Below are 56910 nucleotides of genomic sequence, written 5' to 3' on the forward strand. Positions count from 1 at the left end.
CCCGCGCAACATCCCTTGAAGCAACGCAGCGTCTACCCATGTTGGTAGAACATCTTGCGCATTTGGTTCGGGTTGACTCATTACACTCTCGCTTAATCCAATACACTACAAATACGACATAAACCACAGGCTGATTTTGGGTCGGTGGCAATTTTCTCTATCATGCAGATGATCTGAGATGAAATTGCTACCGTTCAAGTATAACTTGATTTGGCATCAGCACATGCGCTTGGGCTGTTTTTTCTAACAAAATGATGATTTTGGGGCATGCTGACATTTAATAAAGTGGTCAACGCCAATAAATTTTAATTTGGCAATTTTTTATCACAAAGTTGCACTATAAGACATGCTAAATTTGTGATTTTATAATCAAAAGAACAGAGGTAAATAATAAAGCGTATGAATTATCAGGATTTTTTAGATTTTTGGTTTTCTCCTGCTGCGGAACCGAACTGGTTTGTCAAAAGCGCAGAGTTTGATGCCGTGCTTGCAGAAAAATTTACCGATGTACTGCAACAAGCGGCACAAGGAGAACTATGGACATGGCGCGAAACACCCGCAGGTCGTTTGGCTGAAATCATTGTTTTAGATCAATTATCACGTAATTTATACCGTAATGACCCGCGTGCCTTTGCCCAAGATGGAATAGCCTTGGTGTTGGCACAGGAAATGATTCACTTAAAATTGGATCAGGACTTAAACCCAACCGAACGTCGTTTTCTATATATGCCGTTTATGCACAGTGAATCCAAACGTATTCACGAAGTCGCATTAACGTTGTTTGAAAGTTTGAATGACCCCACCGTGTTGGGCTATGAACTGAAACATAAAGTGATTATTGACCGTTTTGGGCGTTATCCGCATCGGAATCAGGTGTTGGGACGTCCTTCGAGTGCAGAAGAACTTGAGTTTTTAACCCAACCCAATAGCAGTTTCTAACTGGCGAGCTTGTCTTGGCTGGTTGATGTGTACAGGAGCTTTCACATGAAATATTCCCTACTCGGTCTTGCCCTTGCCAGCAGTTTGCTGTTTACAGGCTGTGCCACGACATCCTCTAAACCGCTCAGCTTTGAGCAGTTGGGGCAATACAGCACCACACCGCTCAATGCGCAAACCTATCGGATTAGTTTTTTAGCGGGTCATAACATGAGTTTTGGCACTGCAGCAGAAATTACTTTGGTGAAAGCAGCACAAACCACGCTGCAACACGGTTTTCGCTTTTTTAAAGTTTTAGATGATCCGAGTAACCGTAGCCAGAAACCACCTAGACAAGCCGTGGTTTACCCTGCACCAAGTTACTATCCGTATAGCTATTCGCCGTATGGATATTATCATCGTCGCGCACCATTCTGGCCTGACCCATTCTATGATATGCCGCAAGTGGTGACCCTCGATCCGACTCAAGTGTCTTACACCATTCAGTGTTTTAAAGATCAAAAATCTGCACCTGAAGATGCCTTTGATGCCACATTGATTTTACAGTCTTTAGGCGCTAAATATGGGTTAAGTCCAACGGGACAACCGCTGATTGCGCCTGCTGCCCCTGCGGCACAGTAAGACCGTAATTTGCATCAACCATTGTTATTTGGTCACTCTCGCTTTAAAAGGATGTGTGCATGAATCCAGCACCTGCCAATAGCCCAACTCAGCACTCGGCAAACGTATCTCCAAGTTTGCAACGCAGTAAACGCTTTGCCACCATTGCCTTAGTGATTGCGGTACTGACCTGGCTGGCATTAATGCTGACCGCAAAATTACTGCCTGAATATACCTGGTTGATTCATATTCTGATGCTATCTGCCGAGGCAGGTGTAGTGGGTGGTCTGGCAGACTGGTATGCAATTACTGTGCTGTTTCGCAATCCTTTTGGCAAAATGCCAATTCCCAAGTTTTTACGTGATCACACCGAAATTATTCCGCGCAACAAAGACCGTATTGCCGAGTCGATGGGACGTTTTGTACAGGAAAACTTTTTGTCGCCACAAGTGGTAGAAAAAAGCCTGCACAGTACAGATTTATCTTTAGCCGTGGGCAAATGGCTGGCGAATCAGCAAAATAATGCGCAAGTGACCCAAGTCATTCAGCAAACTGTACCGAAAATTTTTGAATTTGTTGGGCAAGAACAAATTGGGCGCTTTATTCAAAGTAACAGCGTACAATGGATTCGCAACACGCAGGTCAACCACTTGGCCAGTGAAATGCTGCGTGCGGTTTTGGAAAATGACTTCCATCAAGATGTGCTGCAACGCGGTTTAGACCTTGCCCATGACTGGATGCTGAAACATCCTGAAAAAAGCCGTGAATTGACTCGTCAATTATTTAAAGAACTTGGCGTGTGGAAACTGGCCAAAGGTGCGAGCTGGATTGGAATTGATGTGCAGCAACGCACTATAGATTCTTTACTGCAACGGGTCGAATCCATGCTGGCAGACCCTGAACATCCTTGGCGACAAAAAATTGAAGAGGCTGGGCAGCAACTCATGTTACAACTGGCAGATAACAACAGCAGTGCCAGTCTGCGCCTAAATGATACTAAAAATGCCCTATTAGACAGCCCACAAGTCTTGAATTTTATCAGTGGTGCCGTGGTCATTCTCTGCAATGCGATTAAGGAAGATTTACAAAAACCTGATTCAGGAATTGCGCAAAACCTGCGTGTTGCCATTCAACAAGTCGGTGAAAATATTATTGCCAACACGGCGGTGCGTCAGTTACTGAATGAAAAAATGGGGGCTATTGCGGTCAATTTGTCTGATCAGTACAGCGAAAAAGTGATTCGTTTTATTAGTGAGCGTATTCATGAATGGGACTCACGCGAAATGATTGGCAAAATTGAAAATGAAGTCGGTGGCGATTTACACATGATTCGAGTCAATGGTGTCGTCGTCGGTGCATTTATTGGTTTGGGTTTAGGGATTATTCGGGCGTTGGTCGAGTTGATTTGAGGTTACTATTGCTGATATAGGTTTCTGAAAATCAAAAAAATTGTCATATCAAAAAGATAAAGTCAAAAGACTCCCAGTTTCATGAATATTCATTAATTTTAATGAAAAAATTTACTAGATGAGTGTCTTATGATTTTTCCTAAATTATTGAAATGCTTGTTTTAAAATTCACCTTTTTCTGTAGAAGTTTGACCAGTGGTAGAGTTTTCATCATTTATATCTAAAATATCTTTTCTTTTTTCAGGACCATAATATGAAATAAACTTATTTATAGATTGATCCCATGCTAAATAACTGTCGTTATATTCAGATGTAAAACGATAACTATCTTTAGTTTTTTTAAGCTCTAATCCTTCACGTCCTAACCAATAGTTAAGAACATGATCATATTTGCCTTCCTTATTTTGAAAGTAAATATCTATAAAGCCATCACTGCTTCCGGTGAACATTGAGTAAGCACCTTCACATGTAACATTTGAAGATCTGATAATATAATCTTTTAAACCATCTCCATTAAAATCTACATTTACTAAAAAACCTTTATCAAAAGTTATCTTAGGATTTTTAATAGCCATTTCTTCGTCTTCAGATATACCTTGACATGCTTCAATATAATTAGTTTGGACTGCTTCTTTAATTTCTATAGGAAGCTTATTTAAAGGAATACTATTATTTTTTACAGAAATTTCTGCTAAAGAATTTGTACAAAAAACAGCGATGGTTGCAAAACCTATTAACTTTTTCATTAATAAACCTATATAATTGAATTTGATAGAAATTAATAAGTATATCTAAAACCCTGGGCCATCATACAATCTCTAATCATTTCTGCTTTTTCATTTTGGTTTACTTTGGCCAAACCGACATCGTAACGACATTTTGCTAAAGCATTATTAGTGTCATGCGGAGTGATTCCTGCTTTTCTCCACATTGGTTGGGAAGTGCTACACGCTGAAACTAAAAGAGTAGAAACTACCATTCCCCCGATAATAAATTTTTTCATAAAAAAACCTCACAAAAATAATTAATTAATTTTTCCATTCTATCAAAACATATCATTTTTGGAATGCTCGTATAAATTTAAATCATATTTTTATAGGCAACCATCCCCATTTGCATTCAACCCTGAAAACGCTACGATGTAAAGCAAACTGCTGCCACCATCAGAACCTCTCTATGCTCAATATTCACGCAAAACTCCCTGCTCAAGGCCTCAGTATTTTTAGCCGTATGTCGGCTTTGGCTCAACAACTCAATGCCTTAAATTTATCGCAGGGTTTTCCAGATTTTCCTGCACCTGCAGCACTACTAGACGCATTAAGCCACGCCACACATGCAGGTTTCAATCAATATCCTTCAGGTGATGGCTACTTACCACTGCGTGAACAACTGGCGCAGCAGTTTTTGCAGCGCGATCAATTACAGCTTGACCCTGTCAGTGAAATTACCATCACCCCAGGGGCAACCCTTGCCATTTTCAGCATTATGCAAACCGTGCTGCAAGCAGGTGATGAAGTCATTATTTTTGACCCGAGTTATGACAGCTATGCCCCATGTGCAAAGCTGCTGGGTGCAAAAGCCATGCACATTCCATTGCAAGCCCCGCATTTTCAGGTGGACTGGAATAGGGTTAAAGATGCGATTCATGCCAAAACCCGCATGATCATCATCAACACGCCACATAATCCCACAGGTACAGTATGGTCAGCGCAAGATTGGCAGCATTTAATTGATGTCATTCAGGAACATAATATTGTGGTGCTGTCCGATGAAGTCTATGAACATTTAGTCTTTGATACGCATCAACATCGCTCTGCGCTGTCTTTTCCTGAGCTTAGGGAACGTAGTTTTGTCGTGGGCTCGTTTGGTAAAACTTTTCATGTCACAGGCTGGAAAACAGGCTACTGTGCGGCTGCACCTGCCTTAATGCAGCTCTTTCGCCAAGCCTATCAATTTATTAATTTCTGCGGGGTTAGCCCTGTGCAAGTAGCTCTGGCGAATTATATGCAGCAGCATCCTGAACATATTGCAGAATTGGCAAAGTTTTATCAGGACAAACGTGATTTGTTTAATCAAGGGATTGCCAATTCACGTTTTCAATTCAGCCCTGCTCAAGGCACTTATTTTCAAAATTTAGATTACAGCAATATCCGCCCTGACTTAAATGCCGTAGATATGTGTCATTTTCTAGCCGAGCAGTACGGCATTGTCGGTATTCCTGTGTCTGCATTTTATCAAACCCCACCCGATGATTTACGTTTAATCCGCTTCTGCTTTGCTAAAAAAACTGAAACCCTGTTGCGTGCAGGTGAAATTTTATCGGCAATTTAAGTAGTGAAGCTCTACTGAAATGTCACTGAGTTACTGAAAAGCTAAGGCTTTTTATGACCAAATCATGCTAGGGTGAAATTTCAAACAACCGCATAGTGAAGCGCAGGATTTGGCATGGCAAGACCTCAGGCACTGGTCGATCACCCTCAGCTTTGGAAAACCTTTTTGGTATTTCTATTGCCACTGATTGCCACCAATATTTTGCAAAATCTTTCGGGCACCATTAACACAATTTTTGTCGGGCAAATGCTGGGTGTGGAAGCCATTGCTGCAGTGTCGGTATTTTTTCCCATTATTTTTTGCCTGATGGCCTTTGTGATTGGGCTCTCGGCAGGCTCGACCGTGTTGGTTGGACAAGCATGGGGCGCACAAAATGTCGAAAAAGTGCGCTGTATTGTCGGCTCGACTTTATTTATGACCCTGATTGGCGGCAGTTTGATTGCCTGTTTAGGGGTAATTTTTGCCGAACAAATTTTAATCTTATTGGGCACAGACCCTAAAGTGATGCATCTATCCCTGCCTTATGTGCAATGGATGTTGGCAGGCAGCCCACTGCTGTTTGTGTATATTATTTATACCTCTATTTTACGTGGAGTGGGCGATAGCCTTACGCCACTCATTGCCCTGAGTTTGACTAGTTTAATGGGATTGGTGATTACCCCCATCCTGATTGCAGGTTATTTTGGCTTTCCTCGCTTGGGCATTATTGCCCCTGCAATTGCCACCATTCTGGGCTATCTGGCTGTTTTAATTTTTTTGGTGATTTACCTGAATAAAAAGAATCATCCCTTAAAAATGGATGTGCATCTACTACGTCAAATTCGGCATCAACCCAATTTAAGCAAGGTGATTTTACGCTTAGGGATTCCCACAGGCTTACAAATGGTCACTACCTCTATGGCAGGTTTGGTGATTGTCGGTTTGGTCAATCGGCATGGTGCTGAGGCCACTGCCGCCTATGGCGCAGTTAATCAGGTGTTGAACTATATTCAATTTCCTGCGCTATCTATTGCAATTGCCGCTTCAATTTTTGCTGCACAAGCCATTGGTGCAGGCAAAGCCGAATTACTGGCTAAAGTGACCCGTACAGCCTTAGGCATGAATTTGCTGATTACAGGTATTTTAGTCACCTTGGGTTATTTATTTTCTAAATATCTGATGGCGTTGTTTATTACCGATCCTGCGGTGGTGGTACTGGGTCAGCAGCTCTTATTTATTGTGTTGTGGGCTATAGTATTCTTTGGTGCCAGTGCAATTTTTGCCTCAATTATGCGTGCCAGTGGTACAGTCACTGTACCCATGATCATCAATATTTTAGCCATTGTGCTGATTGAAGTGCCATGTGCGTATTTGTTTAGTCAACGCTGGGGCTTGGAAGGTATTTGGTATGCCTATGCTTTGGCCTTTGTGAGCCTGTGCATTGGTCAAGGCGCATATTATCAATTCGTCTGGAAGAAAAAAACCATTCAGGTTTTGGTCTGAATGGTCTTTTATATTTGTAAGTTAGATTAACCGCGTTTCTTGCCCAACTTAGTCGCCCATGCGGTAACTTTCTGATAACCCGTTGGAACAATACGCTGGATTAAATCCAAAGTTTTGGCATCATTACCAATCAATAAACGGCGCTTGTCTTTTTGTACCGCTTCTAAAATTTGGCGCGCCGCTTCTTCAGGCGGGCAACGCAATAATTTATTAAAAGCACGTGCCGATTTTTCAGGATTCATGCCCAAAGTGCGCATGCTGTCGTTCATTTTAGCATTGTTGGCAATATTGGTACGAATCCCGCCTGGATGCACGCTCAACGCACTCACACCACAATTTTCCAAATCCAATTCCTGACGCAAAGACTCGGTAAAACCGCGCACCGCAAATTTGGTTGCGTTATAAGCCGACTGCGTTGGCTGTGCAGTTAAACCAAATAAACTGGAAATGTTAATGATATGACCATCTCCCGTTTGTTTGATTAAAGGCAAAAATTCTTTGGTGCCATAGACCACACCCCAGAAATTAATACCAACAATCCACTCCAACTCTTCGTAACTTGCACCTTCTACGGTAGAACCCAACGCCACGCCTGCATTATTAAAAATCATATTGACCGAGCCGTGGTCTCGCACAGTTTCAGCTGCCCATTCGCGCATTTGTTCTAATTTAGAAACATCCACCTTTTTAATGGTCACGCGCACATTACTGTCTTTGAGCAAATCCACTGTTTGCGCCAAACCTTGTTCATTCACATCACTGAGCGATAAATGACAGCCTTGCTTCGCCAATAGAACAGCCAATTGCTGCCCAATCCCCGAGCCTGCGCCTGTAATTGCGGCAACTTTATTTTTAAAATTTTTCATGTGATTTCCTTGAGTATGTGGCGTGCACAGTTCAGACCTGCTTGTTGTTTTGTAGGGCTGTGCGATGCGCTGTGGTTTAAATATAATTTTGACAATAAGTATTGTCAATATAAGCCAGTACGAATATCGCAAATGAATCTGAAAACATAGGTTTAACAGATAATTATTGCTAGTATAAAGCCTAATTACGGTTCTTATTTGGCTTAACTGAACATGACAGAACAACTGCCCGTGACTGCAGAAACAGAAAAAACCACCCAGAAACAACAAAAAGAACGTCAGTTTAAAGGCTTGTCTTTAACTGAGCGCAAACAGGCGCGTCGTGAAAAACTGATTGAGGCAGGTATTCAAGCCTATGGCACGCATGGTTTTTTTGCCGTGACCGTAAAAGATATTTGTACCGAAGCCAAACTAACCGAGCGCTATTTCTACGAATCCTTTAAAAAAAGCGAAGAACTGTTTCAGACCATTTTTTTAAAATTGATTGATGAATTACAGCAAAATGTCATGCAAGCCATTATGCAAGCCTCGGCTGATCCTAAAAAAATGATTGATGCAGGACTGACTGCTTTACTGACCACGCTAAAAAATAACCCGCAAATGGCACGTATTATTTATATTGATGCCATGCTGGTGCAAGAACTACATAACCAAGCCACCATTCACGAAACTATGTCGCGTTTTGACCGCATGATTCAGGCCTTTGTCATGCTGATGATGCCGCATTTAGACCGCCCCAACCGAGAAATTTCACTGGTAGCGACAGGCTTAAATGGTTATGTCACCCAAATTGCGATTCGCTGGGTGATGAGCGATTTCAAACAATCCATGGAAGATGTCTTGTCTTCTTGCCGTATTGTATTTTTATCGTTATTACAGACCTTTTCGGAAAAAGAGCAAGCTTTTGTGAAAGATTCTTCGACATTGTCATAAAATCGAAAAATATTCATAATATTTTTCAAATTCAGAGGGGTCTGCTGACATTTCATAAATGGCTTGCGCTGTAGGCTAAAACTGAGCAGATCAGGCATGAAACGCAGGGAATAGTGGGTCTATTGCCAAGTTTCATAACGCAATCTGAGAAAGTTTTAGCTACAGTCCTTCGGAACGAGCATATTTTTTTGCCGCTATTGCGTTATGAGTCAGTCACTTAGAATAACTAAATTTCCTGCCTCATGCCTTATATCAGCTAAAAAATCTTGCGAGATATATCTCTCACGTCGCAAACATAGACGAAGTGTCAGCAGACCCTATTTACTTTGACTGAATCTGTTCAGTTTTTTCATCAAATCGACACTATTTTGTCACAAATTATTGCAAAAATAGCCCATTCAACCCTTTCTGCAATGATACTGTCATAATTAATCTTTGTAATAAGCCTGTCATAAATAAAACGGTCCACCGTTAACATCTATAGGATATTGCGTTGTGAAAGATGACTACATTTTAATCGTCGATGACGAACTTCCAATTCGGGAGATGATCCATACCTCTTTAGATATGGCAGGCTTTCAGTGCTTACAAGCAGAAGATGCAAAACAAGCTCATCAGATGATTGTCGATCAACGTCCAGCGCTTATCTTGCTTGATTGGATGATGCCAGGCGGTGTCAGCGGTGTAGACTTGTGCCGTCGCCTAAAACGCGATGACAACCTTGCTGAAATTCCTGTGATTATGCTCACTGCACGTGGCGAAGAAGATCACAAAGTTCAAGGTTTAGATGCTGGCGCGGACGACTACATGACTAAGCCGTTCTCGACCCGTGAACTGGTGTCACGTATTAAAGCGGTCTTACGTCGTGCCAATGCCTTAAGCGGTGAAAAAACTATTGATGCCAACGGTTTAATTTTGGACCCAGTCAGCCAGCGTGTCAGTTTTGGTGACAATATTTTAGAAATGGGCCCAACCGAATATCGTCTATTGGCGTTCTTTATGACGCACCCAGAGCGCGCTTACACCCGAGCGCAATTGCTTGACCAAGTCTGGGGCGGCAATGTATATATTGAAGACCGAACTATTGATGTGCATATTCGTCGTTTACGTAAAGTTTTAGAACCGTATGGTGTAGACCGTTTTGTACAAACGGTACGTGGTACAGGCTATCGCTTCTCGACACGTGCGGATGTTGCTTTAGGCTAAAATTATTTTATGTACGAACCTTACCCAGTCCCTGAACTCGCCCGTGACCTCAAACAAGTTCGTTACAGCAGTTTATGGACTTTTGCCAAACAAGATTTTCGTTTATTGGCCTTTTTCCTAATTATTGCAAGCTTGATTGGTTTTGGGATTGGGTATTTTTGGATTTGTATTAGCCTCGCCTTTTTGCTGTTTTTTCTTCAGCAAATGCGCTCCCTCTATTTAGTTAATGATTGGATTTCCAATCGTCCTTATGATGTGCCGCCAAATCTGCATGGTATTTGGGGTGCATTACTGTTCAATGTTTATCGCTCACAACGTCAGGAACGTATCGTTCAGGCCGAAATGGTCGGGTTGATTGATCGCGCCCAGTCTTCATTGGTGGCGTTGGATGAAGCCGTGATGCTGATTGATGAAAATCATCAAATTGAATGGTGGAACCCTGCTGCTGAAAAGCTATTGGGTATTCAGCCTTTAGACCGTGGACGCAACATCCTCACTATTTTGCGCCAACCTAGTTTTATTGAATATTTTAATCATATTGATCAAGCACCTGACGGTTTAAAAATGAAATCTAGCGTGCATGAAGGGCAATATGTGCAAGTCAAAATGACTCAGTTTGGTGGCGATAGCCGTTTGTTATTTGCTTACGACATGACGCGTATGCATAACCTAGAACAAATGCGTAAAGACTTTGTCGATAATATTTCACACGAATTACGCACTCCGCTAACGGTGCTGAGTGGTTATATCGAAACCTTTACCGATCAGGAAGATATTAACCCGCGTTGGAAACGTGCTTTTGAGCAAATGCAGTCACAAACCCGACGCATGAACGCTTTGGTAAATGACCTGCTGCTGCTGTCGCGTCTGGAAAATGAAAAAACCATCGCCAAAAATCAAATTATTGAAATGCCAAGTTTAATGAATCAATTATTTGACGATGCACATGCCTATAACGTCGATTATGGACATACGCTCAACTTAAATATTGACAGTCATTATGATCTGATTGGTTCAGATGTAGAATTGGCCAGTGCCTTTAGCAACCTGATCACCAATGCGATTAAATATACCCCGAAAGGTGGGACGATTACCATTGGCTGGCATGATGATGGCAATCAAGGTTATTTTACTGTGGAAGATACAGGCATCGGGATTGATCCGAAACACTTACCACGCTTAACCGAACGCTTTTATCGTGTAGACAGCGCACGTAGCCGACAAACAGGCGGTACTGGTTTAGGTTTAGCAATTGTGAAGCACGTTTTGATGCAGCATAATGCACACTTAGAAGTCGAATCTAAAGAAAATCAAGGCTCTATATTTAAAGTCGTGTTCCCAAAAGAACGTTTGTATTACGAAACTTAAGCGCTGGTTGAGCTAAAATAGACAATAAATTACAGATTTAAAAAACAAAAAAACGCCAAATTACTTTGGCGTTTTTTATTTCTTTATTCACATATTTTATTCAGCAGAAACGATATGTCCCAGGGCTTTCCCCATTTCCACTACAGAATTGGCTTTGAATTCAGCATCCCACTGCATTTTATTTTCTTCAAACAAAACAATCGCGGTTGAACCCAAATAAAAACGTCCTAATTCTGCACCTTTTTCAAGGAATAATTGGTGCTGATTCAGCTCCAAACGCCCTGATGGTTTCACTTTGCCTGTCGCCACGGTTTCAATGCCCGCCACAATCATGGCACCCACCAAAACAACCGCCATACGACCCAATTCGGTATCAAACAAACACACCATGCGCTCATTGCGGGCAAATAAACCCGGAATATTTTCGGCTGTGGTTTGATTGACAGAAAACAACTCACCTGGCACATATAAAGTTTCGGTGAGTGTGCCTGCAAAAGGCATGTGTACACGGTGATAATCGCGCGGAGATAAATACACGGTTGCAAATTGACCATTTTTAAATGGTTCAGCCAATTGCGGGTCGGCAATTAAGTTTTCAACAGTAAATTGCTGACCTTTGGCCTGAAAAATTGCCCCATCTTCAATTTTACCCAACTGTGAAATCGCCCCATCTGCAGGCGATACAATGCTGTTCGGATTGCTGTCAATTTCCCGCACACCCTGCTTTAAAGAACGGGTAAAAAATTCATTAAAAGATTTATATTTCAAGGCATTGCTTTGTTCTGCCAAAGACATATCAATGCCGTATTGCGCCTTGAATGCAGTGATCACCGCATTTTTGAGCACAGGATGCTCACTGGCTGCAAGTTTACCCACAACACGTGATAATTGATGTTGTGGCACAACGCGTTGTGCCTGAATGAAAATTTGTTTTTTTAAACGTGATGTGAGGCTCAAGACGGCAACTCTCCAGTAATAACAGGACTGTCAGGGCGGTTGCCCCATTCACTCCACGCACCATCATAGGCCTGAATTTTCCAACCCAATAAACGCCCTAAAATGTAGGCCAAACCTGAACGGTGATGTGACTGACAATACACCACTACAGGTTCGTTTAAATTGAATCCGAGTTGTTCCAGACGCTGTCGTGTGCGTTCTAAGGGATGCAATTTTAAATGATTTTCACGATTAAGGGCAGTACTCCATTCAAAATGCAATGCCCCAGGAATGTGACCGCCGCGTCGTGCAGCCAAACGTAACCCTGTATATTCATCTGCGGTACGGCAATCCCAAAGTTGCACCGACTGGTTTTGGCACTTTTCTAATAGCTCATCATATTGAATTCGATACTGATTTTGCTCGGCAACAGGAACAAGCATGCTGACGGGTGTTAGCGGTTCAACCTCAGAAGTAGTTGGAAAACCTGCTGCCAACCATGCGTGAATCCCACCATTTAGTAAACTGGTATTTTCAAAGCCTAAACAGTGTAAATTCCAAATCAGACGCCCTGCCCATGCGCCACCTTCATCGTCATAGGCGACCACATGATGCTCAGGGGAAATACTCAAATACTGAATCAAGTCTTGTAAAGCCTCGGGTTCAGGCAATAAACCCGATGTATCTTCATCCTGACGTAGCAACATGCTCGGTTTGACCTGTAAAGCATGCGGAAGATGCAATTGCTCGTACACCGAATTGCGGCTCAAATCGACAATGCGCAATTTTTCATGCCCTAAAAAGGGAACTAAATCTTCTGCTTCAATCAGCAGTCCAAAATTGAATGGAGAAGTGCTCATTTTTATGCGGTTCAGTCTGTTTGGCAATCAACTTTAACTTAGTATAGGTCATTTTTGATAGCATGCTGTTTTTTTCATAACTTTCGCAGAATTTTAACAATCACATGCTTTAATCTAGAAAAAAACCGAAGATTTTCTTCGGTTTTTTCAATGTGCTCAGGTTTTAAACAGGCGTTTGTATTTCAAAAACTTGGCGTAAATATGCCAAGAAGGTGTCATTATCGGTCATGGTTTTACCCGGACTATCGGACAATTTCGCCACCGACTGACCATTACATTCCACCAATTTCAACACAATATTTAGCGCAGTTTGCCCCATATCATTGGTTAAGTTGGTACCAATCCCAAAACTAACCTGAAAACGGTCTTTAAAATACTGATGCAAGGCCCATGCTTTTTCGACATTTAAGCCATCACTGAAGGTCAGCATTTTAGTTTTACTGTCAATTTTTAGCTTTTTATAATGTGCATAAGCTTTATCGCCCCACACATACGGGTCGCCACTGTCATGTCGCAAGCCATCAAATAACTTGGCAAAATACAAATCAAAGTCACGCAGGAAAGCATCCATCCCGACCACATCAGTCAAGGCAATGCCTAAATCACCCCGATATTCTTGCACCCAAGTTTCTAGTGCGGCTTTTTGGAAGTCACGTAAACGTACATCTAGCGCCTGAAATGCCTGTAAAAACTCATGTGCCATTGTCCCAATTGGGGTAATGCCTAATTCTTTAGCCAACAGTACATTACTAGTACCACGAAACACTTCAGGTACAGCTTGATGAAAAGCCGCAATCACGTGCTTTTGCCATGCAAAACTATAACGGCGGCGCGTACCAAAATCTGAAACCAAAAATGGTGGATCTTCAGGCAGTTGCTGCTGTTGGTAACTTTGAATCAGGGCAATTTTTTGCTGTAAACGGCGCTCACCTTCTGCCCAAACCTCATCATTACGGATGCGCTGAAAATACAGTTCATTGACAATTGCCAGGACAAAAATCTCGAACATCATGGCCTGTACCATCGGGCCTTCTACCCGAATATCCAAACGACCTTGCGCATCAATACTGGCGTGAATAAAACGACGCTTGAGCTGAAATAATTCTAAATAATCGACAAAGTCACTTTTAATAAAGCGTAAATTACGCAAATACTGCAATTCATCTTCTTTAAATTTCAACTGACACAAATGATCAAGCTGCGCATTCAACTCAGCTAAAATATCGCTCAGTGGATACGCGGTATCTTCAAGATTACGGCAGCGGAATTGATACACACTGTGCGTTTGCGGAAATTTATGCAGCACCACCTGTAACATGGTGAATTTATATAAATCAGTATCGAGCAGAGATTGAATAATGGGGGTCATAGGGATCATCATTTCGCGGTACTTCTTGCATTAAAGCATACTTTATTCAGCAAAAAAGGGCTTTTATCGACAATCTTGTTACAACTTTGCTGAAGTGTAGCCTTCCCAAGATATTTTACCTCTCTGCGGGCAGCTACCGTTCTGATGCTTTCGTGATTGATGTTAATGCACGCCAAAGTGCCTAAGTTTGCTACAATCTGCAGCCATCCCCCACACTGAGAAAATTAGTCCCCCATGCGCGCATTATTACAACGAGTTCTTGAAGCCAAAGTCGTGGTCGATGGTGAAATCACTGGCGAGATTCAACAGGGTATTTTGGTATTTTTGGGCTTAGGCAAAGACGATAATTTTGAGAAAGGCAAAAAGCTGATTGATAAAATTTTAAAATATCGTTTTTTTGATGATGAACAAGGCAAAATGGGTTGGAATGTCAGTCAGGCCAATGGCAGTGTGTTATTGGTTTCACAATTTACCCTCATGGCACAGACTCAAAAAGGTTTACGTCCTGATTTTGGCCCTGCGATGCCCCCAAACGATGCCAAAGCGCTGTATGAACAATTGGTGGACTATGCCAAAAGTCAGTTTGACAGGGTGGAAACAGGTATTTTCTCTGCCGATATGAAAGTGCATTTGGTAAATGACGGGCCTGTGACTTTTTGTTTGGAAGTCGAGTAAATCACATATAAAAAAACCTCTGTCAAAAATTGATCAGAGGTTTTTGTTTGGGTCTGAGCAGCTTATTTACCCGTTTTTTGTTTAATAAACTGGCGTGCCATTTTAATTTTTTCTTTTACAGGTTTTGGTAGTTTAGGTGGAATCAATTTCGCTGCTTGGTTAAACCACACCAATAAGCCAAAATCACCTTCCATTTTAATGCTGCCATTTTGCATGCCTGTCATAAATGCAGTTGGATCACCTTTCATTAAGGTTTTTACGCCTTGCTCGCTGTCTGCAAACTGCAAAATAAAATCGGCTTTTTCTGCATCGCCTGCCACAGTGTCAATATGTCCATTGTTGACAATAATTTGACGCGCCATACCCAAGTCTGTGCCAATTTGAATACGGAACTGGCGTTCATGCACCAACTCAATAAATTTTGGACTGGTACGTGCCAGTTGTTTCATACGCAATGCCAAACCTGCCACGAGAAGGTCAAGTGGATCGGTGCTGACATCAACCAAAGGAAGTTTGACCACAGGAATTGCAGAAAGTTTCATGACAGTGAAGCCTATTGTAATTGTTGGATAATGAACAGACTCATCCTATCACAACTCCCGCTTTTTGCTGCAAGGCTTTGTATAACAATCTTTAGGAGGGTGTTAAAATTTTGTCGCTGTTTGGATGGCGCAAACTGCCGTACAGATAAAGCAAAAAAGATGCAAACCAGTTGCATCTTTTTAAAGTTTTTGAATTTAGTCTGTACGATTTAGCGGCTTGAGCACTGCTGCTGATCGTCTTCATAGACTGGGGTATGTTCGATATAGCGACGTTTTGCCAAAGCACGCTCTGCCCGACGGTCTTCTCGTAATAATAATAAAGTCACCAAAGTCATCGCCAAGAAAATTGCCGACAAGTAACTGTAGGTAATTGGCAGTTCAAATACGCTTTGCACACTGTAGCGCACCACTTCCAATAAACCCCAAAACACCATACCTGCCAACATAAAGTTTAACCAGCGACGATAAGGCGAAAAGAAAACAGCAATCAACGCAGCTGCGACGAGGCTTAAGCCTACAATGGTCGCTAAATTCGCTGTTAGCATAAAAACCTCCGTCTAAAGATGCAGCCTCTTTTTGAATTGGTCTGCGACTTCAAATACCGTTTAAATAAATAATGGATGTCGATTTAAATTCTATGTCTGCATTATGCTGCGTTTTCTAGATAAAAAAAGACTTGTATTTTTATAAAGCGACACACCTTGTCGCAATATTATATTGTCATTACATTTTTTAAATTTTGTAGTTTTCGGGAAGCTAAGCTAGCTCTTTATTCGCGTGTCATTACAAAAAAACACCTTATTTTTTGCCTTAAAAAATATTTTTTTCATTCAATGCTGTTGCGGTTTTTATCGACAGTTTTTGTTTACCGTTCATCGTTATCTGCTGATTATACAAACAAAAAACGCAGCATGACTGCTGCGTTTTTTTCATTGAATTGTCATATTAGGCACGGTTCAAGTCTTTGTCATGCACGCCCAATAAGTACAGCACACCATCTAAGCCCACGCTTGAAATGGCTTGATTGGCGTTTTGACGTACCAACGGTTTAGCACGGAACGCCACACCTAAACCTGCAATAGAAAGCATTGGTAAGTCGTTCGCACCATCACCCACCGCAATGGCTTGTTCCAAAGAAATCCCCATTTTGTCTGCCAGTTCACGTAGCAATAATGCCTTACGCGCACCATCCACAATGTGACCTTTTACTTCGCCTGTAACCATGCCATTTTCTACATCTAGAATGTTGGCATGCACTTCATCAATCCCGAGTTTTTCCTGTAGATATTCTGCGAAATACTGGAAACCACCCGACAAAATTGCGGTGCGATAACCTAAGGATTTCAGGGTTGAAATCAGGCGTTCTGCACCTTCGGTCACGGTCAGACGTTCGGCAATTTTAGGCAGCACAGCAGCGTCTAAACCTTTAAGTAATGCTACGCGTGCGCGGAAACTTTGCTGAAAATCTAGTTCACCTTGCATGGCACGTTCGGTAATTTCCGCCACCTGATCGCCCACACCTGCCTCAATCGCCAACTCATCAATCACTTCTTGTTCAATGAGCGTCGAGTCCATGTCAAAACACACCAAACGGCGGTTACGACGGTAAGCGTTGTCTTCTTGTACTGCGACATCCACACTCAGTTCATTCGACAGGCTTAAACACGCAGCACGCATAGCCACTGCATCTAGCATTTGCCCACTTAATCCAAACTGAATACAGGCACGTTTAGGTTCGTCTTCGGCTGCATTAAGCTGTGGACGACCCGACAAACGAGTCACGGTTTCAATGTTAAAACCTTGGCTAGATACAATATGCGTGACCGCCTGTAAATGTGAGGCATTCAGCTCTGGCGCCAGTGCAGTCACGATATAACGGGTACGACCACCTTCTTTGACCCATTGCTCATATTCAGTTGCAGAGATTGGTTTAAAACGCACAGTTAAGCCAATATCATGTGCTAAAATCAGAATCTCCTTCATGGCTAAAGCCGTTGCAGTCTGGTCTTCTGATGCAACAACAATACCTAAAGTCAGTTGATTATGAATAACAGCTTGGCCAACATCTAAGATTTGTAAGGAATGAGCGGACAATACCTGCATTAATCGAGTAAACTGATTAGGTTGGTCAGGTCCTAAAAATGATATAAGAATGATTTCTCGCATGAATTGACTCGGGTCTGAGCTACAACTATTGTGAGAATCATAATCTAAATTGAATATAAATGCCTTGGAAGTTTTACCTTGAATGCGCCTAGACAAGGGCTATTTGCTAGCCTATTGATTGTAAGTTTTGCTTTTCACACCTTTTTATTGGTGCTTGCAACAACACACCAATTAAATGAAAACCGCGCCAATCAGGGGCAGTTAATGACCAGCCAACTGGTCACAGACAGCCTTTCTGAGCTGGAACCTCCTAATACAGTATCACTAGCATTATTGGTGAATCGTTATGCCACCAATCCAAGCATTGCTTCTATTCGTATTTTAGATGCAAAAAATCAGGTCTTGGCGACAGGTGGACAGTCACGTACCCGTGTAGGTGAAGTCTTTGTCCGCGACGCCATCATCAATGAAAAGAAAGTCGGCACTATTGAAATTACCTTAATTCAGCCAAGTATTGGTGAAATTCTGCGTACCCAATGGCTAGCCACACTTTTATCATTACTGGTTCATGCCTTGTTATGGTTGGCTTATCGCGCGATTGCCCGTCCCAGCCGTAGTGAATATTTGGCACGCATTAATAATGAATCCCGCCTCAAACACGAATTACAATTATTGACGCAAGCCCTTGAGCAAGAAAAACATCAGACTGCTTTGGCACTTGCGCAGGCACAGCAACAACCTAAACCTGTGATTTCGCCTAAAGCAAAAAAAGCCATTGAGCAAAGCCAAGATCAGAACAACATTGCGCTGAATATTCAGTTTTATGACCCGAAACAATTATTAGACACGGTCACGCAAAGTGTGTCTGTGCCTTATTTTAGCTTATGTCAGATTTTCCTGAACAAAAGCATTGAACTGTGCGTACAATACTACAAGTTAAACCGCTCCGATATTCAAACGGTACAGCCATTCAATGAAGATGGTGCAACACTCAGTATTGCAGCCAATACGCCAAATGCAGCAGCCTGTATGGCAATGATTGGCACGGTGTTCCAGTTATTGTCTGAAGTGCTGTATAAACGTTACCGCGAAGAAAAACGTTTTGTGTTGCAAACTCGCAGTGGTTTATCTACCGCCGTCGAAGCCATGCAGTTATCTGCGGTGCAGGCGGCAGAGCGTTTGGTGCATCAATTATCTGCCCGTGAAAATGCAGTGCATCTACCAAAAGAATTGCTAGATGAACTGTCTGCGCATTATGAATTGGTGAGTATGCCAAATCCGACCAATGTGCTGATGCGCCACGCCTTTATGGTCAATGGTATGGACAGCCAATCGGCTGAGTTGGCGCAAAGCCTGCGCACTGAAATTCTAAAAGGCAAACATTCAAAAGCCTCTTAAAATAATCCATAAGATGCTTTGAAAAACATAAAAACCTGAGTATGCGCACATACTCAGGTTTTTTTCATATTCGTAGATGCGAGATCACATCCATTCACTACAGCCAAATTTACACATTCAGCTGCTTTTGCTCGACCAAATACATTTGCGCATTGTGTACGGCAGCCTGCCCCACCACAGCAGCTTTCTGCCATTCACCATTGGCTTGTAGCTCCCACGCATTTTGATTGTCATGCAAATAACTCAGCAAGCCATCTTTCACAATACGCTGTTTAATTTTCTCATCCAAAATAGGGAAGCAGGTTTCCACACGTGAAAATAAGTTGCGTCCCATCCAGTCTGCGCTGGCACAATACAATTTTTTCGCACCACCATGCTCAAAATAATACACGCGGGTATGTTCCAAAAAGCGTCCCACAATCGAACGGACATGAATACGCTCAGACATCGCTTTCACTTTTGGAATCAAACAACAAATCGAGCGGATAATTAAATCGACCTGTACCCCTGCCTGCGAAGCACGGTACAAAGCCGTAATTAACTCAGGCTCAGTCAATGCATTGACTTTAATGATAATTCGGGCAGCTTTGCCTGCTTGTGCAAACCCGATTTCTTGTTCAATCAGTTTGAGCAATTCACTGTGTAAGGTAAATGGTGCATGCAGCAAGTTTTTTAATTTTGCCGATCTGCCCATACCTGTGAGCTCCTGAAACACCCGATGCACATCTTCACAAATATCAGGATGTGTGGTCATTAAACCGTAGTCGGTGTACATCCGCGCATTGCCTGCGTGATAGTTGCCTGTACCCAAATGCACATAGCGCACCAACTGCTCTTGCTCACGACGCACAATCAAAATCATTTTGGCGTGGGTTTTATAACCCACAATGCCATACACCACCACAGCACCTGCCTCTTGTAAGACATTAGCAACCATAATATTAGATTCTTCATCAAAACGTGCGCGTAGCTCAATCACGGCAGTGACTTCTTTGCCATTACGCGCGGCCTCTGCAAGTACCTGAACAATTTCAGAATCTGGGCCACTGCGATACAGCGTTTGCTTAATCGCCAACACATTTGGGTCTTTAGCCGCTTCTTTGAGTAAATTAATCACGGGCTGAAAAGAGTCAAATGGATGATGCAGTAACACATCCTGCTTTTTTAGAATCTCAAACATCGGCTTTTGCTTTCGAAATATTTTAGGAATCACAGGTGCAAAAGGGGGATATTTCAATTCAGGTCGGTCAAAACTACTGGTCAGACGCGACAGATTAATCGGCCCGCTAATCCGATATAGCTGCTGTTCATCTAAATCAAACTCGCTGAGCAAATAATCAATAATATCTTGCTGGCAATCATCTTCAATTTCTAAACGTACTGCACGCCCAAAACGACGTGAAGATAATTCATCTTTTAAGGCGACTGCCAAATCATCAACATCTTCGGCCAAAATCAGGTCGGCATTGCGGGTCACCCGAAACGCATAGCAACCTGTGGCTTTCATGCCTGGGAACAGATCATTGATATGTTGCTGAATAATCGCAGTCAGGAAAATGTGTTCTGTTGCACTGCCTGCCACTTCTTTTGGCAAATTGATTAAACGTGGCAAGGAGCGTGGCGCAGGTACAATCGCCATTTCAATTTCACGGCCAAAGGCATCTTTGCCTTGTAAGCTGACAATAAAATTCAGACTTTTATTGACCAAACGTGGAAATGGATGCGATGGGTCAAGGCTGATTGGCGTTAAAACAGGCTGTACCTGACGCGCAAAATAATCGGCAATCCACGCTTTATGTTTATCCAAAATGTCATGATATTGAATAAAGTGAATCCCTAAACTTTGCAACTGCGGCAAAATGGCATAGTTTAACGTGTCGTATTGCTGCTTCACCGCCTGATGCACTTTATCAGACAACTCTGCCAAGACCTGTTCAGTCGGAATGGCATCTGGGGTACGGGTAATGGAATTCAAATCGAGTTGCTTCATCAAACCTGCAACACGAATTTCAAAAAACTCATCTAAATTGCGTGAAAAAATAATCAGAAAGTTGAGTCGCTCTAAAATAGGTAACTCCGGGTCTAAAGCCTGCGCCAAAACCCGACGGTTAAACTCAATTAAAGAGAGTTCACGGTTAAAATAAGTATCAGATGAATGCTGAAAGTGTTCCATATCTTCTCTATGCTGTTTTTAAGACAGTCTGCTTATTTCGCCTCTGTGCAAGGCATGGTAGGTAGAGATTATGACAATCATGTTACAACCACAGTTAATTGCAGAATATTTCGCTAGGATAAGGTTAATATAAAAACATGATTTTTATTTAGTTTATTTTAAATTCAATTTATTTAATAGCAAAAAAGGAAGGTATAACCCTTCCTTTTCACAATTAGTCTATTATCTACTTTTAGCCAAGTAAGTGCTGACTCTGCACTCGCTGTACCCCATGTGCCAACATCTGTTGCCATGCTTGTTCTAAAGAGCCATTTAAATCAATCGCTTTGGTGGCATCTTCAATGACATAGGTACTAAAACCCAACTCACAGGCATCTATCGCTGTCCAAGCCACACAAAAGTCGGTAGCTATGCCCACAATATAAACCGTATCAATTTCACGGGCTTTTAGATAGGCCGCCAAACCTGTGGTGGTTTTGCGATCAGCTTCCATAAAGGCAGAATAGCTGTCTATTTGCTCGTGGAAACCTTTGCGAATAATCAATTGCGCTGTAGGCAAATCTAGGTCTGGGTGTAATTCGGCATCAAGTGTGCCCTGTACACAATGCACAGGCCACAACACTTGCTCGCCATAACTGAGTTGAATCTGTTCATAGTCCTGTTTGCCTGCATGATTAGCAGCAAAGGACACATGCGTTGCAGGATGCCAGTCTTGGGTGATCACAATGTTTTGAAACACACGCCCAAGCGCATTAATGCAGGGAATAATTTGATCGGCATCTGCAACCGCCAAATTACCTCCTGGACAAAAACCATTTTGCACATCGACCACAATCAAGGCGCTATTCAGCTGCTGCATGCTGTTTCCTTTCTCATCCTAAATGCGACCTTCAGCATAGCTGAAATTTAAGTCTGAGTGGTTTCACTTTGATAAAAATAAAAAGAATTGTGTTCAGCACAATGTTGATAGTTCGGTAGCTGTAACAATAATTGCCGTACAAAACGTGGATAGATTTTGGCTTTGCGTGCAGTCGCAGCATGAAAATAAAAATAAGGCAGTGAATGCCGAGTTAAATAATTGACCAAATGCTGTCGAGTTAAACGCATCACCTGAAAGGCATCAATACCTGCGTTAACATCTTCATAAGTGGCTTGATCGGCAAATGCCAGCCATGCATTTTGTTTTGGAGAAGTCCGTGTTACCCGAAAATGGCATTTCAATTCTATGATAAATTCATATTCAATCAGATACAGTGAAAACTGCTGTTGATCCAACTGAAATTCTGCAATCAATTTTTTCTGCTTCAAATGATACTCTTATATTTACTGTTTTTTAGGACTTATTATACCCTGCTTGCGTCATTGCCACCCAGTAGAACAGGCAGCTTTGCGACAGTACTTGTCACACTTCATTCGAGCATTTTCTCTCAAAAATCAGCGATCAACATACAAAAAAATAGCCTGCAGGTGCAGGCTATTTGGTCTTTCAACTGTTCTCATCCTTTTAAACAGTTTGAATACGACGTACCAATAACAACATGAAAATGGCTGAAATAATAATACATGGAATGGCTGCTGAAATAACCCCAGCCGCACCAAAGCCTGCTGCCAACAACTGACCTGCAATAGCAGGGCCAAGCATTGCGCCTACACGACCAACAGCAGAGGCAACACCGACCCCAGTACCACGTACTTCGGTTGGGTAGACAATACTACCAAAAGCATATAACACGCCCTGACAGCCAATCACAAAAGCACCGACCAAAGCTGAAGCCATATACATTTGCATGAGTGAACCCGCTGCATTTAGAGCAAATAAACCTGCCAAAATACCACCATACATCAATAAAATCACGTAGGCTTTTTTCCAACGGTCGGTCAGCATACCCAAAATTACAGTACCGACTGTCGCACTCACCATGAAATAGAACTGTGCAGTACTGCCTTCTTTACGCGAGAAACCTAATTCCATAAATAAAGATGGTAACCAGCTCAACATGATGTAAACCACCATCAAGGTAAAGAAGTAACTCACCCAAATAAATAAGGTACGCAATAAGTTTTGTGAATTAAACAAATCTTTAAAAGATGCTTTTGGCGCAGCATTTTGTGCTGTGACATCTTTACCTGCCGCTTGTGCTTTTAAGAATTCACGTGATTCTGGCAATAACCACATCATCAATGGAATGACAATAAATGGCAGCAAACCACCCAAATAGAAAATGTTTTTCCAGTTTGAGCCAAAATCTGTACTGGCAATTAAAGATAAAATGGCTGCACCCACAGGCATACCACAATACATCAAGCCCACAGCACGACCACGGTTTTGTGGCGAAACAGCTTCAGATGCCAAAGTAATTAAAATTGGCATGGCTGCCCCTAAACCTGCACCTGCCAAGAAGCGCACCGCCAATAGGCTTTCAAAGCTATTCACCCACACCGTACATAAGGTAAATAAAGCAAAGACTGCTGTAGACCAGATTAATACTTTTTTACGACCAATACGGTCTGCAAAACGTCCGCCAACCAAAGCACCTGGCAATAAACCTAAAATACCCGCACTAAAAAATACCCCAAGCTGCGAGCTGTCTAAACCAAAATGCTCACGGATACCTGCCGCAGCAATACCTGCTGCCTGAATATCCAGACCTTCAATCACTGCAATTAAAAAGCAGATCGCGACGGTAATAACCGCATGCCGCTGATCGCTATGTTGTGTTGATCTATCCATTGGGTCCCTCTACTAGAATTAGATAGCCATGTGAAAGCCTGCATCTTGCGCAGTTTTAAACTGCAGCAATAGCTATCAATAAGTGTTAGACCAAAGTGAATTTTTTCAGATCAGCGCAAACGTGTTGCGCAGCATGTAGAAAAAAACATAGCGAAAAAAACAATAAATCTGGCAAATTACACGCTATTTTCCCGCTTAAAGCAGTAAATTCAGCGCAAGATTTCTCACCATTTAAGAAGTCAGCGACAACATAGGTAGACTTAAAAGCTATTATTCTTAAGAATCAAAAATCAAAATATCCCGATTAAAACAGTCAGATATAAGAGCTATAAGGTCTGAATTGAGCGTTTTTTTATATAAATATCTAGGGTCTGTTGACAATTCATCTACGTTTGCGACGTGAGAGATATATCTCGCAAGATTTTTTAGCTGATATAAGGCATGAGACAGGAAATTTAGTCATTCTAAATGACTGGCACATAACGCAATAGCAGCAAAAAATATGCTCGCCCTGAAAGGCTGTGGCTAAAACTTTCTCAGATTGCGTTATGAAACTTGGCAATAGTCTCGCTATTCCCTGCGTTTCATGCCTGATCTGCTCAGTTTTAGCCTACAGCGCAAGCCATTTATGAAATGTCAACAGACCCTATATTCAGCGTTGTATTTCAAACTTGAGGCTAAAAAAGTGCTGATGAGGGTTGCGCCATACCAATGAAAATTTGGGTACAAAGGAGATGGTTATTATTTTTTTATTTTGAACAACAAGCTGCTGATCCTAAAATACTAAATTAAACAAAGTTTATGATTGCTTTGACGAAAGCATATTGTTCTGACACACTGAATCAGTCATAATTTGGCTAAGCATTATTTAATCAATTTGATTGAATTTTGACCCAAATCAAAATACTGCAACCATCCACATCTACCTTTTCTACACCTCTGTGGATGGAAAAATAGGATCTTTTTAAAAAATGACTCAGCAAGCACAGACCATTCAAGGCTCAATTGTCGCAATTGTCACCCCAATGTTAGAAGATGGCAGCGTAGATTGGAAAGGTCTCGAGAAGCTCGTTGAGTGGCACATAGAACAAGGTACCAACAGTATTGTTGCTGTAGGTACAACTGGTGAAGCATCGACCTTAAGTATGGAAGAGCACACCAAAGTGATCGCAGAAATTATTCGCGTCGCAAATAAGCGTATTCCTGTCATTGCTGGTACTGGTGCAAACTCAACGCATGAAGCCATCGAACTGACCAAAGAAGCACAACAATTGGGCGCAGATGCGGCCTTATTGGTAACGCCTTATTATAATAAGCCAACTCAGGAAGGTTTATACCAGCACTATAAAGCAATTGCAGAAGCAGTTGATTTACCTATCATTTTATATAATGTACCGGGTCGTACTGGTGTAGATATGTCAAATGAAACGGTCATCCGTCTTGCAGACATCCCAAATATTGTGGGCGTAAAAGATGCAACGGGCGATGTGCCACGTGGTCAGCAATTATTGGCTGGCTTAACAGGCAAAAACATGGTGGTGTATTCAGGCGATGACGCTACGGCATATCAATTGATGCTGCACGGTGCAAAAGGCAATATTTCTGTAACTGCCAATGTTGCACCAAAAGCCATGAGCCAAGTTTGCGCGGCTGCAATCGCAGGTGATGCTGCAGGTGCAGAGCAACAAAACAGTGCGATTGCAAATTTACACAATATTCTATTTTGTGAATCGAACCCAATTCCTGTGAAATGGGCACTTCATGAAATGGGATTAATTGGTACAGGAATTCGCCTGCCATTAACTCCGCTTGCAGAACAATATCGTGCACCGTTACGCGAAGCCCTTCAGGCTGCGGGTGTCATTCAATAAAAGAGCTTAGTATGATGCAATTACGTTTTGGTTTTATCGCCGCACTTTCAGTATTGAGTTTGGCTGGTTGTAGTTCTCTTGCCATCAATAATGGTTCATTGGACTATAAAGACGCCGCTACATTAGCACCACTTCAATATCCAGAAGGTTCTGTGGTTCGACCTGCAACACCGTTGTATCCTGCACCAAGCGTTGACCCTTTAGCAACGGCAAATGCACCTAAGCTTGAAAATGCACGTGGCAACCGTTTTGCGATGCCACGTCCTGAAGCCATGCAAGCCAGCAGCAACACAGTTCAAGACAGTACGCAAATTGGACGTCCTCAACCCGTAGTTGACGGAAACCAAAATCCGTTGCTCAAAATTGATGGAAATTCTGCTACAATTTGGCAATACACACTTGCCACCCTCAGCAGTCTGAATTACAGCATTGTTGGTCAAAGTAAGAACCGTTACGAGGCAACCATTAAGGTCGATCAACAGATTTATGTCTTAAGATTGACCTCTGTCGGTTCGAGCAACAACCTAGCTGTATTCAATGCCGATAACAGCTTTGCAGATCAAGAAAAAGCTGCAGATCTGTTGGCCCAGATTTACCAAAATTGGCCAGCCTAGCCGTACTAGGCATTTTTTTTTGAAAAAGGTTCCCTCATGTTAAAACAAACCTTGCTCTATACTGGTAAAGCAAAATCTGTTTATACCACAGACAGTGCAGACCACCTGATTTTAGTCTTTCGTGATGATGCCTCTGCGTTCAATGGCGAAAAAATCGAACAACTAGATCGTAAAGGTAAGGTGAACAACCGTTTTAACGCCTTTATCATGGAAAAATTGGCTGAAGCGGGTATCGAAACTCACTTTGAAAAACTACTTACACCAAACGAAGTATTGGTGAAAAAGTTAGACATGATTCCTGTAGAGTGCGTTATTCGTAACTACGCTGCAGGTTCACTCTGCCGTCGTTTAGGTGTAGAAGAAGGTAAAGAACTGACCCCACCTACATTTGAATTGTTCTTTAAAGATGACGCTCTTGGCGACCCAATGGTAAACGAATCTCAAGCGATTGCTTTAGGTTGGGCCAATGCTGAACAATTGGCAAAAATGAAAGAATTAACTTACCAAGTCAACGATGTATTAAAAGCATTGTTTGATGCAGGTAACATGATTTTGGTCGACTTCAAACTTGAGTTTGGTGTATTCCACGACCGTATTGTGTTGGGTGATGAGTTCTCTCCAGACGGTTGCCGTTTATGGGACAAAGACACCAAGAAGAAACTCGACAAAGACCGTTTCCGTCAAGGTTTAGGCGGTGTGGTTGAAGCTTATGAAGAAGTTGCTGCACGTTTAGGCATCGACTTAGACAATATCTAATTCAAGCTTTTCAATTTTAAAAGCTGAATTCCCAAAACCGAGCAACATTGCTCGGTTTTTTGTATTTTGCTGTAGACCAAACAGGGTTTACAAACCAAATCTTTGAAAAAATCGCCCCATCCACAATGCCCAGTCTGTCTGCCTATTTTTAAATTTATCTGAATTTAAATTGTGTATTCTGCAATTCCGTGTATGCTTGTTGTCATACTAGAAAAATATGAAGTTCGTTTTAATCGTCTAAGTCCGTAGTTTTATTTTGTAATCCTTCGTTTGTTCAGATTTTAAGTCGCATCTTTTTCCCAGTTATTCCAAATCTTTTTTAGATTGCAACATATTAAAATTCAGCAGGATATTTCCCTATGTCAAATCCGACAATGAAAGGCACGGTAAAGTGGTTTAACGAAACTAAAGGTTTTGGTTTTATTCAACCAGAATCTGGTCCAGATGTGTTTGCGCATTTCAGCGAAATCGCACACTCAGGCTTCAAGACTTTACACGAAGGTCAGCAAGTTGAATTCAGCATTGCGCAAGGTCAAAAAGGCCCGAATGCTGTAAACATCAAACCGCTTTAAGCCTTTGAATGCAGCACTCAAGGCTGCAAACAAATCTAAAAAAGCTCAAGTTGATTCTTGAGCTTTTTTTATGCCAATACTTTTACAAATATCTTTTCAGCTATACCAAATCGCTTAGGATTGAGTCTGCTGCCAACGACGTTGTTGTAAACGCTCACCTTCCACTTCACGTTTATTACGTGCCGACTCATACAACTTTGTGCCTTTCAGTTCAGGCGGCAAATAGTCCTGTAGCACAAAATGCTCTGGGTAATTGTGCGGATACAAATAATCTACGCCATAGCCTTGTTCTTTCATCAGTTTGGTCGGTGCATTACGCAAATGCAGTGGCACAGGTAAGTTGGCGGTTTTTTCAGCCAAATCCATGGCTTTATTAATTGCCAAATAAGTACTGTTACTTTTGGCACTGGTTGCCAAATATACTGCACATTGTCCTAAAATAATCCGCGCTTCGGGCATACCCAGCACTTGTACCGAGCGGAAACACTCGCCTGCCAATAACAAGGCATTCGGATTTGAATTGCCAATATCTTCCGAAGCAGCAATCAACATGCGACGCGCAATAAAGCTCGGGTCTTCACCGCCTTTGAGCATGCGCGCCATCCAATACAATGCAGCATCGGGGTCACTGCCACGAATTGACTTAATAAAAGCCGATACCAAATCATAATGTTGCTCGCCTGACTTGTCATAACGGGCAATGTTTTGTTGCGCAACCTTGACCACAATCGCGTTGGTGATGATATTTTCCACCTCGGGTTCAAAGGTGCTTGCCACCAAGTCCAGTAGGTTTAAAGCCTTGCGTGCATCACCTGCAGCAAACTGAATCAGAGCATCAAATTCTTCAATCTGAATATAACGGTCTTTTAAGAATTGATCTTGCTGAATGGCTTGAGTAAGCAAAGTCTGAATCGAATCGGCATCTAAAGCCTTTAAGGTATAGACCTGACAACGTGAAAGCAGCGCACTATTGACTTCAAAAGATGGATTTTCAGTGGTCGCACCAATTAAGGTGATTTTGCCCTTTTCCACCGCATTTAATAAGGCATCTTGCTGCGACTTATTAAAGCGATGAATTTCATCAATAAACACCACTGGTGTGAGCAAATCGCCGCCTTCGGCAATAATTTCACGCAGCTCTTTGACCCCAGTATTCAAGGCAGAAAGGCTGATAAAAGGACGATCTACCGCCTGCGCCAACAGCAAAGCGATGGTGGTTTTCCCCACCCCTGGTGGCCCCCAGAAAATAATTGAAGGCAAATGCCCCTGATCAATCATTTGGCGTAACGGCGCTTGCTCACCTAAAAGATGATCTTGACCAATAATTTGCGATAAATCGCGTGGACGCAAACGCTCAGGCAGTGGAATATGACTCTCTGACATCTTGTTATTTCTATACTTGACTTCAACCTAGTCTACTATGATCTCAAGCTTTGGAGTATTTCTAATCGTACCGATTTATCGCTAAAACACGATTCAAAGTTTATTCTGCAGTATGAATTAACGCACCCAACGCACCACATAATCTTCTATATCTTCTTCTGCAACATCCAGTTCTGAAATACAACGCCCTGCCGCAGATTTTTTGGCTTTAATCACACTTTGGCGTGAGCCCGTATTTAAGTAATGCCAAGATGGCAAATTTTTGCCCTGTTTTAAACGACGATAGGCACAACTTGGCGGCAACCAGTGAATTTTTTCTAGTTTTTCTGGGGTAAGTTGAATACAATCGGGCACAAAGTCAAAGCGATTGGCATAATCTGAACAACGTGCTGTGTTACAGTCCAGTAACTTGCACGCCACTTTGGTATAGGCCACTTCTTGCGTGTCTTCATCTTCTAGTTTGACCAAACAGCATAAACCGCAACCATCGCACAAGGCTTCCCATTCCGCAGTATTTAAGGCATTCAGCGGATAGTTTTTCCAAAATTCAGGTCGTAATTGATTAGACATAGCGCACAGAAAATAACAAAACTGCGTCATTATAACAGCCTTGTTTCAACTTGTTGCTTTTGTTTAGTCTTTAAATGAATCAAACACTTAACTCAAACAACTGAACATTTAATACACAAAAACAAAACAGTGTGCTGCGTTCAGCTCCCTATACTAAATTCAGAAGCTATAAAAACACATGGAGAACAATTATGTTTCGTTGGGCTATAATCTTCGCAGTGATTGCGTTAATCGCGAGTTTACTTGGTTTTGGTGGTGTCGCAGGTTTATCCAAAGACTTTGCCATTATTTTATTGGTGATTGCTGTGATTTTGGCAGTTGTTGGTTTCCTCTCTCGCGGAAAAATCTAGTGACCTCGTCTATAAATTTCTAAAAATCAGATAAAAAAGAAGGATTTTTCCTTCTTTTTTTATGTCCGCTTTTTACGCAACAAATGCCAATTTGGCTATTTTAAAAATATTTTCTCACATTTATAGGCAGTATTTACCCTGTTTTTAAAAATGCGTGCCATATTATTATGCTTTAATCATGGCATTGAAAACGATAAGGAATAAGGCATGGCTTTAGCAATCAAAACTCGCGAAATTGAATATACGGCTGCAGATGGCAGCAAACTGATCGGTTATTTTGCTGCACCAGAAACAGCTCAAGCTATCGCGGGGGTGATTGTCGCACCTGAATGGTGGGGACGTAACGAATACACCGAACAACGCGCGCGTGAATTGGCTGAACATGGTTTTGCAGCCTTAGCGATTGATATGTATGGCGATAAAAAAGTCACCACCACCGCAGCCCAAGCCAATGAATGGATGATGCAAACTTTTGCAGATGCTGACACAATTGTGACTCGTGCGTCTGCAGCTTTGGACACTTTAGCTGCCCAACCTGAAGTAAATCGCGATAAACTCGCTGCAATTGGTTTCTGTTATGGCGGCAAAGTCGTTCTGGATTTGGCTCGTTCTGGCGCAGCATTAAAAGCAGTGGTGACCTTCCACGCCAACCTCAGCCCGAAAGCCCCTGCACAGCAAGGTCAGGTACAAGCCGAGATTTTGGTGTTGCATGGTGAACTGGACAGCATGGTGACTTTAGACGACGTCGCAAGTTTCCGTGAAGAAATGCACGCGGCTCAAGTAGAGCATGAAGTGATTATTTTTGAAGATGCCAAACACGGCTTTAGTAACCCTCAAGCTGATGAACGTGCCAAAGCCAATGGGGTCGATTTAGGCTATAACGCATCGGCAGAGCAACAAGGTTTAGCTGCCATGTATGAAGTGTTGGATCGTCGTTTAGCAGATTAATCTGCTGTTCACATTACGCAGCATATACTCAACGCAAGCCAAGAAAATTTTAAAGAAGAGGATATAACAATGACTGAGCAATGCCCTTATTGCAATTTTGATGATTATGATGTTTTGGCAAAAAATGAATTTGGGGTAATTTTGCCTGAACCCAATGCCCTGTCTAAAGGACATTGCGTGATCATTCCGCTACGTCACGTCGGCTCTTTTTTTGACATTACAGACAAAGAACGTAAAAGTTTATTGTCTTTATTAGAATTGGCGCGCAATGAGTTGCAATTGCGTCATCAACCTGCAGGTTTCCATGTGGGTTTTAATGATGGCGATGTGTTTGATGCTAAATCTGAGCATTTACACATCCACATTATTCCACGCTATGAAGGTCAGACCTTAAAATTGGATAACCGTTGGGGTATGAGCGGTCAAATTTAAACCACGACTCGTTTTATCCCAAACCAAGTGAAACCAAACCTAAAGAAGAAGATGCACGCTCATCTTCTTTTTTTATGCACGTAATTCCCACGCCAGTTTGGCTATACTAAGCCGCTACTTTACAAACTGGGTTCGCATGACTGCTTTTTCATTTTCCGATGCTCTCCTCACGTGGTTCGATCAACACGGACGCCATGACCTGCCGTGGCAAGTCGCCGATGATCCCTATGCGGTGTGGGTGTCTGAAATCATGCTGCAACAAACTCAGGTCAAAACCGTATTGCAATATTTTGAGCGTTTTTTGCAGCGCTTTCCGACAGTGCAAGATTTAGGACGTGCAACTTGGGATGAAGTTGCACCGTATTGGGCAGGTTTAGGCTATTACGCCCGCGCCCGCAACTTGCATAAAGCCGCAGCCATTGTGGCACAGCAAGGACATTTTCCAAGTACGCTCGAACAGTGGATGGCTTTGCCGGGCATTGGTCGCTCTACGGGTGGTGCCATGATGTCGCTGGGTTTACGCCAATACGGCGTCATTATGGATGGCAACGTCAAACGGGTTTTAGCACGTTTTTTTGCTATTGAAGATGATTTATCCAAACCTGTACATGAACGTGCCATGTGGCAACTGGCAGAACAGCTCTGCCCCGAAGTGCGTAATCACGACTATACGCAGGCTATTATGGATTTGGGCGCCACCATTTGTACCCCCAAAAAACCACTGTGCTTATATTGCCCAATGCAACAACACTGCAAAGCACATCAACAAGGTTTAGAGCAGGAATTGCCCTTTAAAAAACCGAAAAAAGCCGTACCCGTTAAATCTGCACAGGTCTTAGTACTGCAATGCGCAGATCAGTGGTTATGGCAACAACGTCCCAATACAGGACTTTGGGGTGGACTATGGTGTTTGCCTGTCATTGAAGATGCACAGGCTTTTGAGCAACTGTGTCAAAGCTTGAGCCTTAAACAGGTACAGCAACGCGCACAAATTTCGCATAGCTTTACCCATTTCACTTGGCAGCTTGAAGCACTGTGTTTTCAGGTCGATGCTGATCTACAAGAACACTTGGCAATAGAACTGAATGCAGATTGGTATAGTCCGCAACAAGCCAGCGATTTGGGCATTCCGACGGCCATGAAAAAATTGATCTCGGCAATCAATCTGTGACATAGTCAAGCATCGTGATGAATGAAATCTTTGCTTTCACTGCCATTACAAGGATGTCTTATGTTTCGATGGATTGCTGTTTTAAGCCTGTCACTCTTTACCTTATTGATTGCGGCCTGTAGTTCTGCACCGAAACGTCCCAGTACCCCACTCCCGCCTGCCTTGGTGCAAAAACTCAATCAAATGAGTTTAAAAACTCGCTTGCCCATTCCTGTGCAGGGCATTAAAGCGCATCAGTTGAATGACACTTGGGGTGCATCTCGTAGTAGCGGACGTTTGCATGAAGGCATTGATATTCTTGCCGCCAAAGGCAGCAAAGTGTATAGCGCTACAGAAGGTTTAATTGCAGACTTACGCGATAATCGCTTAGGTGGTAAAGTAATTTGGATATTAGGGCCTGCAGGCACTTGGCATTACTATGCACACTTGGATGGACATAAACGCGGTTTAAACGTGGGCGATTATGTCAAGGCAGGAACGCATATTGGCTATGTCGGCAATACAGGCAACGCCCGACACACTGCCGCACATTTGCATTACGGACTTTATTTAAATGGTAAAGGACGCGGTGCGGTCAATCCTTATCCTTATTTACGTTAATTTTGTTAGGAACATTTCATGTCTGAAGCCTTGATAAATCGATTGGTGGAATTTGCAGAATCTGGCAATCAACAAAAAATTGTGTTGGCAGGACAAGTCCATCAAGGCTGGGTCATGGAAATTACTGAAGATGCCCTGCTCATCAGCACAGGCTATTCAGATAAAGTTGGTAAAGACAACTGGATTTCCTTTCACGATCTGCAACAGGCAGAACTATATTATTGGGATAACCAACATGACCAATGGGCAGCATTTCAGCTTTAAGCCTGTCCCATTCACATCTATTCAATAAGGAGCATGACCCATGACGATACAACGCTGTGGCTGGTGTTCCGATGATCCGCTCTATATTTCCTATCATGATTTAGAGTGGGGACAAGCTGTATTTGCCGAAGCACATTTATTTGAAATGCTGTGTTTGGAAGGACAGCAAGCAGGCTTGTCTTGGATTACTGTATTAAAAAAACGTGAGGCGTATCGTCAACATTTTTTCCAATACAGCATTGCTGAAATTGCCGCATTTAGTGATGATGATCTTACGCTCAAATTACAAGATGCTGGATTAATTCGCCATCGAGGTAAATTACAAGCAATTCGTGACAACGCACGTGCATGGCAAAAACTAAAAGACGCCGATATAAACGTCGTGACATGGCTTTGGGGTTTTGTTGCACAGCAACCTATTAGGAATGATGTACCTGACTATCGTCTTGCGCCTGCACAAACCGACGCTAGTGTTGCCATGTCGAAAGCCCTAAAGAAAAATGGTTTTAAATTTGTAGGCCCGACCATCTGCTATGCTTTTATGCAAGCTGTAGGCATGGTCGATGATCATGAAAATCACTGTCACTTTAAAACAACATCTTAAAGCAACATCCAAGCTTTAGTATTCAAAACTGCTCAACCCATAATAGCAAGATCACCAATCAATACAGTCAGCCTTATGACAAGGACGGTGCAATATGAGTAATACCATTCGAGCCTATGCCGCAATGCAGGCAGGTGAAGCCCTGCAAGCCTATCAATTTGATGCGGGTGAACTGCAGGCGCATCAGGTAGAAGTCAAAGTCGAATATTGTGGCTTATGCCATTCCGATCTTTCAGTCATTCAAAATGACTGGCATTCCTCAGTATATCCTGTGGTGGCAGGACATGAAATTATTGGCACGATTACTCAATTGGGCAGTGAAGCCAAAGGTTTAACCGTGGGGCAACGTGTAGGCATTGGCTGGACTGCAGACAGTTGCCAACACTGCGATGCCTGTATTGCAGGCGAACAAGTGCTGTGCAGCAATGGCACCACCGCAACCATTGTGGGACATGCAGGTGGTTTTGCCGATAAAGTCCGTGCAGGTTGGCAGTGGGTCATTCCATTACCCGATGAGGTCGATCCTGTCAGTGCAGGGCCTTTGCTCTGTGGTGGAATTACCGTATTTGATCCGATCTTGAAACATCAAATTCAGGCAGTACATCATGTTGCGGTGATTGGTATTGGTGGCTTGGGGCATATCGCCATCAAATTATTAAAAGCATGGGGCTGTGAAATTACGGCGTTCAGTTCCAATCCAGACAAAACCGCAGAATTACTGGCTATGGGTGCAGACCATGTAGTGAACAGCCGTGATGCTGCTGCCCTTAAAACCCAGCGTGGCAAGTTTGACCTGATTTTAAGTACGGTAAACGTAAGCTTGGACTGGAATGCTTATTTAAGTACGCTTGCACCACATGGCACTATTCACATGCTAGGTGTAGCGCTAGAACCCATGCAAATTAAGGCGGGCAGCTTAATTGGCGGTGCAAAATCGGTTACTGGTTCATCGACAGGTTCGCCTGCAGCGCTGCGTCAATTACTACAATTTGCCGCACGCAAACAGATTGCCCCACAGGTGGAAGTTTTTCCGATGTCACAGATCAATCAGGCAATTGAACATTTGCATCAGGGCAAGGCACGCTATCGGGTTGTGTTAAAGGCCGACTTTGACTGACTTTTAAGATAAGTCATGATAGTCAAATATATTTCTATCTTTATTTAGGTAAAACCGCTCATCTAAAAACCTAGATCACATGAGGATACTCGGAAGTGTCATCCACAACCTGCGTAGCATTAGACCATTATTGTTTCTGCGAAATAATGAATGAGATACAAGAATTAAACAGGTTTTGTGGATGACAATGGTTTTGCCCACTTTTGCCGAAACAAAAGTGGGTCGAACCGAAGGTTAATCCTATTATTGGACAACAACCCATCAGGACGCTGTCTTGATCATTTATGCGATTACAATAAAAATTTACCTACAGCCCAAACGCAATCTGACTTTTCTTAAATGACCCACATCTAGTCCTGAATTGATAAGATTTATGTATAAAAAATGTTTTAGATATTCAGTCTGTTATAGAATAAACTGCGTAAGCAGCATATATTAAAAAGTTGAATCGACACAGGCTGCAAAGCCACGTGCCAAACTAGAAAAGTCTGTGAAAAAGTCTGCTAAGATGAATGCTGCTTTTTTAACTATAAAATGAATTTGAGAAAACCTATGAGTAAAGCCTTACCCATCGCTGTTGCTGTAATTTTAGGCGGTGCTGCACTTGTTCCTGTTTATTATGCCTCTCAAAACCCAGCAGTGGCGACCTCTAAAGCGTCGGCAAATGCTTCTGCGGTTGAAAAAATCAGCTACGCTTTGGGTTATGAAGTGGCACATCAAACCCCACCAGAGCTAGACATCAACAGCTTTGTAACAGGTGTGCGTGAAGGTCATGCGCGTAAACAACCTGCCTACACCGAAGAAGAATTACAAAAAGCCTATGAGCAATTCCAGCAAGAGTTGCAACAAAAACAAGCCACTCAGGCGCAAGCTGCACAAACAGCCAGTGATTCATTCTTAACTGAAAATGGCAAAAAAGCAGGCGTACAAACCACAGCTTCTGGCTTGCAATATCAAGTGATTAAAGAAGGCACAGGCAAACAGCCAACGGCAAGCTCTGTGGTCAAAGTGCACTACACGGGTAAACTGGTCGATGGCAAAGTATTTGACAGCTCGGTACAACGTGGTGAGCCAATTGAATTCCCACTGAATCAAGTCATTCCGGGCTGGACTGAAGGTTTACAGCTCATGAAGGAAGGCGGTAAAGCTACGCTGTATATTCCATCGAAACTGGGCTACGGCGAACAAGGTGTACCAGGCATGATTCCTGCCAACAGCACCTTAATTTTTGATGTTGAACTGATTGAAGTGAAATAACAACATCACCCTTTCAGGAGAGCTTGGCTCTCCTGTATGGTCTTAGGACGAAAAGAATGAAAAAACACCTTGCCCTTGTGTGTATCGCACTGCTCAGCAGTGGCAGTTTTGCCAAAACCGTGACCAATAAAAGTCCTGTTGCAGATCAGGTCGGTTATAGCTTTGGTTATTTAATGGGGCGCAGCAATGCGGAAACCTTAAAAGATATTGATCTCGAAGCCTTCATTGCTGGCTTAAAAATGGCAACACAAGACCAAGCCGCCAGTTTAAGCGATGAAGAAATGGCACGAGTGCTGACTCAATTCAAAAAGCAAGCCGAAGCCAAACAACTGATTGAGCTTAAAAAAGTAGCCGATAGCAATGCTAAAATTGGGCAAGCCTTTTTAAACAATAATGCCAAAAAGGCAGGGGTCAAAGTCACCAAGTCTGGCTTGCAATATCAAGTCTTACAGGCAGGTACGGGCAAATCACCCAAAGCCACCTCTACCGTTAAAGTCCATTATGAAGGTCGTTTAATTGATGGTACGGTATTTGACAGTTCTATCGCCCGCGATCAAGCTGCAGAATTTCAGGTCAGCCAAGTCATTCAAGGTTGGACTGAAGGCTTACAACTCATGAAAGTTGGTGCCAAATATCGCTTCTTTATTCCTGCTGCTCTAGCCTACGGTCAAATTGGCTCAGGCGATGCAATTGAGCCAAACAGCACGCTTATTTTTGATGTGGAACTTTTAGAAATTGTAAAATAATCCAAAGCCGCATCATCTTTAAACAAAAAAATACCGCAATTTAAATTGCGGTATTTTTTCAGATCAACTTCGCTTCATTAAGGTTTTAAATGACGTGGTCTAAAACCCGTTGCCAACAATCCAACCCCATAGGCCACTACGCCCACCACACACAGCGCAGTGACTTCTGCCACACGCATCCATTGTGATACATCACCGTTATACCAAGTTAAGGCATACCACAACGCAGCAATCATCACGGCATTTGCCACTGCAAACTGCACCATGAGTTTTTTCCAGTGCGCACCAAAACGGAAAATCTTGCGTTGATGCAAATAGAAATACAACATGCCTGCATTCACCAAAGCCGAACCTGATGATGCCAGTGCCAATGCCATGTGTTCAGCTTGCCAGTCAATCAGTTTAAAGAAGCCAATAAACACCACGTTTAAAATCGCATTGGCAGCCACAGCCATTAAACCCACACGTACTGGTGTTTTGGTGTCTTGCTGTGCATAAAAACCAGGTGCAAAGACTTTAATCAGCATGAATGAAATCACCCCTGCACTCATACATTGCAAGGCCAAAGCGGTCATTTGCGTATCTTTAAAACTAAACTGACCACGCTCAAACAAGGCTTGGATAATAGGCGTTGATAACATAAACAGTGCAATACTGGCAGGTACACCCACCAAAATAATCACTCGTGCCGCCCAGTCCATCATGCCACGGAATTTGTCCATATTCTGTTCTGCATGACGTGCAGACAGTGACGGTAAAATAACCGTACCAATCGCCACACCAATTAAACCCAGCGGCAACTCTGTCATACGTTCTGCACTATACAACCAAGATACCGAACCATCCTGCATAAAAGAGGCCCAAATGGTATTGAGTAACAGGTTAATTTGCGTGACCGAAACCCCAAACAAAGCAGGCAGCATCAGCTTCATAATCCGATCCACACCTTCATGTTTAAAATCAACCTTGGGGGGAATCAGCAGTTTTTTACGCCACAATTCAGGAATTTGAATTGCAAGTTGTAAAGCCCCCGCAATAATCACTGCCCAGCCCAGCGCCATAATTGGCTCTGCCATGTACGGCGTGAGCCATAGTGCCCCTGCAATCATTGCTAGATTCAGCAATACAGGTGCAAAGGCAGGCGTAGTAAATGAGCCGTAGCTGTTTAAAATACTGCTGGCAAATGCCGTTAACGACATAAACAACAAATAAGGAATGGTCAGGCGGAACATATCTGTCGCCAAAGCAAACTTAGCAGGGTCGCTATGGAAGCCCGGTGCGTAGATATACATCACTGCAGGTGCAGCCACCATGGCAACAAAGGTTAGCCCTGTCATTACTGTCATTAGACAGCCAAAGACCCGACTAATCAGAATTTGTACTTCGGCATGGGTACGACTGGTTTTGTATTCGGTCAGTACCGGAATAAAGGCCTGCGAAAATGCCCCTTCGGCAAACAAGCGCCTGAAAAAGTTGGGAATACGAAACGCCACCACAAAGGTATCGAAATCTTTACCTGCACCAAATACATTCAGCAACACCACGTCACGGACTAATCCAAGTACCCGTGACAGCATGGTCATTGCACTGACAATAAAGGTCGATCGCCAAAGCGCCATCGTTACCACCCAATTAAAAATTTAGTCGCTATTGTAATCAAAGCATCAACAAAGTTTTGTTATTGATTGATCAATTTTTTCTGTAATGTCTAAGCTTTAGCTTGAGATAACTGTTCACGAAAACGCTGCCAGTCAAAAAATGGCCCAGGGTCAGTTTTACGACCAGGGGCAATATCGGAATGCCCTGCAATATGCTGCTGAATACGTGGATACGCCTGTTGCAAGGCCTGCACCACTTGTACCAAACGTGCATACTGTACCTCTTCAAAAGGTAAATCGTCACTGCCTTCCAGCTCAATACCTATCGAATAATCATTACATTCAGGCTGTGCCATATAACTAGAACGCCCTGCATGCCAAGCCCGATCTGCAAAATTGACAAATTGTAGCACTTCGCCTGTTCTTAAAATCAGCAAATGTGCCGACACTTGCATGCCCTGAATAGTCTGAAAATAAGGATGCTGCGACCAATCCAGCTGATTTTGAAAAAACTGCTCAATATAGCCCCCACCAAATTGTGACGGCGGCAAACTAATATTGTGGATAACCAGCAATTGAATCTCTTGGTCTGTCGGACGGGCGTTGAAATTCGGAGATGGGACTTGTCTTGCCCCCTGTAATTGTCCTTCAACCACCTGAAACGACGGCTCATGCTGCATAAGGCAACCCTCAAGCAATTAGAAAAGAAAAATAGAAGTCTATTTTCAGTTTAATGCCAAGCCATGGCAATGAACATCTTAAATTACACCCGAACGTGGCTAAAAAATACATCCAGACGCAGAACAATGCTAATATAACGCGCAATTTTCATGGGCAAAACCGACACGGAAAATCTTATGAGCATCTCTCCATCTTTGCTTGAACACTCTATCCAAATCAATATTCAGCAAGCGCTGCAAGAAGATATTGGCGATGGTGATATTACCGCATTACTGACCCCTGAAGATGAGCAGGCCACTGCGACCATTATCAGCCGCGAAGATATGATTCTGGCAGGCCAGCCGTGGGTAAATGCACTGATTCAAGCTTACGATGCCAATGTTCAAGTCACGTGGTTAAAAAATGATGGCGACCACGTTGCTGCCAATGAAGCCTTTTTGAAATTGGCAGGTTCTGCACGCAGCCTGTTAACGGTAGAACGCCCTGCGCTGAATTTTGTGCAAACCCTGTCTGCTGTTGCGACTAAAACCGCAGCCTATGTGCAACAACTTGAAGGCTTAAATACCAAACTGCTAGATACCCGTAAAACCTTACCGGGTTTACGCATTGCACAAAAATATGCTGTCACGGTCGGTGGTGGACAAAACCATCGTTTAGGCTTATTTGATGCCTTTTTGATTAAAGAAAATCACATTATGGCAGCAGGCGGCATTACTCAGGCAATTGCCAAAGCACATGCCATTGCTCCGGGCAAACCTGTAGAAGTTGAAGTGGAAACTTGGGATGAACTAAATCAAGCCCTTGAAGCCAAAGCTGATATTGTGATGTTGGATAACTTTAGCCAGCAACAAATGATTGATGCGGTCAAGCATGTGGCAGGTCGTTGTAAACTTGAAGCGTCGGGCAACATCACCATTGAAAATTTACGTGAAGTGGCTAGTACAGGCGTAGATTATATTTCGATGGGTGTTTTAACCAAAGATGTCAAAGCTGTGGATTTATCAATGCGTTTTAATGCGTAAACGATTACTTTTAAAATTAAGGGTGCAATCTGCACCCTTAATTTTTTCCAAAAATTGATTTTAAGGAGGCAAATGAGCCTCCTTTTTTTATGCCTCAATTTTGAATTTAATCATCGTCCTTGTTGTCGTTGTCGTTGTCGTTGTCGTTGTCGTTGTCGTTGTCGTTGTCGTTGTCGTTGTCAGAAGCTTGACCGAGTACACTACGATTGTCTTCATTTTCACGCTCAGTACGTGAATCACATGCGGTCAGTAGCAACATCATTGCAGACATTAAAATAATCAGTAATTTCATGGGCATCTTCCTGTTTTAAACATTTTCGATCATCTTAAAAGAATCCATGCATCGGTATTGTATAATTTTGATTCAGCCATCCTGACATGATTCAAGCGCATCCATAAAAAAACGCATCCGAAGATGCGTTTTGAACAGCGGTACAATCTTAGAAAACTTGGTTTACCAACCTAAAGCCTGTTGCTGTTTTTTCACCAATTCCTGAATACCTTTTTCTGCCATTTCCAGCATGGCATTGCACTGCACGCGAGTAAATGGCTTGTCTTCTGCAGTACCCTGAATTTCAATAAATTCACCTGCTTGGGTCATGACTACGTTTAAATCGGTCTGGCAGTTTGAATCTTCTTCATAGCACAAATCCAGTAATACCTCATCTTGGTACATGCCTACAGAAATTGCAGCTACCAAACCTTTTAATGGATCATGCTTAATTTTTTTCTTTTCCAGCAGTACATTCATGGCATCAATTAATGCCACTGCCGCACCTGTAATGGCTGCAGTACGAGTACCGCCATCTGCCTGAATCACATCACAGTCAATGGTAATGGTATTTTCACCCAGTTTTTTTAAATCGACCATGGCACGTAAACTGCGACCAATCAAACGCTGAATTTCCTGTGTACGCCCGCTTTGTTTGCCACGTGCTGCTTCACGGTCACTACGGGTATGCGTTGAACGTGGCAACATGCCATATTCTGCAGTTACCCAACCTTGTCCCTGCCCTTTTAAAAAGCGCGGTACAGAGTTATCAATACTTGCGGTACACAAAACTTTGGTATGACCAAACTCTACCAACACTGAACCTTCAGCATAGCGAGTATAGTTACGGGTAATTTTTACCTCACGTAATTGATCTAAAGCTCGTTGGTCAATACGCATAATGTGTCCTTATTTTTGGCTCAAATAAATTGCCCGCAAGTATAACAGATGCCACAGCGCAGGTCGCTTTTCCAAAGCTTGACGTGTGCTGTTTCGGTAAATTTTGCCTGTATTTTTACAAAGTGGCTTCATTCATCTTTTAGTATTATCGTGAAACACAGGTTTTTGTTAGACTGCGCGGCACTGGCAGAATCAGGAAATACAATGTCGATTCGGGAAGAACGAAAACAACAAAGTCGTCAGGCAATTATGGAGGCAGTGCTGCAACTCAGCAGCGCAGGACGTGCATTTAGCAGCATTAGCTTAAGAGAAATTTCACGACAGATTGGACTGGTGCCCACCGCATTTTATCGGCATTTTCAAGATATGGATGAGTTGGGGCTAGATTTGGTCGATCAAGTTGCCTTGCACATTAAAGGTATTTTGTATCAGTTGGGACAAGCTTATTTATACCAACCCGATGCACAGACCGAAAAGGCATTGACCCTATTTTTTAAATCTGTCGATCAACATCCACAACAATGGATTTTTTTAATTGCCGAACGCTGGGGCGGTTCGACCATTTTACGGCAAGCCATCGCCCGTGAAATTGATTTTTTAATTGAAGATTTAGCTAATGATTTACAACGGGTCGAAAGCGTACAACATTTTCAGCATGCTGAAGATTTTCACATTCTGGCCAATATTTTAATTAATTTATCGTTAAATTGGGCAATGAGCTGGATTGGTTTAGAACGCCAATTTGAAGCCGAAAAATTACCTGAACAACAGCAGCGTTTTATTCAACAAACCATTACTCAAGTACATTTATTATTTCGTGGCATTTGCCACTGGCAACGTCCGCAGCCTGTCGCAGATTAAACATACAACACACTTTTAACCTGCATTAAAAAAACCGCAATGACGTTGCAATCATTGCGGTTTTTAGCGATGCGCTGCTGATTCAGCCTTGCATCATCTTGTTATTGCATCTGCTTATTTCTTAGCTTTACGCTCTTGATCAACCAAGTAGTTCACTACTTGAATCACTTTGCCGTTATCGCCCTGCACAATGTATTTACCATTTACAACCACGGCAGGCACACCCGTCAATTGATACTGACGCGCCAATTGCTTAGCTTGTGAAATTTTAGAAGTGATCGCAAACGAGTTAAACATGCTGTTAAATTTCGCTTCAGGCACGCCATATTTTACAAAGAATTTGGCTTGAGACTGTTGATCAAAAATTTGCTGACCTTTGTCATGAATAGCATGGAACAATGGCAAGTGAGTTTTCTTACGTACGCCCAATGCTTCAGACACATAATAGCCACGCGCATTCATTTCCCATACAGGGTTCATGGCAGCTGGAGTACGCACAAAATTCACATCTTTAGGCAATTTGCGTAACCAAGTCTGCATATATGGCTCTAGGGTAAAGCAGTGGCCACAGCCGTACCAAAAGAACTCACGTACTTCAATTTTACCTGGGACATCCACTTTCCCTGGGTTAGCAACAACGCTGTAATCTTTACCTGCAACAAAATTTGCCGCCATTGCACTACCAGAAATAGCAAAGATGGCCGTTGCCAAACTACCTAAAAGGAATTTTTTCATTGCGTTTATAGTCCTCTAAATCATTCTGTTTAGTTTATGGCAACACTATAAATCAAATATGCCGATTTCGTTTTCCTTCTGTGAACTTTTTTACAGCTTTTATCGCTTTTTTTAGAATTAACGCTACACTAGGGTTTATACATATTTTTACCATCATCACGATTAAATTGAGGTGACACCCATGTCGCAACTGAATGTTGATCCACAAGAAATTGCCAAATTTGAAGCATTTGCAGCCATATGGTGGGATCAGCATTCCGAGTTCCGTCCCCTGCACATGATTAACCCACTGCGCCTGAACTGGATTGATGAGCATGCAGGCGGTTTAGCAGGCAAAAAAGTGCTGGATGTCGGCTGTGGCGGTGGTATTTTGGCAGAAAGTATGGCACGTCGTGGTGCCAATGTACTCGGCATTGATATGGGCGAAGCACCTTTAAATGTGGCACGTATCCATGCTGAGCAAGAAGGCGTAAATAATATTGAGTATCGCCAAATTCCTGTTGAACAACTGGCAGAACAGCAGGCTGGTCAGTACGATGTCGTGACCTGTATGGAAATGTTAGAGCACGTACCCGACCCAGCCTCTATTATTCAAGCCTGCCAAAAACTGGTCAAACCAGGTGGTCATGTATTTTTCTCCACCATTAACCGCAATCCAAAATCATACTTATTTGCCATTATTGGTGCAGAATATGTGTTGCGTATGCTGGCCAAAGGTACGCACGATTATCATAAATTTATTAAACCATCTGAATTGGCACATGACATTCGCCAAGCGGGTTTAAAACTCAAAGATATGACGGGTTTACACTACAACCCACTGACTAAACGTTATTGGTTGGCACCTAATGTTGATGTGAACTACATGGTTTACACGGTCAATGAGGCAACAGAATGAAAGCCGTTTTATTCGATCTCGATGGCACCTTAATTGATACCGCTGCAGATTTTATTCGCATCATTCAAGACATGTGCCGCGACAAAGGCTGTGAGATTGTGGCAGCAGAAGCCATTCGTACACAGGTGTCTGAAGGTGCACGGGCTATGGTAAAACTGGTCTATCCAGAACTTGAGGTGGATGACCCTGTATTTCTTGCGCATCGACAACGCTTTTTAGACCTGTACGGCGCAGATATTGCGGTAGAAACCGATCTGTTCGAGGGTATGTATCCACTACTCGAAGCGTTGGAACAGCGTCAAATTCCGTGGGGAATTGTCACCAATAAACCGCGCTGGCTCAGTGAAGCCTTACTCAAGGCACTGAATTTAACTGACCGCTGTGCGGTTTTGGTCTGCCCTGAAGATGTCAGCCACACCAAACCTGACCCAGAACCTATGTATTTGGCGGCCAAACAGATTGAAATTGCCCCTGAAGATTGTATTTATGTGGGCGACCATCCACGTGATATTGATGCAGGCCGCAATGCCAATATGTACACCATTCTGGCCGCTTACGGTTATTTACCGTTGCAACACAAAGATGACTTAACAGCGTGGCAAGCAGATTGTATAGTGGATTCAGTCGCTGAATTACATACGGTTTTAGATAAATTGCTGCTGCAAGCCGCAACATCAACAAGCAGCCTAAATGCCAATGCCTGAGTTGGTTGTATAACACCTATCAAAGCACGAATATCACCTAAAACATGACCAATAAAAAATCAATATAGGAGGGATGACCATGAAATATTCAGAATATCAACCTCGCCCCGATCTGTTAAAAGATCGCATTATCCTCATTACCGGTGCGGGAGATGGTATTGGACGTGCCGCTGCACTCAGTTATGCCCTGCATGGGGCCACCGTGGTACTGCATGGTCGTACTCTCAATAAACTTGAAGTCATTTATGATGAAATTGAAAGTTTAGGTGCACCACAACCTGCTATTTTACCGCTGCAACTATCTAGCGCATCGCCACGTGACTATGAGTTACTGGTCGATACCCTAGAGAAACAATTCGGACGTTTAGACGGTATTTTGCACAACGCAGGCATTTTAGGTGAACGCACCGAGTTGGCCAATTACCCTGCAGATGTCTGGGACGATGTCATGGCGGTAAATTTACGTGCACCTTTTGTCTTGACTCAGGAATTATTGCCGCTCTTGGCAAAATCAGAACATGCCTCGGTGGTATTTGCCAGTTCAGGGGTTGGCCGTGAAGCACGTGAACGCTGGGGGGCTTATTCAGTTTCTAAAATTGCGATTGAAGCAGTCAGCCAATTATTTGCCAAAGAGCAAGTTCACCCGAATATTCGCTACAACTGCATTAATCCAGGTGCGACCCGCACAGCCATGCGTGCCAAAGCCTATCCAGATGAAGATCCAAAAACCTTACCAACACCCGATGCAATCATGCCTGCCTATTTATATTTAATGGGCGATGACAGCTTACACATGAACGGTCAAAGTATTGATGCACAGGATTAGTTCTGTCGTTTGATCCGAAGAAAGGAAGCGCTTGCTTCCTTTTTTATGGACTTAACCTAGCATATTGCCAATTTTTGCACATTGATTTGCGGTAAAATGGCATCGCACAAGCATTTTCAGGTTTCTATCCTGCCTATTTTTGGCAATGCAAAGCCTGATTACCATGCTTCCACATCTCAATTCAACCTCAACGATGCAGAGAGCAACATGACTGAATTAAACAACATCACCGTGACACCACTTGAAGATGGTATGGTGTCTTTACTGATTGATGGTCAGCCTATTTCTGAAAAATATGGCATGAAGTTTGAAGCCAGCATCGTAGATGACATTCAGGCACTCGACAACGGTCAGAAAATCAAACTGTTTGATCAGTTTGTATTTTCACATACCGACCTTAATTTTGAACATGCTTACCACTATGTCACAGGCATTGAAAAACTGGACGATGCCTACAAAGTGGTTAAAAACTTTGTTTATCGTATTAAAATTGAAGGGCAACCTGAAATTGAACACGTGATTAGCAAGCAAGGCGCACCAATGAGTACTGAAGATGTACGCGAATTTATCAATGCACATATTCAAAAATCATTGACCGACTACACCGATTTAAACTACGCCTATTAAGCAAAACTCATGGCAACGGTGGCAATAATCGTTTTATTGGATTGTTTTTATAAAATTATACGGTTTTCCAAATCAATATACATCACCTATGCTTGATGTATCTCCACAACAAGCATTAGGTAAATTGTGATGACTGATATTCAACGTAAAACTGCCGTGATTCAAAGTATTGAAAGCTTGCAATTAGGTCAGCATTTAATTGTGGCTTTGGATGATCGTGAAACAGCCGAATGTGTTGCCATCGCTGTGCAATCTTTACAAGGCTTAACTGAACATTGGAACTAAAGCAGACCATAGCAGTACGCTGCTATGGTGATGTCTCATCCTTTCCTTAGCACAAGAAAAATCATCCCACCCCTATTTTCTGAGCGATAGCTACTAAATTTCGTATTTTGTCGCATAATAGAATCAATACCATGCCGCATCCTGCAGAGCGTATTTAAAAAATTCATGTGCTTTCTTCACAGTTTCTCTGCATTTAACGGTTAAAGTATGAACTGTGATATCAAGATGAGAGAATGAGGGGTTTACATGAAAAAGATTTTGACAGTTCTGGCAATGTCTTTCAGTGCTTTACTAAGCAGCAATTTTGCAACTGCCGCTCCTCAATTTGATCGAGACTCAGCTGACCATCCTCGTCACCAAGCACAAAATAAACGTGAATTTCGTGCCGATGCTGAAGAGCGTATGCAAGACAAACGCCGCATGCGTGAAGAACGTGGTGTAAAACGTCTACAGCAACATAAATGGCAAACGGGTTATGTCATGCCGCAGCATTATCGTGGCAATGGTTATAAAGTCGATTATCAGGAACATAACTTGCCCCGCCCTGAACGCAAACAACAATGGTATAAAATCAACCAAGACTACATTTTGGTCGATGTCGAAAATCACCATATTTTGCGTATCGCAGGTTTATAGACCTACTGTTGTACATACACAATATCTAAATACATAGCCCAAAGCTCACTTTGGGCTTTTTTTATAGAGCGATAGTCCGCTCAGGCTCTCCTTGTTTTCTCCATAAAATTCACAATTCACCTCAATTTCCACCATCATTTATCTTGAGTATTTGACTAATTTGGACACATCTACCCCATATTTAAAACTGAAGGTAAGTCGCATGAAAAAATTACTCAGCACCTTAGCACTGTCTTTAAGCGCAATCATGGCAACATCGGCTATGGCAGCACCCGACCATCGTTATGATGATCGTCGTCATCAAGCGAGTGCCACCTATAAACATCACGACAAGCGTTGGGACAATCCACGTCATCATGCACAGTGGGAACAAAAGCGTTATGATCAAAAACGCGTGAATCCAAGTCGTGACTGGCGTGTAGGTCAAAACCTCCCACGCGGATATGATGCGAACCGCTACAAAGTCAGTGATCGTGAAGCACGTCGTTTACCCAACACAGGTCGTTATCAGCAGTGGTATAAAGTCAACGGTGACTATGTGCTGATTAATGAGCGCACCCAGCGTATTATTCGTATTATTGGCTAAAACCGTTCAGCCTGAGCTGAAAAATAGCATTTCTCCACAACACCTGAAGCACCATTCAGGTGTTTTTTTATATTTAGTCTTCCGCTGCAGAATTTTTTGATTAGAATCAAAGACAGCACCATCGATCATTACAGCAGGCCAACGAATGACTCCAACTGAAAACCCGCACAGCACAACCTTACAATATGTGCATTGGTTTAGACATTCTGCGCCTTATATCAATGCCCACCGCAATAAAACCTTTGTGATTATGTTCGATGGTGAAGCGGTTTTGCATGAAAACTTTCAGCACATTATTCATGATATTGCCCTACTACACTCGCTTGGTATTCGTTTGATTTTGGTACATGGTGCGCGTCCACAAATTAATCAAAACTTAAAATTCAGCCAAATTGATACACCGTTTCATTTGCAACGTCGTGTCACCACTCGTGAATCTTTATCGTGTGTCATGAATGCTGTCGGTTCAATTCGCCTGCAAATTGAAGCCTTATTGTCGATGGGGCTAGCTAACTCCCCTATGTACGGCGCACGGATTGATGTGGTGTCGGGTAACTTTATCACCGCCAAACCGTATGGCATTCGTGATGGGGTCGATTATCAACTGACTGGCGAAGTCCGCACTGTAGATGTCGATGCCATTCAACGCCATTTAGAAAATCATAATATTGTGTTGCTCGGTCCAACAGGTTATTCCACCACAGGTGAAGTGTTTAACTTGTTGGCTGAAGAAGTGGCAACTAAAACTGCCATTCAATTAAAAGCTGACAAACTGATTTTCTTAGGCGCGCAGCACGGTTTGCAGAATGCCGAAGGTCAATTGCAACGTGAAGTTCATCCGCAACATTTAAATCCATATATTGAAGATGCTCAGCGACATCATCCTGAATTGGCTTTACACTTAAATGCAGCCCAAGATGCCTCATTAAACGGCGTACATCGGGTACATCTCATTTCCTATGCCTACGATGGTGCTTTACTCGAAGAACTGTTTACCCGTGATGGTTCAGGGACGATGGTGAGTGATGCACATTATGAAGAAGTGCGTACGGCCAATATTCAGGATGTAGGCGGTTTGATTCGTTTATTACGTCCTTTAGAAGAAGAAGGCGTGTTGGTATATCGTTCACGTGAGCGTCTGGAAAATGAAATTGGACAATTTGCAGTGATTGAACGTGACGGCATGATTCTCGCCTGTGCCGCCTTGTACCCCATTCCGACCACAGGTCATGAACTCAAGTCGGCCGAAATTGCCTGTGTCGCGGTGCATCCTGCTTATCGTAAATCCAACCGTGGTCGCCAAATTCTGGATTATTTAGAAGATAAAGCCAAAACCATGGGTATTCAGCAATTATTTATTTTAACCACTCGCACCGCACACTGGTTTTTAGAACAGGGCTTTGCACCTGCCAGTGTCGATGATTTACCCGATGCACGTCAGGCTTTATATAACTATCAACGCAACTCAATTGTGTGTAAAAAACGGCTCTAAGCGAAACTTTTGGTACGCTGAATGACACAGCACAATCAAAACCCAGAAATGTTTCACGTGGAACATGCTGCCGATTAAATCAGGTCATCACACCTATACCTGTCAGCACGACAGTGTAGGGATGATCAAAATTGGCAGCATCCACACCACTGTTTAGTTTTTTTAAATAAAATTGATGCAAGGCAGGAAGAAACTTTACTTTTATCATTTATATAGAAAATTCAAAAAACTTATTCATTCAGTCAGAAAATACAAAAACAAGATACTCCCCCTCTCTAATCATGCTTTTCACGGATTTAATAGCTAAACTACAGAATAAACTAAAAATATTTTAAAAATACATCTTTAAAAGATGCACAAGCCTGATGATTTGCCGTACAATTAATAATTCCCTTTTTTCATTGTTTTAAAATTACGAATGGAACAAAAAAAGAGTACACAAAAACGCCATCAGCTTCTCAATGCTGCACTCGACGTATTTTCTTTATACGGATTTAGCGGCGCGAGTTTGGACGAAATCGCACAAATTGCAGAGATGCATAAGTCGAATATTTTCTATTATTATGAAAATAAAGAAGCCTTATATGTTGAAGTACTAACTACAGTACTACAAAAATGGCTTGCACCTTTGCAAATGCTCGAAGCTGAACTCGAGCCTGATGAAGCAATTACCAATTATCTGCTGCAGAAAATTGAGGTTTCACGTACTCAGCCGAAAGCATCACGTCTATTTGCATTAGAAGTGATTCAAGGTGCGCCACATATTCAAGAAATTTTAAAAGGCCCTCTGAAAAAACTGGTCAAACGCAAAGCCAAAGTCATTACCATGTGGCAAGAGCAAGGCAAACTGTCTAAGCAGATTGATCCTGAATTGCTTATTTTGAATATTTGGGCGATTACCCAAAACTATGCCGACTTTGCAACGCAAATGGAAATGGTGACAGGTAAAACCCTGCGCAACCGCAGCATGTTGCAACGTGTCTTGCAACATACAGTTCACATGATGCTCTACGGTATTATGCCGCGTCAGGACGAAGTGGATGCACCTCAAGCCGCTGTGGTCACTGCCACACCTGAACAAGAATCAGAAGACTAATTGCACAGCACTAACTAAGATACGCACTTTTACTCACGACCCTAGTTATGACTAGGGTCGTGGCGTTTTGGCAACGATATTATTTAAGACCCTGATACAAAGACAATAGTTTTTGCGCACCCAACAACAAGTTTTCTTCCCAGTCTAAATGCGCTGTATCATTGGCACCATCGGTAATATATTTCACCGACAGCATCCGCACCCCTAATTTTTTACAGACTTTGGCAATCGCATAGCCTTCCATGTCAACCAACTGACACGGTACTTTGGGCGTACCCGTTTCAAAGCTATCCCCCGTACCACAAATACCACTTGGCAAATGCTCAAAATAGCGTTCCAAATGAATTTCTGCAGGATGTTCCTGATCCATTGGCGTGACCCCCACCTGAAAACCCAACGGAGAAACATCCATATCGCGCTGCACAAACTGGCAGACTTCCACCAAAGCATGTGCATCAAAATGTGAGCTGCCAGCTGTGCCTAAATTCAATAAAGTTTTACAACCTGTCTTTTGAATCACTTCAAAGGCTTTAAATGCAGCATTGACCTTGCCAATGCCACTGTAATGCACCTGAATCCCAGCCTGCTCAAACAAGCCTTTAGACTCACTGGGCAATGCCATAATTAAAGCGAAATCAGAATTCATCACTATTTACTCGTACAGATCATTGAAACTGGGCACATTAGAAAAGAAAATCTGACGCGGTGCAAATCCAGTTCACCTTTAGCGCTCAAATAGTCGGATTTTGCCTGATTTTCAGATAATTTTTCAGGTTAAAAACACAACAGCAAGACGAAAGCGCGAGAATATGGCAATATATAGCCCTTACAAATTTTCAACTTTCATCCGATCATGCAGCTGCTCCGCCTGAATGCTTTATCTTCAACCACCGACCTCGCCCAAACTGCCGTGACCATTGGCAATTTTGATGGTGTGCATGTCGGTCATCAGGCGATGATTCAACAGCTCAAAGAAGTTGCTGCGGCGCAACAACTCAAAACCGTGGTGATGCTGTTTGAACCTCAACCATTGGAATTTTTTAAAGGCTACGATGCCCCACCACGCATCAGCTCGTTGCGGGAAAAAGTCGAATATCTGACCGAATTGGGCGTCGACTACATTGCAGTAGCGAAATTTGACAATCATTTCCGCAGTTTAAGTGCCGAAGCCTTTGCAAAACTTTTAAAAAATAGCCTGAATGCCTCGCATTTGGTCTTGGGCGATGACTTCCATTTTGGTAAAAACCGCCAAGGCAATAGCGAATTTTTACGCAACTATGGCTTTCAGGTCACCAATTTAAACACCATTGAACTGAATGGTGAGCGTGTTAGCTCAACTCGTATTCGTCAAACTTTACAAGCAGGTGATTTGGCACTGGCAGCCAAACTGCTTGGACGCCCATATAGCATTACAGGGCGCGTCCAATATGGCGATCAAATTGGTCGCACACTTGATTTTCCAACCATTAATGTACGCTTAAACCGCCATAAACCCTGCTTAAATGGCATTTATGGCGTTGAAGTGGTCTGTGAAACCACCGCTTTAAGCGAAAAAGTCAAACACGATCATCCTCACAAAACGGGTGTTGCAGGCTACAGCCCGAACAGTCTGTTTGGTGCAGGGCATGTAGGTACGCGCCCAGCCATCCAACAAGTACAGCCCGAATGGCGATTAGAAGTACATTTCCCCAATGTTTCTGCTAATCTGTATGGCTTATTAATGCGGGTCACATTTTTAAACTATTTACATGGCGAAAAAAATTACCCTTCGCTTGAAGCACTCAAAGCGGGAATTGATGATGATGTTGAAAAACTTCTTGAATTTCGACAAGATCATCCAAATTTCCCTTTTTAATTTACCCTAAATATTTAATGTAAAACGCGTCAGTCCATGGGCTGATTCAACTGGAAGACAACTTGCATGAGCGATAAGCAAACTCCTGAAAATGCAGTGGATTATAAAGCCACGCTAAACCTCCCAGGTACTGAATTTGCAATGAAAGCAAATCTCGCAGTACGTGAAGCGAAATGGTTAGAAGAGTGGTATGCCGACAACATTTATCAGCAGATTCGTGCATCGCGTATTGGCAAGAAAAAATATGTGCTTCACGATGGCCCTCCGTATGCCAATGGTCAAATTCACTTGGGTCACGCGGTCAATAAAGTCCTGAAAGACATTATTATTAAAAGCCGTGTCATGGATGGTTTTGACGCACCCTACGTTCCGGGTTGGGACTGTCACGGTTTACCAATTGAACTTAAAGTAGAAGAAAAAGTGGGTAAGGTGGGTGTAAAAGTCGATGCTTCGACTTTCCGTAAAGCCTGTCGCGAATATGCTTACACCCAAGTCGAATTACAGAAAAAAGACTTCGTGCGTATGGGTGTATTTGGTGATTGGGACAATCCTTACCTCACCATGAACTTCAAGCAAGAAGCCGATATCGTGCGTTCATTGGGTGCAATTGCCAAAGCAGGTCATATTGAACCGGGTCTTAAACCTGTGAACTGGTGTTTGGACTGTGGTTCTGCATTGGCAGAAGCCGAAGTTGAATATGAAGATAAAAAATCCGATGCAATTGATGTCGGTTTTGCTGTGGTCGATTTAGCCGATTTATCTGCACGTTTGGATGTGCAAGTGAATGATGCCACTGACATCGTCATTTGGACGACTACACCGTGGACTTTACCTGCGAACCAAGCCGTTGCATTACATGCCGAAATTGAATACCAATTGGTGAAGGCACGTGCCGATGAAAAAGCACCACAAAACTTTATTTTGGCCAAAGAATTGGTACTGTCAGCAACTGAACGCTATGGCTTTAGCAGCTATGAAGTATTGGCTGACTTCACAGGTGACAAACTCGAAAACCTGATCTTACAACATCCACTGATTCAAGCACGCCAAGTACCTGTGATTTTAGGTGAACACGTGACCGCAACAAGCGGTACAGGTGCAGTACATACCGCGCCTGGACATGGTGTGGACGACTATAAAGTTGGCTTACAATACAACCTAAAAGTTGACAATCCTGTCGGTGGCAATGGCGTATATTTACCTACTGCACCAATCTTTGCAGGCGAACACATCTACAAAGCCAATCCACAAATTATTGCGACTTTGGCAGAAAACAATAAGCTGTGGGCACATCACCCAATCAAACACAGCTATCCGCACTGCTGGCGTCATAAAACTCCAATTATTTTCCGCGCTACACCACAATGGTTTATCAGCATGGATGCCAAAGGTTTACGTCAAGGCGCACTGAATGCGATTGAAAATGACATCAGCTTTGTACCTGATTGGGGTAAAAACCGTATCCAAGCGATGATTGAAGGTCGCCCAGACTGGTGTATTTCACGTCAGCGTACTTGGGGTGTGCCAATTCCATTCTTTGTACACAAAGATACCAACGAATTGCACCCACGCACACCTGAATTGATCGAAGAAGTTGCAAAACTGATCGAACAAGAAGGGATTGATGGTTGGTACAACCGTGAAGCCAAAGACTTCATTGGCGAGGATGCCGAGCACTACAATGCAGTACGCGACACCTTAGACGTTTGGTTCGACTCAGGTACGACGCATTATGCAGTTCTACGTGAGCGTGAAGAGTTACAAGACCCAGCCGATTTATATCTTGAAGGTTCAGACCAACACCGTGGCTGGTTCCAGTCTTCATTGCTCACCTCAATTGCGATCAATGAACGCGCACCATACAAAGGCTTGTTAACCCACGGCTTTGTAGTGGATGAAAAAGGTCGCAAAATGTCGAAATCGTTGGGTAACATCATTACTCCACAAGACATTATTAAAGACATGGGTGCAGACGGCTTACGCTTCTGGATTGCATCGGCAGATTACCGCTATGAAATGACCGCAGGTAAGGAAATCTTTAGCCGTGCCTCTGACGGTTATCGTCGTATCCGTAATACTTTGCGTTTCTTGTTGGCTAACTTAAATGGTTTCAAACCCGCTACAGATGCTCTGCCTGTAGATCAGTTGATTGCACTGGATCAATACATCCTGCAACGTGCCGCAGAAGTACAGAAAACCATTCAGCAAGCCTATGAAGATATGAACTTCCATATCGTAACCAGTGCGCTGACCAACTTCTGTATTAATGACTTGGGTGGTTTCTACCTCGATATCATCAAAGACCGTCAGTACACCACCAAAGCAGACTCGCAAGCACGTCATTCTGCACAAACTGCTTTGTATCACTTGGTTCAGGCTTTCGTTCGTTGGATGGCGCCAATCTTAAGCTTTACTGCACAAGAAGCATGGCCGCTAATTCCTGAGCAATCAGAAAAATATGTCTTCACTGCAGAATGGTATGACATCCCAGTGGCTTCTGAAGCCAACATACTGGCAGAAGCGGAATGGCAAACCCTGATCGCTGTTAAATCTGCCGTCAATAAATTCATTGAAGCTGCACGTACCGCCAAAACAGTCGGTTCCAACTTATCTGCTAAAGTTGAACTTTGGGCGAATGACGAACTCAAAGCCGTATTGGATAAACTAGGCGATGAGCTACGTTTTGTCCTGATTACCTCACAAGTGGTTGTGAATGGCTTTGATGCTGCACAAGGTGAAGCCTCTGATTTAGATGGCTTGAACGTGAAAGTTTCTGCAGCAGATGGCGAAAAATGTGTACGTTGCTGGCATGTACTCCCTGATGTGAATACACATTCTGCACATCCAGGTTTGTGCTCACGTTGTATTATCAACCTTCCAACAGGTCAAGGCGAAGAGAGAAAATATGCCTAATCCACAACACAAAAAGGGCTTATTCCAGTTCTATCCACATAATTTATGGTGGGTGGGCTTGTCCATTGTCGCGATTATTCTCGACCAATGGACCAAATGGATTGCAGTATCGCATCTGAATTACGCAGATCCAGTGCCTGTATTGCCCTTTTTGAATTGGACTTTACTGCATAACTATGGCGCTGCCTTTAGTTTCTTGTCCGATGCAGGTGGATGGCAACGTTATTTCTTTACCTCACTGGCAGGTTTAGTGTCTGTAATTTTTGTATTTTGGCTAATGCGTATGCCAAAAAATGTCATCGTACTGCCTTTGGCGATTGCCTTGATTTTAGGCGGTGCGATTGGGAATTTAATTGATCGGGTCAGTCTTGGCTACGTGGTCGATTTTATTCACGTGTACTACAACAACAGCCACTTCCCTGCCTTTAATATTGCAGACAGTGCCATCACACTTGGCACCATTCTGCTGTTAATTGATACGTTTTTCCTAGAAAAGCACCGAATTGAACGAGCGCAGGCGCAACATGACTGAAATTATTAATCCAAATGATGAAACTCGTATTGAAGATGGCTCAAAAGTCGAATTGCACTTTTCTGTCGCCATTGAAAATGGTGTAGAAATTGACAACACCCGTAGCCGCGCTGAACCTGTAAGTTTGGTCATGGGCGATGGCAGCCTATTACCTGGTTTTGAAAAGTCATTATTTGGTTTACGTGCAGGTGACCGTCGTACCGTGAGTCTTCCACCTGAAGAAGCATTTGGTCCATGGAATCCTGAAAACGTACAAACTTTTGATACGGTTAAATTTGAGCAACATCCAGTTGAAGGACACATGATTGAATTTGAAGATAAAGCCAAACAAAGCCTCTATGGCGTGGTGAAATCTGTCAACGATGATGTGACTGAAGTAGACTTTAACCACCCTTTAGCGGGTAAAAATATTACCTTTGAAGTTGAAATCTTTAGAGTGACCCCAGCAGGACAACAAGGTATTAAGTTGATGTAATCAATTTGCATACTTACTGCATCTTTCTGCTGTTCAAATCTCCCAAGTACAAGAAAATGAATTTGGGAGATTTTTTATTGAATAAGATAATTATTAAATATAATCAAATACTTAAAATTAAATAAATCCAGTTTATTGATCTATATTTTACCGATATATCGTTGTACGTTTTAGCTTACATGCACTGCAGAAAATTGACGCTAGGCAAAGATCAGCTTTCATTTTATATTTAACACATACAGAAACAGGATGTTTCTAAAAGCAAGAATAACAATAATAAATAATATAACGGCAGGACGCTGAAAGGTATAACAGGAGTAATACCTAAACATAAATCTGAAAAAGCCCCGACATGATGTTGGGGCTTTTTTCTATTTGTTTTTTGTCCTACTTTGAAATAAGTTTAGACCTGAAGAAATTTATTTTATGGAGCCACCAATTTAAGCAATCTGGCAGATTGACCATCTTCAATCACCCAAATATTGCCATCCTGTGCTTGAAGTACGCCACGAATCCGCTGACCCATCTCGATACGCTGTAACTCCCGAACAGGCTGTGCTTGCGTATCCACCACAATAATTGCTTTTGAAGATAAACCACCAAGAATGGCTTTATGCTTCCAGTGTGGAAATACATCTCCCGTATAAAACATCAAACTTGAGGGAGAGATGACAGGCGTCCAATCCAGCACTGGGGCTGTAAATTCAGGACGAGTCGCATGGTCTGGAATTGGCAAACTAT

At 42.6% G+C, this 56910-nt stretch carries 62 protein-coding genes (2 of these 62 running past the window's edge); 39 read left to right on the forward strand and 23 right to left on the reverse strand.

What is annotated here, in order from left to right; all coding sequences use genetic code 11:
• Nucleotides 1-81 carry the 5' end (the start) of a glutamate--cysteine ligase gene (gene gshA, locus FTU71_RS03735; protein WP_180111461.1) on the reverse strand. 1497 nt of this gene lie to the left of the window's left edge, so 81 of the gene's 1578 nt are visible here — the first part of the coding sequence; the start codon lies at nt 79-81; its stop codon lies off the left edge, out of view.
• Between the two features lie 318 nt (nt 82-399).
• Between gshA and FTU71_RS03740 the strand changes: the two genes are divergently transcribed.
• From FTU71_RS03740 to FTU71_RS03750, 3 genes are read left to right on the forward strand one after another with little or no spacing between them, the layout of a single operon-like run.
• Nucleotides 400-939 (forward strand): DUF924 family protein, encoded by a 540-nt coding sequence (locus FTU71_RS03740; RefSeq protein ID WP_179990727.1) that lies wholly within the window; start codon nt 400-402, stop codon nt 937-939.
• A 45-nt stretch (nt 940-984) separates the two neighbouring features.
• A complete protein-coding gene (locus tag FTU71_RS03745; RefSeq protein ID WP_180111463.1) occupies nt 985-1557 on the forward strand; it encodes a hypothetical protein in 573 nt (190 codons plus the stop codon).
• 59 nt (nt 1558-1616) lie between these two features.
• Complete coding sequence (locus tag FTU71_RS03750) at nt 1617-2945, forward strand: DUF445 domain-containing protein (protein ID WP_180111465.1); 1329 nt, start codon at nt 1617-1619, stop codon at nt 2943-2945.
• Between the two features lie 161 nt (nt 2946-3106).
• On the opposite strand, the gene FTU71_RS03755 is transcribed toward FTU71_RS03750, so the two are convergent.
• Together FTU71_RS03755 and FTU71_RS03760 are read right to left on the reverse strand one after the other, a co-directional pair.
• Complete coding sequence (locus FTU71_RS03755) at nt 3107-3691, reverse strand: hypothetical protein (protein ID WP_180111467.1); 585 nt, start codon at nt 3689-3691, stop codon at nt 3107-3109.
• Between the two features lie 32 nt (nt 3692-3723).
• Nucleotides 3724-3948: a hypothetical protein gene (locus tag FTU71_RS03760; protein ID WP_180111469.1), complete on the reverse strand. Its 225-nt coding sequence runs from the start codon at nt 3946-3948 to the stop codon at nt 3724-3726.
• Between the two features lie 173 nt (nt 3949-4121).
• Between FTU71_RS03760 and FTU71_RS03765 the strand changes: the two genes are divergently transcribed.
• Together FTU71_RS03765 and FTU71_RS03770 are read left to right on the forward strand one after the other, a co-directional pair.
• Nucleotides 4122-5276 (forward strand): methionine aminotransferase, encoded by a 1155-nt coding sequence (locus FTU71_RS03765; protein ID WP_180111471.1) that lies wholly within the window; start codon nt 4122-4124, stop codon nt 5274-5276.
• 114 nt (nt 5277-5390) lie between these two features.
• Entirely contained in the window at nt 5391-6758 is a 1368-nt protein-coding gene (locus FTU71_RS03770; RefSeq protein WP_180111473.1) for an MATE family efflux transporter, read from the forward strand.
• A gap of 26 nt (nt 6759-6784) precedes the next feature.
• On the opposite strand, the gene FTU71_RS03775 is transcribed toward FTU71_RS03770, so the two are convergent.
• Nucleotides 6785-7624: an SDR family oxidoreductase gene (locus FTU71_RS03775; protein ID WP_096901500.1), complete on the reverse strand. Its 840-nt coding sequence runs from the start codon at nt 7622-7624 to the stop codon at nt 6785-6787.
• 213 nt (nt 7625-7837) lie between these two features.
• Here FTU71_RS03775 and FTU71_RS03780 point away from each other — a divergent pair, with 213 nt between their 5' ends.
• From FTU71_RS03780 to phoR, 3 genes are all read left to right on the forward strand, one after another.
• Entirely contained in the window at nt 7838-8557 is a 720-nt protein-coding gene (locus FTU71_RS03780; RefSeq protein ID WP_004974164.1) for a TetR/AcrR family transcriptional regulator, read from the forward strand.
• A gap of 495 nt (nt 8558-9052) precedes the next feature.
• On the forward strand, nt 9053-9763 hold the full coding sequence (gene phoB, locus FTU71_RS03785) for a phosphate regulon transcriptional regulator PhoB (protein ID WP_004974162.1): 711 nt from the start codon (nt 9053-9055) through the stop codon (nt 9761-9763).
• 9 nt (nt 9764-9772) lie between these two features.
• On the forward strand, nt 9773-11131 hold the full coding sequence (gene phoR, locus FTU71_RS03790) for a phosphate regulon sensor histidine kinase PhoR (protein ID WP_178867065.1): 1359 nt from the start codon (nt 9773-9775) through the stop codon (nt 11129-11131).
• A 96-nt stretch (nt 11132-11227) separates the two neighbouring features.
• Here the strand turns inward: phoR and asd are convergent, their stop codons facing one another.
• From asd to pncB, 3 genes are all read right to left on the reverse strand, one after another.
• A complete protein-coding gene (asd, locus tag FTU71_RS03795) occupies nt 11228-12088 on the reverse strand; it encodes an archaetidylserine decarboxylase (RefSeq protein ID WP_096901498.1) in 861 nt (286 codons plus the stop codon).
• Entirely contained in the window at nt 12085-12927 is an 843-nt protein-coding gene (locus FTU71_RS03800) for a sulfurtransferase (RefSeq protein ID WP_180111475.1), read from the reverse strand. The genes asd and FTU71_RS03800 overlap by 4 nt, the downstream gene beginning before the upstream one ends.
• 163 nt (nt 12928-13090) lie before the next feature.
• On the reverse strand, nt 13091-14296 hold the full coding sequence (gene pncB, locus FTU71_RS03805; RefSeq protein ID WP_131261228.1) for a nicotinate phosphoribosyltransferase: 1206 nt from the start codon (nt 14294-14296) through the stop codon (nt 13091-13093).
• Nucleotides 14297-14530: 234 nt separating this feature from the next.
• On the opposite strand from pncB, the gene dtd reads away from it, so the two are divergent.
• The gene (gene dtd / locus FTU71_RS03810; protein WP_004974142.1) at nt 14531-14971 is read left to right on the forward strand and encodes a D-aminoacyl-tRNA deacylase; all 441 of its coding nucleotides are present in this window, start codon (nt 14531-14533) and stop codon (nt 14969-14971) included.
• A gap of 62 nt (nt 14972-15033) precedes the next feature.
• On the opposite strand, the gene FTU71_RS03815 is transcribed toward dtd, so the two are convergent.
• From FTU71_RS03815 to serB, 3 genes are all read right to left on the reverse strand, one after another.
• Nucleotides 15034-15513: a hypothetical protein gene (locus FTU71_RS03815; protein ID WP_004974140.1), complete on the reverse strand. Its 480-nt coding sequence runs from the start codon at nt 15511-15513 to the stop codon at nt 15034-15036.
• A gap of 209 nt (nt 15514-15722) precedes the next feature.
• Nucleotides 15723-16058, reverse strand: coding sequence for a ciprofloxacin tolerance protein AciT (gene aciT / locus FTU71_RS03820; RefSeq protein WP_004974137.1), 336 nt, complete (start codon nt 16056-16058; stop codon nt 15723-15725).
• A gap of 400 nt (nt 16059-16458) precedes the next feature.
• Nucleotides 16459-17679, reverse strand: coding sequence for a phosphoserine phosphatase SerB (serB, locus tag FTU71_RS03825; protein WP_180111477.1), 1221 nt, complete (start codon nt 17677-17679; stop codon nt 16459-16461).
• A 78-nt stretch (nt 17680-17757) separates the two neighbouring features.
• Between serB and FTU71_RS03830 the strand changes: the two genes are divergently transcribed.
• On the forward strand, nt 17758-19017 hold the full coding sequence (locus tag FTU71_RS03830; protein WP_180111479.1) for a hypothetical protein: 1260 nt from the start codon (nt 17758-17760) through the stop codon (nt 19015-19017).
• A 109-nt stretch (nt 19018-19126) separates the two neighbouring features.
• Here the strand turns inward: FTU71_RS03830 and ppk1 are convergent, their stop codons facing one another.
• The 4 genes from ppk1 to mhpT form a co-directional block, all read right to left on the reverse strand.
• The gene (gene ppk1, locus FTU71_RS03835; protein ID WP_180111481.1) at nt 19127-21190 is read right to left on the reverse strand and encodes a polyphosphate kinase 1; all 2064 of its coding nucleotides are present in this window, start codon (nt 21188-21190) and stop codon (nt 19127-19129) included.
• Between the two features lie 232 nt (nt 21191-21422).
• Nucleotides 21423-22049: a bifunctional nicotinamidase/pyrazinamidase gene (gene pncA / locus FTU71_RS03840; protein WP_180111483.1), complete on the reverse strand. Its 627-nt coding sequence runs from the start codon at nt 22047-22049 to the stop codon at nt 21423-21425.
• Between the two features lie 47 nt (nt 22050-22096).
• Entirely contained in the window at nt 22097-22498 is a 402-nt protein-coding gene (locus FTU71_RS03845; protein ID WP_180111485.1) for a hypothetical protein, read from the reverse strand.
• Nucleotides 22499-22694: 196 nt separating this feature from the next.
• The gene (mhpT, locus tag FTU71_RS03850) at nt 22695-23921 is read right to left on the reverse strand and encodes a 3-(3-hydroxy-phenyl)propionate transporter MhpT (protein WP_131261231.1); all 1227 of its coding nucleotides are present in this window, start codon (nt 23919-23921) and stop codon (nt 22695-22697) included.
• A 971-nt stretch (nt 23922-24892) separates the two neighbouring features.
• Between mhpT and dapA the strand changes: the two genes are divergently transcribed.
• The 4 genes from dapA (at nt 24893) to FTU71_RS03870 (ending at nt 27734) form a co-directional block, all read left to right on the forward strand.
• Nucleotides 24893-25792, forward strand: a complete 900-nt coding sequence (gene dapA, locus FTU71_RS03855) for a 4-hydroxy-tetrahydrodipicolinate synthase (protein WP_131261232.1) — start codon at nt 24893-24895, stop codon at nt 25790-25792.
• A gap of 14 nt (nt 25793-25806) precedes the next feature.
• Nucleotides 25807-26406 carry a hypothetical protein gene (locus FTU71_RS03860; RefSeq protein ID WP_026438344.1) on the forward strand — a complete coding sequence of 200 codons (600 nt, stop codon included), beginning with the start codon at nt 25807-25809 and terminating at the stop codon, nt 26404-26406.
• Nucleotides 26407-26442: 36 nt separating this feature from the next.
• The gene (gene purC, locus FTU71_RS03865) at nt 26443-27162 is read left to right on the forward strand and encodes a phosphoribosylaminoimidazolesuccinocarboxamide synthase (RefSeq protein WP_004974116.1); all 720 of its coding nucleotides are present in this window, start codon (nt 26443-26445) and stop codon (nt 27160-27162) included.
• Nucleotides 27163-27521: 359 nt separating this feature from the next.
• Nucleotides 27522-27734 (forward strand): cold-shock protein, encoded by a 213-nt coding sequence (locus tag FTU71_RS03870; RefSeq protein ID WP_004974113.1) that lies wholly within the window; start codon nt 27522-27524, stop codon nt 27732-27734.
• A gap of 114 nt (nt 27735-27848) precedes the next feature.
• On the opposite strand, the gene FTU71_RS03875 is transcribed toward FTU71_RS03870, so the two are convergent.
• Together FTU71_RS03875 and FTU71_RS03880 are read right to left on the reverse strand one after the other, a co-directional pair.
• A complete protein-coding gene (locus tag FTU71_RS03875) occupies nt 27849-29117 on the reverse strand; it encodes a replication-associated recombination protein A (protein WP_004974112.1) in 1269 nt (422 codons plus the stop codon).
• Between the two features lie 117 nt (nt 29118-29234).
• Nucleotides 29235-29687, reverse strand: a complete 453-nt coding sequence (locus FTU71_RS03880; RefSeq protein ID WP_180111487.1) for a YcgN family cysteine cluster protein — start codon at nt 29685-29687, stop codon at nt 29235-29237.
• 191 nt (nt 29688-29878) lie between these two features.
• On the opposite strand from FTU71_RS03880, the gene FTU71_RS03885 reads away from it, so the two are divergent.
• From FTU71_RS03885 to FTU71_RS03930, 10 genes are all read left to right on the forward strand, one after another.
• The gene (locus FTU71_RS03885) at nt 29879-30037 is read left to right on the forward strand and encodes a DUF1328 domain-containing protein (RefSeq protein ID WP_179994334.1); all 159 of its coding nucleotides are present in this window, start codon (nt 29879-29881) and stop codon (nt 30035-30037) included.
• A 207-nt stretch (nt 30038-30244) separates the two neighbouring features.
• A complete protein-coding gene (locus FTU71_RS03890; protein ID WP_180111489.1) occupies nt 30245-30985 on the forward strand; it encodes a dienelactone hydrolase family protein in 741 nt (246 codons plus the stop codon).
• Nucleotides 30986-31054: 69 nt separating this feature from the next.
• Nucleotides 31055-31417, forward strand: coding sequence for an HIT family protein (locus FTU71_RS03895; protein WP_070155794.1), 363 nt, complete (start codon nt 31055-31057; stop codon nt 31415-31417).
• Between the two features lie 136 nt (nt 31418-31553).
• The gene (gene mutY / locus FTU71_RS03900; protein ID WP_131261235.1) at nt 31554-32588 is read left to right on the forward strand and encodes an A/G-specific adenine glycosylase; all 1035 of its coding nucleotides are present in this window, start codon (nt 31554-31556) and stop codon (nt 32586-32588) included.
• Nucleotides 32589-32648: 60 nt separating this feature from the next.
• On the forward strand, nt 32649-33188 hold the full coding sequence (locus tag FTU71_RS03905; RefSeq protein ID WP_131261236.1) for a M23 family metallopeptidase: 540 nt from the start codon (nt 32649-32651) through the stop codon (nt 33186-33188).
• Between the two features lie 18 nt (nt 33189-33206).
• Nucleotides 33207-33452 carry a hypothetical protein gene (locus FTU71_RS03910; RefSeq protein WP_104852758.1) on the forward strand — a complete coding sequence of 82 codons (246 nt, stop codon included), beginning with the start codon at nt 33207-33209 and terminating at the stop codon, nt 33450-33452.
• 40 nt (nt 33453-33492) lie between these two features.
• Nucleotides 33493-34056, forward strand: coding sequence for a DNA-3-methyladenine glycosylase I (locus FTU71_RS03915; protein WP_180111491.1), 564 nt, complete (start codon nt 33493-33495; stop codon nt 34054-34056).
• A gap of 94 nt (nt 34057-34150) precedes the next feature.
• A complete protein-coding gene (locus FTU71_RS03920) occupies nt 34151-35173 on the forward strand; it encodes an NAD(P)-dependent alcohol dehydrogenase (RefSeq protein ID WP_004974093.1) in 1023 nt (340 codons plus the stop codon).
• A 552-nt stretch (nt 35174-35725) separates the two neighbouring features.
• A complete protein-coding gene (locus FTU71_RS03925) occupies nt 35726-36430 on the forward strand; it encodes an FKBP-type peptidyl-prolyl cis-trans isomerase (protein WP_004974091.1) in 705 nt (234 codons plus the stop codon).
• Between the two features lie 56 nt (nt 36431-36486).
• Nucleotides 36487-37176: an FKBP-type peptidyl-prolyl cis-trans isomerase gene (locus FTU71_RS03930; RefSeq protein WP_004974089.1), complete on the forward strand. Its 690-nt coding sequence runs from the start codon at nt 36487-36489 to the stop codon at nt 37174-37176.
• A 77-nt stretch (nt 37177-37253) separates the two neighbouring features.
• On the opposite strand, the gene murJ is transcribed toward FTU71_RS03930, so the two are convergent.
• Nucleotides 37254-38804 (reverse strand): murein biosynthesis integral membrane protein MurJ, encoded by a 1551-nt coding sequence (gene murJ / locus FTU71_RS03935; protein ID WP_180111493.1) that lies wholly within the window; start codon nt 38802-38804, stop codon nt 37254-37256.
• Nucleotides 38805-38884: 80 nt separating this feature from the next.
• Nucleotides 38885-39454 (reverse strand): 1,6-anhydro-N-acetylmuramyl-L-alanine amidase AmpD, encoded by a 570-nt coding sequence (ampD, locus tag FTU71_RS03940; RefSeq protein ID WP_168525268.1) that lies wholly within the window; start codon nt 39452-39454, stop codon nt 38885-38887.
• Between the two features lie 177 nt (nt 39455-39631).
• Here ampD and nadC point away from each other — a divergent pair, with 177 nt between their 5' ends.
• Nucleotides 39632-40477, forward strand: coding sequence for a carboxylating nicotinate-nucleotide diphosphorylase (gene nadC / locus FTU71_RS03945; RefSeq protein WP_180111495.1), 846 nt, complete (start codon nt 39632-39634; stop codon nt 40475-40477).
• Nucleotides 40478-40583: 106 nt separating this feature from the next.
• Here nadC and FTU71_RS03950 read toward each other — a convergent pair whose 3' ends face one another.
• On the reverse strand, nt 40584-40769 hold the full coding sequence (locus tag FTU71_RS03950; protein WP_180111497.1) for a hypothetical protein: 186 nt from the start codon (nt 40767-40769) through the stop codon (nt 40584-40586).
• A gap of 162 nt (nt 40770-40931) precedes the next feature.
• A complete protein-coding gene (gene rph, locus FTU71_RS03955) occupies nt 40932-41648 on the reverse strand; it encodes a ribonuclease PH (protein ID WP_096902471.1) in 717 nt (238 codons plus the stop codon).
• A gap of 204 nt (nt 41649-41852) precedes the next feature.
• On the opposite strand from rph, the gene FTU71_RS03960 reads away from it, so the two are divergent.
• Nucleotides 41853-42509 (forward strand): TetR family transcriptional regulator, encoded by a 657-nt coding sequence (locus tag FTU71_RS03960; protein WP_136144683.1) that lies wholly within the window; start codon nt 41853-41855, stop codon nt 42507-42509.
• 114 nt (nt 42510-42623) lie between these two features.
• On the opposite strand, the gene FTU71_RS03965 is transcribed toward FTU71_RS03960, so the two are convergent.
• Nucleotides 42624-43244, reverse strand: a complete 621-nt coding sequence (locus FTU71_RS03965) for a thiol:disulfide interchange protein DsbA/DsbL (protein ID WP_168460463.1) — start codon at nt 43242-43244, stop codon at nt 42624-42626.
• Nucleotides 43245-43425: 181 nt separating this feature from the next.
• Between FTU71_RS03965 and ubiG the strand changes: the two genes are divergently transcribed.
• The 9 genes from ubiG to FTU71_RS04010 all read left to right on the forward strand — a co-directional run bounded on the left by ubiG (nt 43426) and on the right by FTU71_RS04010 (nt 50394).
• Nucleotides 43426-44142, forward strand: coding sequence for a bifunctional 2-polyprenyl-6-hydroxyphenol methylase/3-demethylubiquinol 3-O-methyltransferase UbiG (ubiG, locus tag FTU71_RS03970; RefSeq protein ID WP_168417636.1), 717 nt, complete (start codon nt 43426-43428; stop codon nt 44140-44142).
• Complete coding sequence (locus tag FTU71_RS03975) at nt 44139-44846, forward strand: HAD family hydrolase (protein ID WP_180111499.1); 708 nt, start codon at nt 44139-44141, stop codon at nt 44844-44846. Before ubiG ends, FTU71_RS03975 begins: the two co-directional genes overlap by 4 nt.
• A gap of 79 nt (nt 44847-44925) precedes the next feature.
• Nucleotides 44926-45672 carry a YciK family oxidoreductase gene (locus tag FTU71_RS03980; RefSeq protein ID WP_131261239.1) on the forward strand — a complete coding sequence of 249 codons (747 nt, stop codon included), beginning with the start codon at nt 44926-44928 and terminating at the stop codon, nt 45670-45672.
• A 207-nt stretch (nt 45673-45879) separates the two neighbouring features.
• Complete coding sequence (locus FTU71_RS03985) at nt 45880-46299, forward strand: hypothetical protein (RefSeq protein ID WP_004974057.1); 420 nt, start codon at nt 45880-45882, stop codon at nt 46297-46299.
• Between the two features lie 129 nt (nt 46300-46428).
• Nucleotides 46429-46584, forward strand: a complete 156-nt coding sequence (locus tag FTU71_RS03990) for a hypothetical protein (protein WP_004974054.1) — start codon at nt 46429-46431, stop codon at nt 46582-46584.
• A 246-nt stretch (nt 46585-46830) separates the two neighbouring features.
• Entirely contained in the window at nt 46831-47220 is a 390-nt protein-coding gene (locus tag FTU71_RS03995; RefSeq protein ID WP_180038256.1) for an RcnB family protein, read from the forward strand.
• A 202-nt stretch (nt 47221-47422) separates the two neighbouring features.
• Nucleotides 47423-47806, forward strand: a complete 384-nt coding sequence (locus FTU71_RS04000; RefSeq protein WP_004974051.1) for an RcnB family protein — start codon at nt 47423-47425, stop codon at nt 47804-47806.
• A gap of 145 nt (nt 47807-47951) precedes the next feature.
• The gene (gene argA, locus FTU71_RS04005) at nt 47952-49298 is read left to right on the forward strand and encodes an amino-acid N-acetyltransferase (protein WP_004974049.1); all 1347 of its coding nucleotides are present in this window, start codon (nt 47952-47954) and stop codon (nt 49296-49298) included.
• Between the two features lie 418 nt (nt 49299-49716).
• Entirely contained in the window at nt 49717-50394 is a 678-nt protein-coding gene (locus FTU71_RS04010; protein WP_136144515.1) for a TetR family transcriptional regulator C-terminal domain-containing protein, read from the forward strand.
• A 79-nt stretch (nt 50395-50473) separates the two neighbouring features.
• Here the strand turns inward: FTU71_RS04010 and FTU71_RS04015 are convergent, their stop codons facing one another.
• On the reverse strand, nt 50474-51040 hold the full coding sequence (locus FTU71_RS04015) for a 5'-methylthioadenosine/S-adenosylhomocysteine nucleosidase (RefSeq protein WP_136144516.1): 567 nt from the start codon (nt 51038-51040) through the stop codon (nt 50474-50476).
• 207 nt (nt 51041-51247) lie between these two features.
• On the opposite strand from FTU71_RS04015, the gene ribF reads away from it, so the two are divergent.
• From ribF to FTU71_RS04035, 4 genes are all read left to right on the forward strand, one after another.
• The gene (ribF, locus tag FTU71_RS04020) at nt 51248-52249 is read left to right on the forward strand and encodes a bifunctional riboflavin kinase/FAD synthetase (RefSeq protein WP_167846425.1); all 1002 of its coding nucleotides are present in this window, start codon (nt 51248-51250) and stop codon (nt 52247-52249) included.
• A gap of 66 nt (nt 52250-52315) precedes the next feature.
• On the forward strand, nt 52316-55162 hold the full coding sequence (gene ileS / locus FTU71_RS04025) for an isoleucine--tRNA ligase (protein ID WP_180111501.1): 2847 nt from the start codon (nt 52316-52318) through the stop codon (nt 55160-55162).
• Nucleotides 55155-55694, forward strand: a complete 540-nt coding sequence (gene lspA, locus FTU71_RS04030) for a signal peptidase II (RefSeq protein WP_004974039.1) — start codon at nt 55155-55157, stop codon at nt 55692-55694. Before ileS ends, lspA begins: the two co-directional genes overlap by 8 nt.
• On the forward strand, nt 55687-56169 hold the full coding sequence (locus FTU71_RS04035) for a peptidylprolyl isomerase (RefSeq protein WP_004974037.1): 483 nt from the start codon (nt 55687-55689) through the stop codon (nt 56167-56169). The genes lspA and FTU71_RS04035 overlap by 8 nt, the downstream gene beginning before the upstream one ends.
• A gap of 424 nt (nt 56170-56593) precedes the next feature.
• Here FTU71_RS04035 and FTU71_RS04040 read toward each other — a convergent pair whose 3' ends face one another.
• Nucleotides 56594-56910, reverse strand: partial view of a PQQ-dependent sugar dehydrogenase gene (locus FTU71_RS04040; RefSeq protein ID WP_179996505.1) — the 3' portion only. The gene runs 853 nt beyond the window's last position; only the last 317 of its 1170 coding nucleotides appear in the window; its start codon lies off the right edge, out of view; the stop codon is at nt 56594-56596.

The organism is Acinetobacter sp. YH12136 (assembly GCF_013418545.1).
Taxonomy (GTDB): Bacteria; Pseudomonadota; Gammaproteobacteria; order Pseudomonadales; family Moraxellaceae; genus Acinetobacter; species Acinetobacter towneri.

Bases quoted from the DNA above. Each gene is read 5' to 3' on its own strand.
- FTU71_RS03740 (WP_179990727.1), top strand. From the start codon at position 400: ATGAATTATCAGGATTTTTTAGATTTTTGGTTTTCTCCTGCTGCGGAA.
- FTU71_RS03745 (WP_180111463.1), top strand. From the start codon at position 985: ATGAAATATTCCCTACTCGGTCTTGCCCTTGCCAGCAGTTTGCTGTTT.
- FTU71_RS03750 (WP_180111465.1), top strand. From the start codon at position 1,617: ATGAATCCAGCACCTGCCAATAGCCCAACTCAGCACTCGGCAAACGTA.
- FTU71_RS03755 (WP_180111467.1), bottom strand. From the start codon at position 3,691: ATGAAAAAGTTAATAGGTTTTGCAACCATCGCTGTTTTTTGTACAAAT.
- FTU71_RS03760 (WP_180111469.1), bottom strand. From the start codon at position 3,948: ATGAAAAAATTTATTATCGGGGGAATGGTAGTTTCTACTCTTTTAGTT.
- FTU71_RS03765 (WP_180111471.1), top strand. From the start codon at position 4,122: ATGCTCAATATTCACGCAAAACTCCCTGCTCAAGGCCTCAGTATTTTT.
- FTU71_RS03770 (WP_180111473.1), top strand. From the start codon at position 5,391: ATGGCAAGACCTCAGGCACTGGTCGATCACCCTCAGCTTTGGAAAACC.
- FTU71_RS03775 (WP_096901500.1), bottom strand. From the start codon at position 7,624: ATGAAAAATTTTAAAAATAAAGTTGCCGCAATTACAGGCGCAGGCTCG.
- FTU71_RS03780 (WP_004974164.1), top strand. From the start codon at position 7,838: ATGACAGAACAACTGCCCGTGACTGCAGAAACAGAAAAAACCACCCAG.
- phoR (WP_178867065.1), top strand. From the start codon at position 9,773: ATGTACGAACCTTACCCAGTCCCTGAACTCGCCCGTGACCTCAAACAA.
- FTU71_RS03800 (WP_180111475.1), bottom strand. From the start codon at position 12,927: ATGAGCACTTCTCCATTCAATTTTGGACTGCTGATTGAAGCAGAAGAT.
- pncB (WP_131261228.1), bottom strand. From the start codon at position 14,296: ATGACCCCCATTATTCAATCTCTGCTCGATACTGATTTATATAAATTC.
- dtd (WP_004974142.1), top strand. From the start codon at position 14,531: ATGCGCGCATTATTACAACGAGTTCTTGAAGCCAAAGTCGTGGTCGAT.
- FTU71_RS03815 (WP_004974140.1), bottom strand. From the start codon at position 15,513: ATGAAACTTTCTGCAATTCCTGTGGTCAAACTTCCTTTGGTTGATGTC.
- aciT (WP_004974137.1), bottom strand. From the start codon at position 16,058: ATGCTAACAGCGAATTTAGCGACCATTGTAGGCTTAAGCCTCGTCGCA.
- serB (WP_180111477.1), bottom strand. From the start codon at position 17,679: ATGCGAGAAATCATTCTTATATCATTTTTAGGACCTGACCAACCTAAT.
- ppk1 (WP_180111481.1), bottom strand. From the start codon at position 21,190: ATGGAACACTTTCAGCATTCATCTGATACTTATTTTAACCGTGAACTC.
- pncA (WP_180111483.1), bottom strand. From the start codon at position 22,049: ATGCAGCAGCTGAATAGCGCCTTGATTGTGGTCGATGTGCAAAATGGT.
- mhpT (WP_131261231.1), bottom strand. From the start codon at position 23,921: ATGGATAGATCAACACAACATAGCGATCAGCGGCATGCGGTTATTACC.
- dapA (WP_131261232.1), top strand. From the start codon at position 24,893: ATGACTCAGCAAGCACAGACCATTCAAGGCTCAATTGTCGCAATTGTC.
- FTU71_RS03860 (WP_026438344.1), top strand. From the start codon at position 25,807: ATGCAATTACGTTTTGGTTTTATCGCCGCACTTTCAGTATTGAGTTTG.
- purC (WP_004974116.1), top strand. From the start codon at position 26,443: ATGTTAAAACAAACCTTGCTCTATACTGGTAAAGCAAAATCTGTTTAT.
- FTU71_RS03870 (WP_004974113.1), top strand. From the start codon at position 27,522: ATGTCAAATCCGACAATGAAAGGCACGGTAAAGTGGTTTAACGAAACT.
- FTU71_RS03875 (WP_004974112.1), bottom strand. From the start codon at position 29,117: ATGTCAGAGAGTCATATTCCACTGCCTGAGCGTTTGCGTCCACGCGAT.
- FTU71_RS03880 (WP_180111487.1), bottom strand. From the start codon at position 29,687: ATGTCTAATCAATTACGACCTGAATTTTGGAAAAACTATCCGCTGAAT.
- FTU71_RS03885 (WP_179994334.1), top strand. From the start codon at position 29,879: ATGTTTCGTTGGGCTATAATCTTCGCAGTGATTGCGTTAATCGCGAGT.
- FTU71_RS03890 (WP_180111489.1), top strand. From the start codon at position 30,245: ATGGCTTTAGCAATCAAAACTCGCGAAATTGAATATACGGCTGCAGAT.
- FTU71_RS03895 (WP_070155794.1), top strand. From the start codon at position 31,055: ATGACTGAGCAATGCCCTTATTGCAATTTTGATGATTATGATGTTTTG.
- mutY (WP_131261235.1), top strand. From the start codon at position 31,554: ATGACTGCTTTTTCATTTTCCGATGCTCTCCTCACGTGGTTCGATCAA.
- FTU71_RS03905 (WP_131261236.1), top strand. From the start codon at position 32,649: ATGTTTCGATGGATTGCTGTTTTAAGCCTGTCACTCTTTACCTTATTG.
- FTU71_RS03910 (WP_104852758.1), top strand. From the start codon at position 33,207: ATGTCTGAAGCCTTGATAAATCGATTGGTGGAATTTGCAGAATCTGGC.
- FTU71_RS03915 (WP_180111491.1), top strand. From the start codon at position 33,493: ATGACGATACAACGCTGTGGCTGGTGTTCCGATGATCCGCTCTATATT.
- FTU71_RS03920 (WP_004974093.1), top strand. From the start codon at position 34,151: ATGAGTAATACCATTCGAGCCTATGCCGCAATGCAGGCAGGTGAAGCC.
- FTU71_RS03925 (WP_004974091.1), top strand. From the start codon at position 35,726: ATGAGTAAAGCCTTACCCATCGCTGTTGCTGTAATTTTAGGCGGTGCT.
- FTU71_RS03930 (WP_004974089.1), top strand. From the start codon at position 36,487: ATGAAAAAACACCTTGCCCTTGTGTGTATCGCACTGCTCAGCAGTGGC.
- ampD (WP_168525268.1), bottom strand. From the start codon at position 39,454: ATGCAGCATGAGCCGTCGTTTCAGGTGGTTGAAGGACAATTACAGGGG.
- nadC (WP_180111495.1), top strand. From the start codon at position 39,632: ATGAGCATCTCTCCATCTTTGCTTGAACACTCTATCCAAATCAATATT.
- FTU71_RS03950 (WP_180111497.1), bottom strand. From the start codon at position 40,769: ATGAAATTACTGATTATTTTAATGTCTGCAATGATGTTGCTACTGACC.
- rph (WP_096902471.1), bottom strand. From the start codon at position 41,648: ATGCGTATTGACCAACGAGCTTTAGATCAATTACGTGAGGTAAAAATT.
- FTU71_RS03960 (WP_136144683.1), top strand. From the start codon at position 41,853: ATGTCGATTCGGGAAGAACGAAAACAACAAAGTCGTCAGGCAATTATG.
- FTU71_RS03965 (WP_168460463.1), bottom strand. From the start codon at position 43,244: ATGAAAAAATTCCTTTTAGGTAGTTTGGCAACGGCCATCTTTGCTATT.
- ubiG (WP_168417636.1), top strand. From the start codon at position 43,426: ATGTCGCAACTGAATGTTGATCCACAAGAAATTGCCAAATTTGAAGCA.
- FTU71_RS03975 (WP_180111499.1), top strand. From the start codon at position 44,139: ATGAAAGCCGTTTTATTCGATCTCGATGGCACCTTAATTGATACCGCT.
- FTU71_RS03980 (WP_131261239.1), top strand. From the start codon at position 44,926: ATGAAATATTCAGAATATCAACCTCGCCCCGATCTGTTAAAAGATCGC.
- FTU71_RS03985 (WP_004974057.1), top strand. From the start codon at position 45,880: ATGACTGAATTAAACAACATCACCGTGACACCACTTGAAGATGGTATG.
- FTU71_RS03990 (WP_004974054.1), top strand. From the start codon at position 46,429: ATGACTGATATTCAACGTAAAACTGCCGTGATTCAAAGTATTGAAAGC.
- FTU71_RS03995 (WP_180038256.1), top strand. From the start codon at position 46,831: ATGAAAAAGATTTTGACAGTTCTGGCAATGTCTTTCAGTGCTTTACTA.
- FTU71_RS04000 (WP_004974051.1), top strand. From the start codon at position 47,423: ATGAAAAAATTACTCAGCACCTTAGCACTGTCTTTAAGCGCAATCATG.
- argA (WP_004974049.1), top strand. From the start codon at position 47,952: ATGACTCCAACTGAAAACCCGCACAGCACAACCTTACAATATGTGCAT.
- FTU71_RS04010 (WP_136144515.1), top strand. From the start codon at position 49,717: ATGGAACAAAAAAAGAGTACACAAAAACGCCATCAGCTTCTCAATGCT.
- FTU71_RS04015 (WP_136144516.1), bottom strand. From the start codon at position 51,040: ATGAATTCTGATTTCGCTTTAATTATGGCATTGCCCAGTGAGTCTAAA.
- ribF (WP_167846425.1), top strand. From the start codon at position 51,248: ATGCAGCTGCTCCGCCTGAATGCTTTATCTTCAACCACCGACCTCGCC.
- ileS (WP_180111501.1), top strand. From the start codon at position 52,316: ATGAGCGATAAGCAAACTCCTGAAAATGCAGTGGATTATAAAGCCACG.
- lspA (WP_004974039.1), top strand. From the start codon at position 55,155: ATGCCTAATCCACAACACAAAAAGGGCTTATTCCAGTTCTATCCACAT.
- FTU71_RS04035 (WP_004974037.1), top strand. From the start codon at position 55,687: ATGACTGAAATTATTAATCCAAATGATGAAACTCGTATTGAAGATGGC.